Source organism: Mycobacterium sp. E735 (assembly GCF_001666955.1).
Taxonomy (GTDB): domain Bacteria; phylum Actinomycetota; class Actinomycetes; order Mycobacteriales; family Mycobacteriaceae; genus Mycobacterium.
Window position 1 is genome coordinate 1 of sequence record NZ_LZIX01000092.1, and the last position, 41,592, is coordinate 41,592.

General features: G+C 70.1%; 43 protein-coding genes and 1 pseudogene. 21 read left to right on the plus strand and 23 right to left on the minus strand.

Going from position 1 to position 41,592, the window contains the following annotated elements:
• A pseudogene (locus A5704_RS28255) lies at positions 1-240 on the plus strand (hypothetical protein); the annotation flags it as partial.
• A gap of 28 nt (positions 241-268) precedes the next feature.
• Here the strand turns inward: A5704_RS28255 and A5704_RS07375 are convergent.
• The 4 genes from A5704_RS07375 to A5704_RS07390 all read right to left on the minus strand — a co-directional run bounded on the left by A5704_RS07375 (position 269) and on the right by A5704_RS07390 (position 3,618).
• On the minus strand, positions 269-769 hold the full coding sequence (locus A5704_RS07375; protein ID WP_067888221.1) for a nitroreductase/quinone reductase family protein: 501 nt from the start codon (positions 767-769) through the stop codon (positions 269-271).
• Positions 770-875: 106 nt separating this feature from the next.
• Complete coding sequence (locus tag A5704_RS07380; protein WP_067888224.1) at positions 876-1,364, minus strand: DUF302 domain-containing protein; 489 nt, start codon at positions 1,362-1,364, stop codon at positions 876-878.
• The gene (locus tag A5704_RS07385; protein ID WP_067782979.1) at positions 1,361-2,437 is read right to left on the minus strand and encodes an NmrA family NAD(P)-binding protein; all 1,077 of its coding nucleotides are present in this window, start codon (positions 2,435-2,437) and stop codon (positions 1,361-1,363) included. Before A5704_RS07385 ends, A5704_RS07380 begins: the two co-directional genes overlap by 4 nt.
• Before the next feature lie 5 nt (positions 2,438-2,442).
• A complete protein-coding gene (locus A5704_RS07390; RefSeq protein ID WP_067782976.1) occupies positions 2,443-3,618 on the minus strand; it encodes a thiolase family protein in 1,176 nt (391 codons plus the stop codon).
• A gap of 94 nt (positions 3,619-3,712) precedes the next feature.
• Between A5704_RS07390 and A5704_RS07395 the strand changes: the two genes are divergently transcribed.
• The gene (locus A5704_RS07395) at positions 3,713-4,186 is read left to right on the plus strand and encodes a helix-turn-helix domain-containing protein (protein WP_067757229.1); all 474 of its coding nucleotides are present in this window, start codon (positions 3,713-3,715) and stop codon (positions 4,184-4,186) included.
• On the opposite strand, the gene rsgA is transcribed toward A5704_RS07395, so the two are convergent.
• The gene (rsgA, locus tag A5704_RS07400) at positions 4,173-5,165 is read right to left on the minus strand and encodes a ribosome small subunit-dependent GTPase A (RefSeq protein WP_067782974.1); all 993 of its coding nucleotides are present in this window, start codon (positions 5,163-5,165) and stop codon (positions 4,173-4,175) included. The two genes, A5704_RS07395 and rsgA, sit on opposite strands and share 14 nt — an antisense overlap.
• Entirely contained in the window at positions 5,162-6,445 is a 1,284-nt protein-coding gene (gene aroA, locus A5704_RS07405; protein ID WP_156737632.1) for a 3-phosphoshikimate 1-carboxyvinyltransferase, read from the minus strand. Before aroA ends, rsgA begins: the two co-directional genes overlap by 4 nt.
• Before the next feature lie 44 nt (positions 6,446-6,489).
• On the opposite strand from aroA, the gene A5704_RS07410 reads away from it, so the two are divergent.
• Complete coding sequence (locus A5704_RS07410) at positions 6,490-7,254, plus strand: SOS response-associated peptidase (RefSeq protein ID WP_067757244.1); 765 nt, start codon at positions 6,490-6,492, stop codon at positions 7,252-7,254.
• A gap of 110 nt (positions 7,255-7,364) precedes the next feature.
• Positions 7,365-8,231, plus strand: a complete 867-nt coding sequence (locus tag A5704_RS07415; RefSeq protein WP_067782969.1) for a 3-hydroxyacyl-CoA dehydrogenase family protein — start codon at positions 7,365-7,367, stop codon at positions 8,229-8,231.
• 24 nt (positions 8,232-8,255) lie between these two features.
• Here A5704_RS07415 and A5704_RS07420 read toward each other — a convergent pair whose 3' ends face one another.
• Entirely contained in the window at positions 8,256-8,510 is a 255-nt protein-coding gene (locus tag A5704_RS07420) for a hypothetical protein (RefSeq protein WP_067782966.1), read from the minus strand.
• 135 nt (positions 8,511-8,645) lie between these two features.
• Between A5704_RS07420 and A5704_RS07425 the strand changes: the two genes are divergently transcribed.
• Positions 8,646-9,248, plus strand: coding sequence for an HdeD family acid-resistance protein (locus tag A5704_RS07425; protein ID WP_067757344.1), 603 nt, complete (start codon positions 8,646-8,648; stop codon positions 9,246-9,248).
• A gap of 120 nt (positions 9,249-9,368) precedes the next feature.
• On the opposite strand, the gene A5704_RS07430 is transcribed toward A5704_RS07425, so the two are convergent.
• Positions 9,369-10,562, minus strand: a complete 1,194-nt coding sequence (locus tag A5704_RS07430) for a CdaR family transcriptional regulator (RefSeq protein WP_067757252.1) — start codon at positions 10,560-10,562, stop codon at positions 9,369-9,371.
• 143 nt (positions 10,563-10,705) lie between these two features.
• Here A5704_RS07430 and A5704_RS07435 point away from each other — a divergent pair, with 143 nt between their 5' ends.
• From A5704_RS07435 to A5704_RS07445, 3 genes are read left to right on the plus strand one after another with little or no spacing between them, the layout of a single operon-like run.
• Positions 10,706-12,217, plus strand: coding sequence for a long-chain fatty acid--CoA ligase (locus tag A5704_RS07435; protein ID WP_067782988.1), 1,512 nt, complete (start codon positions 10,706-10,708; stop codon positions 12,215-12,217).
• A 2-nt stretch (positions 12,218-12,219) separates the two neighbouring features.
• Positions 12,220-13,911 (plus strand): alpha/beta hydrolase, encoded by a 1,692-nt coding sequence (locus A5704_RS07440; protein WP_067757255.1) that lies wholly within the window; start codon positions 12,220-12,222, stop codon positions 13,909-13,911.
• Positions 13,912-13,941: 30 nt separating this feature from the next.
• Entirely contained in the window at positions 13,942-14,769 is an 828-nt protein-coding gene (locus A5704_RS07445) for an alpha/beta fold hydrolase (protein WP_067782985.1), read from the plus strand.
• Here A5704_RS07445 and A5704_RS07450 read toward each other — a convergent pair.
• Together A5704_RS07450 and A5704_RS07455 are read right to left on the minus strand one after the other, a co-directional pair.
• Positions 14,766-15,251 (minus strand): aminoacyl-tRNA deacylase, encoded by a 486-nt coding sequence (locus tag A5704_RS07450; protein WP_067782963.1) that lies wholly within the window; start codon positions 15,249-15,251, stop codon positions 14,766-14,768. The two genes, A5704_RS07445 and A5704_RS07450, sit on opposite strands and share 4 nt — an antisense overlap.
• Positions 15,252-15,266: 15 nt before the next feature.
• A complete protein-coding gene (locus tag A5704_RS07455) occupies positions 15,267-16,115 on the minus strand; it encodes an NAD(P)-dependent oxidoreductase (protein WP_067782960.1) in 849 nt (282 codons plus the stop codon).
• Between the two features lie 304 nt (positions 16,116-16,419).
• Between A5704_RS07455 and A5704_RS07460 the strand changes: the two genes are divergently transcribed.
• Together A5704_RS07460 and rsrA are read left to right on the plus strand one after the other, a co-directional pair.
• Positions 16,420-17,067, plus strand: a complete 648-nt coding sequence (locus A5704_RS07460) for a sigma-70 family RNA polymerase sigma factor (protein WP_067757263.1) — start codon at positions 16,420-16,422, stop codon at positions 17,065-17,067.
• The gene (gene rsrA / locus A5704_RS07465) at positions 17,064-17,366 is read left to right on the plus strand and encodes a mycothiol system anti-sigma-R factor (RefSeq protein WP_067757266.1); all 303 of its coding nucleotides are present in this window, start codon (positions 17,064-17,066) and stop codon (positions 17,364-17,366) included. Before A5704_RS07460 ends, rsrA begins: the two co-directional genes overlap by 4 nt.
• 6 nt (positions 17,367-17,372) lie before the next feature.
• Here rsrA and A5704_RS29725 read toward each other — a convergent pair whose 3' ends face one another.
• A complete protein-coding gene (locus A5704_RS29725) occupies positions 17,373-17,447 on the minus strand; it encodes a 50S ribosomal protein bL37 (protein ID WP_011728008.1) in 75 nt (24 codons plus the stop codon).
• A gap of 195 nt (positions 17,448-17,642) precedes the next feature.
• On the opposite strand from A5704_RS29725, the gene A5704_RS07470 reads away from it, so the two are divergent.
• Entirely contained in the window at positions 17,643-17,858 is a 216-nt protein-coding gene (locus A5704_RS07470) for a biotin/lipoyl-binding carrier protein (RefSeq protein ID WP_044512934.1), read from the plus strand.
• 51 nt (positions 17,859-17,909) lie between these two features.
• A complete protein-coding gene (locus A5704_RS07475; RefSeq protein ID WP_067757269.1) occupies positions 17,910-19,409 on the plus strand; it encodes a sensor histidine kinase in 1,500 nt (499 codons plus the stop codon).
• Between the two features lie 66 nt (positions 19,410-19,475).
• Here the strand turns inward: A5704_RS07475 and whiB1 are convergent, their stop codons facing one another.
• Entirely contained in the window at positions 19,476-19,730 is a 255-nt protein-coding gene (gene whiB1, locus A5704_RS27485; RefSeq protein ID WP_007168139.1) for a transcriptional regulator WhiB1, read from the minus strand.
• Between the two features lie 271 nt (positions 19,731-20,001).
• Positions 20,002-20,982, minus strand: a complete 981-nt coding sequence (locus A5704_RS07480) for a diacylglycerol kinase family protein (RefSeq protein ID WP_067757272.1) — start codon at positions 20,980-20,982, stop codon at positions 20,002-20,004.
• Positions 20,983-21,061: 79 nt separating this feature from the next.
• Between A5704_RS07480 and A5704_RS07485 the strand changes: the two genes are divergently transcribed.
• A complete protein-coding gene (locus tag A5704_RS07485) occupies positions 21,062-21,511 on the plus strand; it encodes a hypothetical protein (RefSeq protein WP_156675542.1) in 450 nt (149 codons plus the stop codon).
• On the opposite strand, the gene A5704_RS07490 is transcribed toward A5704_RS07485, so the two are convergent.
• The 3 genes from A5704_RS07490 to A5704_RS07500 are packed head-to-tail and all read right to left on the minus strand — an operon-like array spanning position 21,463 to position 23,641.
• Positions 21,463-21,939: a GNAT family N-acetyltransferase gene (locus A5704_RS07490; protein WP_067888230.1), complete on the minus strand. Its 477-nt coding sequence runs from the start codon at positions 21,937-21,939 to the stop codon at positions 21,463-21,465. The two genes, A5704_RS07485 and A5704_RS07490, sit on opposite strands and share 49 nt — an antisense overlap.
• A complete protein-coding gene (locus A5704_RS07495; RefSeq protein WP_067757278.1) occupies positions 21,936-23,033 on the minus strand; it encodes an isochorismate synthase MenF in 1,098 nt (365 codons plus the stop codon). The genes A5704_RS07490 and A5704_RS07495 overlap by 4 nt, the downstream gene beginning before the upstream one ends.
• Positions 23,030-23,641 carry an acid phosphatase gene (locus tag A5704_RS07500; RefSeq protein WP_067757281.1) on the minus strand — a complete coding sequence of 204 codons (612 nt, stop codon included), beginning with the start codon at positions 23,639-23,641 and terminating at the stop codon, positions 23,030-23,032. Before A5704_RS07500 ends, A5704_RS07495 begins: the two co-directional genes overlap by 4 nt.
• A gap of 110 nt (positions 23,642-23,751) precedes the next feature.
• Between A5704_RS07500 and A5704_RS07505 the strand changes: the two genes are divergently transcribed.
• Positions 23,752-24,552 carry a ParA family protein gene (locus A5704_RS07505; RefSeq protein ID WP_067757284.1) on the plus strand — a complete coding sequence of 267 codons (801 nt, stop codon included), beginning with the start codon at positions 23,752-23,754 and terminating at the stop codon, positions 24,550-24,552.
• A 127-nt stretch (positions 24,553-24,679) separates the two neighbouring features.
• Here A5704_RS07505 and A5704_RS07510 read toward each other — a convergent pair whose 3' ends face one another.
• Complete coding sequence (locus tag A5704_RS07510; protein ID WP_067888233.1) at positions 24,680-25,900, minus strand: hypothetical protein; 1,221 nt, start codon at positions 25,898-25,900, stop codon at positions 24,680-24,682.
• A gap of 16 nt (positions 25,901-25,916) precedes the next feature.
• Positions 25,917-27,413, minus strand: a complete 1,497-nt coding sequence (locus A5704_RS07515) for a DEAD/DEAH box helicase (protein WP_067782332.1) — start codon at positions 27,411-27,413, stop codon at positions 25,917-25,919.
• A 251-nt stretch (positions 27,414-27,664) separates the two neighbouring features.
• Between A5704_RS07515 and A5704_RS07520 the strand changes: the two genes are divergently transcribed.
• On the plus strand, positions 27,665-28,384 hold the full coding sequence (locus tag A5704_RS07520; RefSeq protein WP_067757306.1) for a ferritin-like fold-containing protein: 720 nt from the start codon (positions 27,665-27,667) through the stop codon (positions 28,382-28,384).
• Between the two features lie 49 nt (positions 28,385-28,433).
• On the opposite strand, the gene A5704_RS07525 is transcribed toward A5704_RS07520, so the two are convergent.
• Positions 28,434-29,147 carry an MmpS family transport accessory protein gene (locus tag A5704_RS07525; protein WP_067888237.1) on the minus strand — a complete coding sequence of 238 codons (714 nt, stop codon included), beginning with the start codon at positions 29,145-29,147 and terminating at the stop codon, positions 28,434-28,436.
• 206 nt (positions 29,148-29,353) lie between these two features.
• On the opposite strand from A5704_RS07525, the gene A5704_RS07530 reads away from it, so the two are divergent.
• Entirely contained in the window at positions 29,354-29,620 is a 267-nt protein-coding gene (locus A5704_RS07530) for a DUF3107 domain-containing protein (RefSeq protein ID WP_067782352.1), read from the plus strand.
• Here the strand turns inward: A5704_RS07530 and A5704_RS07535 are convergent.
• Positions 29,607-30,293, minus strand: coding sequence for a TetR/AcrR family transcriptional regulator (locus A5704_RS07535; protein WP_067782337.1), 687 nt, complete (start codon positions 30,291-30,293; stop codon positions 29,607-29,609). The two genes, A5704_RS07530 and A5704_RS07535, sit on opposite strands and share 14 nt — an antisense overlap.
• A 199-nt stretch (positions 30,294-30,492) precedes the next feature.
• Here A5704_RS07535 and A5704_RS07540 point away from each other — a divergent pair, with 199 nt between their 5' ends.
• The 3 genes from A5704_RS07540 (at position 30,493) to A5704_RS07550 (ending at position 33,768) form a co-directional block, all read left to right on the plus strand.
• Positions 30,493-31,518: a DUF3152 domain-containing protein gene (locus tag A5704_RS07540; RefSeq protein ID WP_156670169.1), complete on the plus strand. Its 1,026-nt coding sequence runs from the start codon at positions 30,493-30,495 to the stop codon at positions 31,516-31,518.
• A gap of 180 nt (positions 31,519-31,698) precedes the next feature.
• A complete protein-coding gene (moeZ, locus tag A5704_RS07545) occupies positions 31,699-32,877 on the plus strand; it encodes an adenylyltransferase/sulfurtransferase MoeZ (RefSeq protein ID WP_067782340.1) in 1,179 nt (392 codons plus the stop codon).
• 36 nt (positions 32,878-32,913) lie between these two features.
• Positions 32,914-33,768, plus strand: coding sequence for a TIGR02569 family protein (locus tag A5704_RS07550; RefSeq protein WP_067782343.1), 855 nt, complete (start codon positions 32,914-32,916; stop codon positions 33,766-33,768).
• Here the strand turns inward: A5704_RS07550 and A5704_RS07555 are convergent.
• Genes A5704_RS07555 through A5704_RS07565 form a run of 3 tightly spaced genes read right to left on the minus strand, consistent with a single transcriptional unit; the run spans position 33,765 to position 35,097 of the window.
• Entirely contained in the window at positions 33,765-34,067 is a 303-nt protein-coding gene (locus tag A5704_RS07555) for an MGMT family protein (RefSeq protein ID WP_067757330.1), read from the minus strand. The genes A5704_RS07550 and A5704_RS07555 overlap by 4 nt on opposite strands.
• A 2-nt stretch (positions 34,068-34,069) precedes the next feature.
• The gene (locus A5704_RS07560) at positions 34,070-34,855 is read right to left on the minus strand and encodes an alpha/beta fold hydrolase (RefSeq protein ID WP_067888240.1); all 786 of its coding nucleotides are present in this window, start codon (positions 34,853-34,855) and stop codon (positions 34,070-34,072) included.
• Between the two features lie 47 nt (positions 34,856-34,902).
• A complete protein-coding gene (locus A5704_RS07565; protein ID WP_067757337.1) occupies positions 34,903-35,097 on the minus strand; it encodes a hypothetical protein in 195 nt (64 codons plus the stop codon).
• Positions 35,098-35,206: 109 nt separating this feature from the next.
• Here A5704_RS07565 and A5704_RS07570 point away from each other — a divergent pair, with 109 nt between their 5' ends.
• Positions 35,207-38,341 carry an ATP-dependent DNA helicase gene (locus tag A5704_RS07570; protein WP_067888242.1) on the plus strand — a complete coding sequence of 1,045 codons (3,135 nt, stop codon included), beginning with the start codon at positions 35,207-35,209 and terminating at the stop codon, positions 38,339-38,341.
• The coding region (locus A5704_RS07575) for an ATP-dependent DNA helicase (protein WP_067888246.1) at positions 38,338-41,592 on the plus strand (3,255 nt) is incomplete at its 3' end. The genes A5704_RS07570 and A5704_RS07575, both read left to right, overlap by 4 nt.

Here is a 41,592-nt window from a genome sequence, read left to right on the forward strand (position 1 = left end):
GGACGAAGTGCCGTCGCCCGGGCTCCCACCCGTCGAACTTCGGGTGGTGATGGGCCCGGTCCAGGGTCCCGGGCGGGGGTCGATCCCGACCAGGTCCCCGAAGCCGACAAGGCCGGCCTGGCCGCGTCCGCACCGGAGATCGTCGCGGCGGTCAAACGGATGCTCGACGGCGTGCGCGACGGGGAGTTGGCCCCGTCGCCGCCCGAGCCTGTCGCCGCGGCCCGCACCGGCTGGCTCTGAGCTCTCGAGTTCGGTTGCCCGGCAACGGCTACCGGGAGTCTTCCGCGGAAAAGACGTCGATCGCCCGCACGGGCGTCAACATCACCAGCGGGATCTGACGGCTGGTTGACTGCTGATAGGTGAGGTACGGCGGATACAGGTGCGCCATGTACGCCCACACCTGGTGGCGTTCCTCGGCCTCGGGCTCCCGCCAAGTGGCCTCGAACGCTTGAGTCGCGATCTGGACGCCGATCGTGTTGCTCTGCAAGACGTTCAAGTACCACTGCGGGTGCGTGTCGGCACCGCCCTTAGACGCGACGACCACGATCTCGCCACCGACGTTGCCGTAGATCAGCGGCCTGACGTAGCTCTTCCCCGACTTGCGGCCCATACACCTGATCAGGCAGTGGGTGGTCATCGCCCTGCCCCCGACCGCGCTCACGTCCATGATGTGGCCGCGCGCGCCGCCGGAGGTCAGATACCTCTCGAGGTGCTCGGCGATCCAGTCGCTGCGTGCGGCTCGGATAGATGCGGCGTCGGCGTCGCTCATCGGTGACTCCTAACGTAAGCGAGGCGAGGGCCTTTGGATGACGGCTTCCGTCGCCCGACTATGCCAGGCGGACCGGTCAGCCGTGCGCCGACCCAACCCGGTGCCGTTAGCCGCTCGTCACCTTTTCGGCCAGCGCAGCCAACTTGGCGTCCAGTTGCTCCGCGGCGCTCAGTAATTCGGGATTGGGTTCGACGACCATCAGCGATGACGGCTTGACGTAGGTCAGGCTGCTGCCGGCCGGCTCGTCGGTGATCAAGACTTCGACCGGGGCGAACAGGCCCGCGGTCGGGTCGTGCCGCAGCATCGTGATCGCGATCAACGGGTTGCCGAGGATTACGCGAATCACCTTGCGGTCGATGCCGGCCTTGGGGATCCACGCGCCGTGGTCGAACAACCCGAACAACATGAATCCGCTGGGGCCGACGTGTGGTTCGACGGCCTGCCGGTAAGAATCCCAGTTGTCGCTAGTTGCCGCGATGTCGTTGATCGCGACGGCTCGCTCGCCGATGTCCGCGAGCAACGCGGCGAGCAGTTCGTCGTAGCTCTTGGTGCTGTCGTGGCGCACCCGCACGCCGTTGAAAACCGTCTCGGTCATAATCTTCCTGTCCTTCGGTCCTCGCCGATCTTGAGGATCGGGGTCCGGTTCTCCGGTTGCACCCTGTCCCACAAGCCGCCCTTGCCCAGTTCTCGTCCCAACTGCTCTTCGCGGCGGAACCACTCCTCGGCAGTCTTGATCCGATTCGGGTGGATCTCGTCGAGCAGGCCGTAATCGCGCTTGATCACCTCGTATTTCCACAAGTTCCAGAATCCGGTGAAGTTGTCGCGGATGTTCATCGTGCTCTTGTCCTTGGGGTCCGCGTTGTAACCGGCGGGCGCATCCGCGGCCCCGCTCAGTGGGCCCTCGCGCCAGTAGGTGTCCAGGTCGGTGTCGATGTACCGCGCCGGATGCCCGGTGACCGCCTCGAACGCCGCGGCGAGGTCGGCGTAGCGAATCTGGTCGACGGCGACTTCGAGATCCATGCCATTCGCGCGCTCGGGGTGGTCGAAAAGCCAGCGGACGTAATAGCCGCAGTCTTCGAGGGCCACATGGGGCACGGCCCCGTCGCCGAGCGGAACCCGCCAGGTCACCACGCCATCCTCGATGGTGGGGGCCATCGGTGTGCCGGGCGAAATCACCATCTCGATGTAGGGGCCCGACGTGAAGACCGCCGCGCCCATCCGATCGGCGTTCACCTGATTCTGGAACAGGATCCACTCACCCACGCGGCCCTTGCCGTCGTAATGGCCGGTGCGGAATCGCGAGTCATAGCCCGCTTTCTTGAGCCCGTAGTCGAGGTTGCCATACACGAAGAACTTGATTCCCTCTTCGATCGCTATCTCGTAGCTGCGGATGGCCCAATACATTTCGGTCTTCTCGCCCGTGTTGAATCCGTCGATGTTGACGAATGCCGCTTCACAACCGCGGAACCCTTCCCGCAGCTTCGCCTCGTCGGCGAATGAGCCTTCCAACACGGACACGTTGTCGAGGGCGAGCAGCTCCTTGGCTCGCCGGGAGCCGGGGTCTCGGCTGAGGAAGCGGATGGAATACTTGTCGTCGGCGACCAGGGCACGAATGATCGGCATGCCCTGGGCGCCGGTGCCGCCGACGACGAAGATCTTCTGGGACATCGTCGTCAGCCCAGCCGCTCGATGATGGTGGCGTTGGCCATGCCGCCGCCCTCGCACATCGTCTGCAGCCCGTACCGGCCGCCGCGCTGCTCCAAAGCGTTGACGAGCGTGGTCATGATGCGGGCGCCGCTGGCCCCCAGCGGATGGCCGATCGCGATGGCGCCGCCGTTGACATTCGTCTTGGCCAGATCGGCGCCGGTGTCGTGCGCCCAGGCGAGCACGACGGGCGCGAAGGCCTCGTTGACCTCGAACAGGTCGATGTCAGCCAGCGTCAATCCCGCACGGTGGAGCACCTTTTCGGTGGCCGGGATGACCCCGGTCAGCATGTACAGCGGATCCGAGCCCACGACGGTGGTGGTGTGGATGCGCGCCAGCGGGCGCAGGCCGAGCTTCTTGGCGACGTCGCTGGTGGTGATCAGCACGGCGGCGCTGCCGTCCGAGAGTGGCGAGGAGTTGCCGGCGGTGATCTCCCAATTGATCTGTGGGAAACGGGCTTTCATCGCCTCGCTGTAGAACGCGGGCCGCAAACCGGCCAGCGTCTCGACCGTCGTGCCGGGCCGGATGAATTCGTCGGCGGACAGCCCGGCGATCGGGATCAGCTCGTTGTCGAAGAGCCCATCCTTGGTGGCGCGCGCGGCCTTGTCGTGGCTGCCCGCGGAGAACTCGTCGAGCTGGGTGCGCGAGAAGCCCCACCGCGCCGCGATCAGTTCGGCGCTGATGCCCTGCGGCACCAGCCCGTCGGGATAGCGCCGCGTCATGTCGTCGCCGAAGGGATTGCTGCCCGGCAGCACCGAGGTGCCCATCGGGACGCGGCCCATCGACTCCACGCCGGCGGCGACGACGAGGTCGTAGGCGCCGGAGAGCACGCCCTGGGCGGCGAAGCTGATGGCCTGCTGGCTGCTGCCGCACTGCCGGTCGATCGTGACCCCGGGAACCGACTCGGGGAATCCGGCGCCGAGCAGCGCATTGCGGGCGATGTTGACCGCCTGGTCGCCGACCTGGGCGACGGCGCCGGCGATGACGTCGTCGATCTGCGCCGGGTCTACGCCGGTGCGCGCCACCAGCTCCCGCAGGCTGTGTGCCAGCAGGTCGGCGGGCAAGACGTCGTGCAGCGCACCGCTGGGCTTGCCCTTGCCGATGGGGGTGCGGACGGCTCCGACGATGACGGCGTCGCGATTCATGGCTCCTCCTTGAGTCCGACGATCTAGGTATAGACAGCTGTACCCAGGTAAACATCTAGGTACACTAAAAGCAACCCAGCCGGAAGGGTGATTTATGACACTGCTACAGGGGCCGCTCGCCGACCGCGATACCTGGTCGGCCGTCGGCGAGTGCGCGATCGAGAAGACCATGGCGGTGGTGGGCACCAAATCCGCGATGCTCATCATGCGCGAGGCCTACTACGGCACCACGCGCTTCGACGACTTCGCCCGCCGGGTGGGCATCACCAAGGCCGCCACCTCGGCCAGGCTGTCCGAACTGGTCGAGCTGGGGCTGCTGAAGCGGCAGCCCTACCACGAGCCGGGGCAGCGCCGGCGTGAGGAATACGTGCTCACGGAGGCCGGCATCGACTTCATGCCGGTGGTGTGGGCGATGTTCGAGTGGGGCCGGCGCCACCTGCCGGGCCGCCACCGGCTTCGCCTGACCCACCTCGGCTGTGGCGCCGATGCGGAGGTCCAAATGCGTTGCACCGAGGGGCATCTGGTGCCACCGGACGAGCTCGGCGTGCGGCTGGCTAAGTCTGGTTGAGCGCGGCCAGCAGCCGGCGGGCCGCGGCCACGCGGCGGGCGGCGGGGCCCGACAACGCGTCCAGGGCGCATTCGGGGTCGGCCGGCGGCCCCATGTGCCCGCAGCCGCGCGGGCAGTCCTCGATCGCCCCGGCGAGATCCGAGAAGGCCATCAGCACGTCGTCGGGTTGGATGTGTGCCAGCCCGAAGGACCGGATGCCCGGGGTGTCGATCACCCAGCCGGAGGTCGCCAGGGGCTTGCTCAAAGGGAAGGCGACGGACTGGGTGGAGGTGTGCCGGCCGCGGCCGATGTCGGTGACCTCGCCGACGGCCCGTTCCGCCTCGGGGACAAGGCGATTCACCAAGGTCGACTTGCCGACGCCGGAGTGCCCGAGCAGCACGGTGATCTTGCCGCCGAGCAGGTCGGCCACCGCGAGTAGCGGGTCGTCGCGGCCCGCGGCCACCACCGTGAGGTCCAGGTCGACGAACTGCTCGGCGAACGGCTCCGGCGGCGCCAGGTCGGTCTTGGTCAGGCACAGGATGGGCGTCAGGCCGCCGGCGTAGGCGGCGATCAGCGCCCGGTCCACCAGGCCGGTGCGCGGCGGCGGGTCGGCCAGCGCCACCACGATCAGCAACTGGTCGGCGTTGGCCACCACCACCCGTTCGGTCGGATCGGTGTCATCGGCGGTGCGGCGCAGGACCGTTCGCCGCTCAGCGCGCCGGACGATGCGGGCCAGGGTGTCCAGCCGCCCGGACAGATCGCCCACCACGTAGACGTCGTCGCCGACCACGATCGGGGTGCGGCCGAGTTCCCGCGCCCGCATGGCGGTGATCCGGCGTTCGGGGTCGCCGCCCAGCACGCACCCCCAGCGGCCACGGTCGACGCTGACCACCATCGCGGCCTCGGCGTCGGCGTGCTCGGGACGAGTCTTGGTGCGCGGTCGCGAACCCCTGCCGGAGCGGACCTTGACGTCGGACTCGTCGTAATCGCCGGGCCTCAAATATCGGACCCCAGCATGTGTGCCCACAGCTCCGGAAACTCCGGCAGTGTCTTGGAGGTGGAGCCGATGTCGTCGACCACGAGCCCGGCCACCCGCAGCCCGATGATCGCGCCCGCCATCGCCATCCGGTGGTCGGCGTAGGCCCGCCAGACGCCGGGGTGCAGCGGTGTCGCGGTGATAACCAGGCCGTCGGGCGTCTCGGTGCAGTCGCCGCCGAGGTTGGTGATCTCGGTGCGCAGCGCGGCGAGGCGGTCGGTCTCGTGGCCCCGCAGGTGACCGATGCCGGAGAGGCGCGACACGGACCCCGGGGCCGCCAGCGCGGCCAGCGCCGCCACCGACGGGGTCAGCTCGCCGACGTCGCGCAGGTCGACGTCGAAGCCGTCATAGCCGGCCGATCCGCGCACCTCCAGGTACGAACCATCTTGGTCGACAACGGCATTCAGCTTGCCCAGCACCGCCAGGATGTGCTCGGCCGGTTGCACGCTCGCCTCCGGCCAGCCGGTGATGCGCACCGTTCCGCCGCTGACCACGGCGGCTGCCAGGAAGGGGACGGCGTTGGTCAGGTCCGGTTCGACCTGCCAATGCCGGGCCGCGACCGGGCCGGGTTGCACCCGCCAGGTGTTGCGAACCGAGTCGTCGACCGCAACCCCGGCCTGGCGCAGCATCACCACCGTCATGGCGATGTGCGGCGCCGACGGCAGCGTCGCCCCGGTGTGCCGCACGGTCAGGCCCTCGGTGAACGACGGCGCGCACAACAGCAGCCCCGACACGAACTGCGAGGACGCCGACGCGTCGATGTCCACGGTCCCGCCGGCCACCGACCCGCCGCCGTGCACGCGGAAGGGCAGGCCCGAGCCCTCGATCGGCACGCCCAGGCCGCGCAGCGCGTCGAGCAGCGGCGCGATCGGCCGCGCCCGGGCCTGCTCGTCGCCGTCGAACTCGACCACCGCCTCGGCCAGCGCCGCCAGCGGCGGGACGAACCGCAGCACCGTCCCGGCCAGGCCGCAATCCACCGTTGCCTCGGGCCCCGGGGCGATCCGGCCACCGACCCTGAGCTCGGACCCGGTGCCGTCGACGCGCAAGCCGAGGGTGCGCAGCGCGCCGATCATCAGATCGGTGTCCCGGCTGCGCAGCGCCCCGCTGATGGTCGGGGCGCCGTGCCCCTGGGCGGCGGCCAACGCGGCCAGCACCAGCGCCCGATTGGTCTGCGACTTCGAGCCCGGAACGGTCACGGTCGCGTGCACCGGTTCCGGCGCGCTGGGGGCCGTCCACATACTCACCGGTCCATCATGGCGTGTCACCGAGCAATGCCACTATGGGACTTATGTGTGGACGGTTCGCGGTCACCACCGATCCGGCGCTGCTGGCCCAGAAGATCAAGGCGATCGATGAGGCCACCGGCGCCTCCGAGAGCGCCGGCACGCCCAACTACAACGTGGCGCCGACGTCGACGATCGCCGCCGTCGTGAGCCGCCACACCGATCCCGATGACGAGCCCACCCGCCGGGTGCGGCTGATGCGCTGGGGCCTGGTCCCGCCCTGGGTCAAGGCCGATGCCGACGGGGCGCCCGAGACCAAGGGCCCGATGCTGATCAACGCCCGCGCCGACAAGGTCACCACGTCGCCCGCGTTCCGGTCGAGCGCGAAGTCGAAGCGTTGTCTGATCCCGATGGACGGCTACTACGAATGGCGCGTCAACCCCGACGCGGCCGGCGGCAAGAAGTCCCGCAAGACGCCCTTCTTCATGTTCCGCCAGGACGGCGAGCCGCTGTTCATGGCGGGGCTGTGGTCGGTCTGGAAGCCGGCCAAGGCGGGCTCGCCGCTGCTGAGCTGCACCATCATCACCACCGACGCGCCCGGCGAGCTGGCCGAGATCCATGACCGGATGCCTCTGGTGGTGCCGGAAGGGGAGTGGGACCGCTGGCTGGACCCCGACGCCCCGATCGACGAAAAGCTGCTCACCCGGCCGCCCGACGTGAGCGGCATTCGAATGCGCGAGGTCTCGACCCTGGTCAACAACGTCCGCAACAACGGGCCCCAGTTACTCGAGCCGGCCGACCCGGAGCCCGAGCAGGCGACCCTGCTTTAGGGTGCTCACCGAGGCGGCGCTTCGCGGTTGTACGCGCGAGACAACATCCGGGCCACCTTTGTGGTTCGGCGACGGATCCGCGGGGTCCACGTGCGCTTTACCATGCATGGGTGACCGGCTCGTACACCCACACCTTCGAGGAGATCCGTGACGGCCCGGTGGCGGTGATCGGGGCGGGTACGCTCGGGCGCCGCATCGCGCTGATGTTCGCCAGCCGCGGCGGGACGGTGCGGATCTTCGCGCCCCGCGCCGAACAGCGCGCCTCGGCGGTCGACTTCGTCGCGCAGAACCTGCCAAAGTTGTTGCAGGAGCGTGGTTTTGGTGAGATCGGTCAGGCGGTCGCGACGGGCTCGCTGGAAGAGGCGCTCGACGGCGCATGGCTGGTGGTCGAGTCGGTTCCAGAAAAGCTCGAGGTCAAGATCGCCGCCTGGGACCAGATCGACCAGGCGGCGCCGGCGGATACGATCTTCGCCACCAATTCGTCGTCGTACCCGTCGCGCCTGATGGCAACGTACGTGAAGGACAAGTCGCGGCTGTGCAACATGCACTTCTATATGCCTCCGGCCTCCATCGGCGTGGATCTGATGTCCGACGGTCAGACCGATCGGGGACTACTCGACACCCTGCTGACCGTCCTGCCGGAGTTCGGCGTCCATCCCTTCGAGGCGCGCAAGGAATGCACCGGCTTCATCTTCAATCGCATCTGGGCCGCCATCAAACGCGAGTCGCTGGCGGTGGTAGCGGAGGGGGTGGCCCGTCCCGAGGACGTCGACGGCATGTTCAAGGTCAACCTCGGCGTGCCGGCCGGTCCGTTTCAGATGATGGACGCCGTGGGCCTCGACGTCGTGCTCGACATCGAAAACCACTATGCCCAGGAGTTCCCGCACCTTCCCGAACACGTGCGTGAGTTGCTGCAGTCCTACGTCGACGCCGGCAAGCTCGGCATCAAGTCCGGCGAGGGCTTCTACACGTACTAGGACGCGCCCTTGGCCCGGTCGCCGTCAGTTGCTCAAGACCAGGCGCCAACTTCCGGCGATCAAACGGTCCGGCACGCACCAGAAGTTGTTCCAGTTTCCCGGCGTCGTGGCCTTGACCCCCGGCCCGGCGTCCTGACATGCCTCCCGGGTCGGATAGTTGCCCTCGGTTTGGATCGTCTCGGCCTTGCCGACGCCGACGCCGACGGTCAGCAGCCCGGTGAAAGCCAGCAGGCCCGCGGCGACGATGGCCCTCGGGTCGATTGACCGCTTTGCGTCCATGCGCTCCTCCTATGTGATGCACCGCTGATGAGCGAAGGGTGTCAGATGGGCGCGCCGCGCACAACACGTGGGTGATGCCGAATTGTGGCCAAAGGGCCCTTATCTTCGACATCGGAACTGGCAAATCATATGGTCATGACAACTACCGACCGGACCGTTTTTGAAGGTCCATTGCAACAGCTGGCGCGCAGCGCGTGGCAGCTGCTTCTGCTCATCGGCGTGCTGGCGGTGGCACTCGGTGTCATCGTGCTGGCCTGGCCGGGCAAGACACTCTTCGTCGCGGGTGTCCTGTTCGGGATCTACCTGGTGGCTTCCGGCATCGGCTACGTGTTCACGGCCTTTGGCACAGACGTGGGCGCCGCTATGCGGGTGCTCACGTTCCTCACCGGCGTCGTGTCAATCGTGCTGGGGTTCTTCTGTTTTCGCGACAAATTCGAGGCCGTCACGCTGCTGGCGATCTGGATCGGCGTCAGCTGGCTGTTCCGCGGGATGACCATCCTGGCCGCGGCGCTGTCGTTCGACCACATGCCCGGCCGCGGCTGGCAGGTGCTCTCCGGCTTGATCATCGTGGTCGGCGGGGCCGTGCTGATCGTCTCGCCGTTGGATTCGATCGCGATCCTGACCCTCGTCGCGGGTTGCTGGTTGATCGCCATCGGCATCGTCGACATCATCAACGCCATCCAGGTTCGCAACCGCGCCAAGCACGTTGTGGACACACTGGCCCGGCCCGCCGCCTAGGCGGGGCACCCGGGCCATCTAGTCAGGGCGGACCGACTTTCGGCGCCGAGATTGCGGCGGCGGTTGTGCTCCACGGGCAAACCACGACCCCCACGGCAATCTCGGCGACGGCGGTGCCCGTCAGGGCAGCCGCCGCTCGGCCTCGAACGCCAGGCACAGCTCGGCGAGATCCCGCGGTCGCGACACAGAGCGGCCCGTCAGCTCTTCGATGCGGCGCAGCCGGTGCCGCACCGTATTGGGATGACAGAAGATCTTCGCCGCGGCGTCGTTCGCGGAACCGTCCGCGTCGAGCCAGGCCTGAAATGTGTTGAGCAGGATCGAGCGCTCATCCGCGGCCAACTCGTTAAGCCGCTGCAACAGCAGGGACTTGATCTTGCCCATCACCTCGGGTGCGCTGACGGCCGCCAACGCGAGTGGAGTGTCATCGAACACCGACACGAGCGAGTCCCCTGATTGCTTACTGCCGGCCGCCGCCCGGGCTAACCGCAAGGCGTCGCCGGTGTCGGTCAGGCTCCGAAACGGCGGACTGATGCCGACCCGCGCAGTCGCGGCCTGACCGAGCACCTCGACCAAGATTCTCAAAGGGGCGGAAACCCGCGGGCCTTTGAGCGCAACGATCCCGACCTGGAGGTCCGGGGAGAGCCGCCACGCCGAACGGATGTCGCGGGCGGACAGCTTGTTCTCGATCGCCGGGAGGCCCAAACGCCCAACGGCCGGCAGCTTCGCGGCCACCACGACGTAGGGCCCAGACGCCGGTAACCGCAGTAAATCCGCTGCCTCCCAAAGGCTCTGCTTGTCAGTCATCCGCTGCGACAGCAGCGCCTCGACCAAAGCCGACCGCTCTTCTTCACGCTCGAGGAGCTGTGTGGTGAGCTGCTGGCGGTAGGCCGTGGCCATCGCCTGGGTGAAAGTCTCCTGCGCGAAGAAGATGCGTGCGGTGGCATCCAGGATGGCGTCGGTCGGTATCGCCGCGGCGCGGGCGACGGCCAGGGTCTCCTCCCACATGAACCGGAAACCGATGCGGTAGGCGGTCATGACCGCCGGCAGCGGCACCCCGGCGGTCGCCCGCTCGGTGCCGGTGCGCTCGGCGGGCGAGACGTCGACATCGTCCTCGCCGGTGAGCGAATGAAAGATGAAAGCCACGTTCGCCACGCAACTCTCGGCCACCTGACCCTTCGTGACGACGGTGTCGTCGCGGTAGGCGTCGATGTCCCGGCAAAGCACGTCGGCCATGGCCCTGCCCAGCGCGGGCGCGCGCGCCAGCATGAGCTTGCTGAGCTCCACCACATGCGGGTCAACCGCCACGCCGCCCATAACGCGAACCTTATTCCTGACCGCCGGCGAATGTGACCGGTCACAGTCAACCGGGCGCGGTGTTGTTTCGGCGAACATTGTGATCGGAGGTTGCCGGGATGACGCTGGAAGCACGCCCGAAGAACTCGTCCCGGAGGCACACCATGGCGGCACTGAGCGCCCACCTGATCGCGTCGAAGGACCGTCACCCCGAACGCATCGCGCTGCGTTGCGACGACCTGACATTCACCTTCGCCGAACTCGACGCCGCCGCGGCGCGGGTGGCGACGCTGCTGGAACGGGCGGGGATCCGGCCCGGCGACCGGGTCGGTGTGATGCTGCCCAACACACCGGCCTTCGCGGTCGCGTTCTACGGCATCATGTATCGGGGCGCCGTCGCGGTCCCGATGAACCCGCTGCTGAAAGAGCGGGAGATCGCCTACTACCTCTCGAACAGCGGCGCCACGGCGCTCTTTGCGACGCCGGCTTTCGCCGACGAGGTCATCCCGGCGGCGGCCCGTGGCGGGGCGCGATGCTGGCTCGTCGATGACGCGGACCTGATGAAGCTCGTCGCGGACCTGCCGGAGCAGACCACCGCGATACAGCGCAGCGACGACGATGTCGCGGTCATCTTGCACACCTCCGGGACCACCGGAAAACCGAAGGGCGCCATGCTTACTCATGGGAGCCTCCGGCGCATCGCCGAGGTCGGCGTTCGCACCCTGCTCGGGGCGGGGCCGGCCGATGTGGTGATGGGCTGCTTGCCCCTCTTCCATGTTTTCGGACTCACCTGCGGGCTCAACGTTTCCGTTCTTGCGGGCGCGATGCTGACGCTCATCCCTCGGTTCGACCCGCTCAAGGCGCTCCAGGTGATCGAGCGTGACACCGTCACGATCTTCGAGGGGGTGCCGACCATGTACTCGGCGTTGCTCGGCGTGGCCGATCAGGCCTCGACGGGCGCGACGCGGAGCTTGCGGACCTGCGCCTCCGGCGGCGCCGCACTGCCCGTCCAGGTCCTCGCCGACTTTGAAAAGACGTTCCAGTGCACCGTTTTGGAGGGGTACGGGCTTTCCGAGAGCACGGCGGTCGCGGCGTTCAATCATCCCGATCGCCCCCGCAAGGCGGGCTCGATCGGCACCCCGATCGAGGGTGTCGAGATGCGGGTCGTCGACTTCGGTGGCGCCGAGGTCCCGCGGGGCCAGACCGGAGAGATTCAGATCCGCGGCCATAACGTGATGAAGGGCTACTGGAACCTGCCGGAGGCGACGCGGGCCACCATCACACCCGACGGGTGGCTGAACACCGGCGACGTCGGCCGCGTCGACGAGGACGGCTACTTCTACATCGTCGACCGCACAAAGGACTTGATCATCCGCGGCGGGTACAACGTCTATCCCCGCGAGGTCGAGGAAGTGCTCTATGAGCATCCGGCGGTGGCCGAAGCCGCCGTCGTCGGTATTCCGCACGACTCCCTCGGTGAGGAGGTCGGCGCCGCCGTCGCGCTCAAGGAGGGCGCTTCCGCGGCGCCGGAGGAACTGCGCGAATACGTGAAGCGGCGCGTGGCCGCCTACAAGTACCCGCGTTTGGTGTGGCTCGTCGACGCGCTGCCCAAGGGGCCCACCGGCAAGGTCCAGAAGCGCGACATCAACATCCCCGCAGTAGAAAGCATGCGATAACCATGGTCACCCAAACCGCCAGAGCCGAAGAGCTCGCCGCACCCCTCGACCTGCTCTTGACGAGCGCCACCAAGCCGTTCGCCGGCCGGATGATGCCCGACGACACCTGGACCCGATTCGCCGTCGGCCTCGCCAAGCAGCCCGGCGCGGTGGCCGGCCGGATCGGGGCTCTCACCCGCGAGCTCGGCGCCGTCGCGGCCGGCAACTCACACCGGGTGCCGGCGCGCGCCGACAAGCGATTCGCCGACCCGGCCTGGGAGCAGAACCCGGTGCTGCACCGGATCATGCAGGCCTATCTCGCCGGCGCGGAGACCGCCGAGGGGCTGCTCGCCGACGCCGGGCTGGACTGGCGCGACCAGGAGAGGATGCGGTTCGTCGTCGACAATCTGGTCGAGGGTCTGGCCCCCAGTAACAACCCGCTGATCAGCCCGCTCGGCTGGAAGGCGATGATCGACACCGGCGGCCTGAGCGCGGTGCGGGGCCTGAAAGCGTTTGCGCGGGACATGCTTTCGAAGCCCCGGGTGCCCGCGATGGTCGAGCCCGACGCCTACGCGGTGGGCGAGACCTTGGCCCTCACCAAGGGAGCGGTCGTGCTGCGCACGTCCATGTTCGAACTGATCCAATACGCGCCGCAGACCGCGAAGGTCCGTGAGGTCCCGCTGCTGTTGGTGCCGCCGGTGATCAACAAGTACTACATCATGGACATCGCGCCCGGCCGCAGCATGATCGAGTACTTCGTCGCCCAGGGGCAGCAGGTGTTCGTCGTCTCCTGGCGCAATCCGCAGAAGCGCCATCGGGATTGGGGCTTCGACGCGTACGGCGCGGCGATCATCGAGGCGATGGACGCGGTGGAGAAGATCAGCGGGACCGACCGCACCCACCTGCTAGCCACCTGCTCGGGCGGAATCCTGGCCGCGATGACGGCGGCCCACCTGGCCGAGATCGGCCGCGGTGACCGGGTGGCCGGCCTCAACCTGTCCGTCACCGTGCTGGACGAGAACCGGGCGGGCCTGGCTGCCGCGGTGATGAGCGATCGCGCGGCCCAGGCGGCGATCCGGGTCTCGGCCCGAAAGGGCTACCTGGACGGTCGGGACATGGCCGAGATGTTCGCCTGGCTGCGGCCCACCGACCTGGTGTGGCGGTACTGGGTGAACAACTACGTCCAGGGACGCAAGCCGGCGCCGTTCGACGTGCTGTTCTGGAACGCCGACACCACCCGGATGACGGCCGCGCTGCACCGCGACATGGTGCTGATGGCCGTGCGCAACGCCCTCGTCACCCCCGGCGGGGTCGAGATGCTCGGCACCCCGGTGGACCTGTCGAAGGTCACCGCCGACGCCTACGTCGTCGGCGGCGTCGCCGACCACATCTCGCCGTGGCAGGCCACGTACCGCAGCGCACGGCTGCTCGGCAGCAAGGACAACCGGTACGTGCTGTCCACCAGCGGCCACATCGCGGCTCTGGTCAACCCGCCGGGCAACCCGAAGGCTTCGTACCGGACCGGACCGGTCGAGGCGGAGGATCCGCAAGAGTGGCTGCAGTCGTCGCAGCAGTCCAAGGACTCCTGGTGGCCGGACTACGTGGAGTGGCTCGCCGAGCGCAGCGGGCCGGAGGTCGATGCCCCGAAAGCCCTTGGCGGCGAGGGACTCCCGCCGCTCGGACCCGCTCCCGGCGGCTATGTGATGGAGAAGTGAGTGAGGCGCAGCCCACAACAACAGCGGCGCCTGCGGGTGGTCCAGCCGAGCACGGTGGGCCACGAGCGTTACGTCAGCGCCGGCGGGCAGCGGATCCGGGTCAACATCCGTCGGGGAACCGGAGTGCCGCTCGTGCTCTGCAACGGCATCGGCGCCAGCCTGGAGGTGCTCGACCCGCTGGTCGAGCAGCTGCCGATGACGGTCGTGAGGTTCGATGTGCCGGGTACCGGGGGGTCGCCGACCTCGCCCCTGCCCTACGGGTTTCCCTATCTGGCCTGGGTGTTGGGCCGGGTGTTGTCCAAACTCGGCATCGGGGTCGTCGACATCTTCGGGCTGTCCTGGGGCGGGGCGCTGGCGCAGCAGTTCGCGTTCCAGAATCCACGCCGATGCAGGCGCATGGTATTGGTGGCGACGGGCACCGGCATCCTCATGGTGCCGGCCAGCCCCTTCGTGCTGGCGAAAATGGCCACCCCGCGCCGGTTCTCGGATCCCAACTACGCCGCTTCGATCGCCGGTGACCTCTACGGCGGCACCGTCCGCGCCCACGGCGAAGACGTGGCGAAGCTGTTCGTGCGGCAGTTACACGCCGGCTCGAAGATGGGCTACCTGCATCAACTGCTCGCCGGGTCGGTCTGGACGAGCCTGTTCGCGCTGCCCGCGGTGCGGCAGGAGACGCTGATCGTCTCGGGCACCGACGACCCGATCATCCCGGTGGCCAACGCCCACCTCCTGCACCGGTTGCTGCCCCATGCGGTTCTCCACCTGCATTCGGGCGGTCACATCGACATCGTGCACAACGCGACCGAGCTCGCCCCCGTGATCGAGGGTTTTCTGAGCGAGGCGGGCGAACGGGCCTAGCCGCGGATGTCCGCGGTGACCGCATTCGTCAACCGGATCAGGTCCTGTGGCGAAACGCCGACGTCCCAGCCTCGCCTGCCCGCGCTGCAGTACACCCGCTCGAAGTCCAGCGCGCCCGCGTCCACGACCGTCGGCAGGGTCTTGCGCTGCCCGAACGGCGACACGGCGCCCACCAGGTAGCCGGTGGCCCGCTCGGCGGCGGCGGACTCGGCCATGACCGCTTTGGCCACCCCCAGCGCCGCGGCGCTCGCCTTCAGCGAAAGCCGCTCCGGCACAGGCAGTATCGCGACGGCCAGCGCGCCGGGCACCGCGATGACGAGGGTCTTGAAGACCTGTTCGGGTGCGATGCCGCGCTCGGTCAGCGCGTGGACCGCCTCGGCGCCGAACGAGCGCTCGCGCGGATCGTGGTCGAACGTGACAACCTCATGCGGCACACCGGCTTTCACCAGCGCGGCGAGCGCGGGCGTGGCGGCGCGAGGCATCAGGGCCCGGCCCGGCTAGGGGCCCGAGTACCCCGGCGGGTTCACGCCGTCGACCCAGAAGTCGACACCGAGCTGCCCGCCCGGCACGCAGTTGTAGACCGACAGGTCGGTGACGCCGGACTCCAGCAGCACGTCCTCACACAGCAGGGTGTTGCCGGTGTACTCGCGGGCGGGCTTGTTGAGGATCACGTACGCGGCGTCGGAGTACACCTCCGGCTTGCGGGCGCGGCCCATCGCCTCGTCACCCCCGAGCAGGTTCTGCACCGCGGCGGTGGCCACCAGCGTGCGCGGCCACAGCGTGTTCGACGCGATGCCCGCCTCGCGCATCTCCTCGGCGATGCCCAGCGCGCACAGCGTCATGCCGAACTTGGCCATCATGTACGCGGTCGGCTTCAGCCACTCCTTGCCGAGCAGCACGGGCGGAGACAGCGTCAGGATGTGCGGGTTGTCCCCCTTCTTCAGGTGCGGGATGCAGGCCTGCGACACCGCGTACGTGCCGCGCACCTGGATGCCGTTCATCAGGTCGAACCGCTTCATCGGCACCTCGGTGATGGACCCCAGGTTGATCGCCGACGCGTTGTTGACGCAGATGTCGATGCCGCCGAACTGCTCGACGGCCTTGGCCACCGCGGCCTCCACGGACTCCGGGTCCCGGACGTCCCCCACGATCGGCAGGGCCTGCCCACCCGCCTCCTCCAGCTCCTTGGCGGCGGTGTACACCGTGCCCGGCAGCTTGGGGTGGGGCTCGGCGGTCTTGGCGATCAGGGCGATGTTGGCGCCGTCTTGGGCGGCGCGCTTGGCGATCGCCAGGCCGATACCGCGGCTGGCGCCGGAGATGAACATGGTCTTGCCGTTCAGGGACATGGCGTCACATTAACGTCCTGCCGCTCCCGCCCGGACCGGGGGACGGGCGGCGACGGACTCCGCCGGGAAATAGCACGTCGGCCCCCGCTGTTGACTCAATCGGTCTCTGAAGTTACGTAGGCGCACCCAGGCAGACACTGTCGGTGGCAGCCTCTAGATTGGGAGGAGCGGTTTGGTGTCAGCGGCGACGAGCCTGTTGGACCGTCCAACGGGTGCCGACCAGTTGGCTTGCTTTCTGGCAAGCCCGGTGGCGCTTGCAGCGCCGTCCGGCGACACCGCAGCGGAAGGGACCGGGGTAATCGACATGGCCGACACAGACGGCGCGACAGCACAGGAGATTCCCGATCCCGGCCCGCCCGAGACGGACGCGGAGCTGATGGCGCGCTTCGAGCGCGACGCGATCCCCCTGCTGGACCAGCTGTACGGCGGTGCCCTGCGCATGACCCGCAATCCCGCCGACGCGGAAGACCTGCTGCAAGAGACGATGGTCAAGGCTTATGCGGGCTTCCGCTCGTTCAGGGCCGGCACCAACCTCAAGGCGTGGCTGTACCGGATCCTGACCAACACCTACATCAACAGCTACCGCAAGAGGCAGCGCCAGCCGGCCGAGTACCCCACCGAGGAGATCACCGACTGGCAGCTGGCGTCCAACGCCGAGCACTCGTCCACCGGGCTGCGCTCGGCCGAGGTCGAGGCGCTGGAGGCGCTGCCGGATAACGAGATCAAGGAAGCGCTGCAGGCGTTGCCGGAGGAATTCCGGATGGCCGTCTACTACGCCGATGTCGAGGGTTTTCCGTACAAGGAAATCGCGGAAATCATGGATACGCCCATCGGGACGGTAATGTCACGGCTGCACCGCGGCCGCCGTCAACTGCGGTCGCTGCTGGCTGACGTGGCCAAGGAGCGGGGTTTCAACCGCGGCCACCAGGCGCACGAGGAGGTGTCGTCATGAGCGAGTTGTCGGGCCCCGGCGACACGTGCCCCAACGACGACGCTCACGGCGCCGTCGGCTGTGCCGAGGTGATTCGCCAGGTCTGGCTGCTGCTCGACGGCGAATGCACGCCGGAGTCCCGCGACCAGCTGCGCCGCCACCTCGAGGCGTGCCCCGGCTGCTTCAAGCACTACGGCCTCGAGGAGCGCATCAAGGCGTTGATCGCCACCAAGTGCAAAGGCGAGAAGGCCCCCGAGGGCCTGCGCGAGCGGCTACGGCTGGAGATCCGCCGGACCACCATCATCCGAGAGACGCGGTAGCGGGCCTCAGGCGTTGGGCCGCTTGCCGTGGTTGGCCTTGCTGTGCTTGCGGTCGCGCTTCTTGCGGCCCCGTTTGGCCATTTCGGAAAACCTCCGTTGATTGATCGAAACCGGGCGCCCGGCGCCCGTTAGCTTGCCTCACATTCTCGCACGGCCTGTCGGGGCCCCGTGCGCCGCGGTGGGCCGGGGGCCTGTGGTTCGATATACACCGAGCCTGACGGAAGCTAGATGGACCAGCAGCCAGCCTGCGCAATGGCCGAAACGAGTGGGGTGAAGATGGCCGAGGATGTGCGCGCCGAGATCGTGGCCAGCGTGCTCGAAGTCGTAGTCAACGAGGGTGACCAGATCGGCAAAGGCGATGTCGTGGTGCTGCTGGAGTCGATGAAGATGGAGATCCCGGTCCTGGCTGAGGTCGACGGCACGGTGAGCAAGGTGAGCGTCTCGGTGGGCGATGTCATCCAGGCGGGCGACCTGATTGCCGTGATCAGCTAAACCTTGAAGCCTTTCTTGTCCGCTGCCGGGGAATTGCCCGGGGAGTGAGCGATGTCGACTCTCGGTGACCTGCTTGCCGAACACACCGTGCTGCCCGGCAACGCCGTGGATCACCTGCACGCGGTGGTGGGGGAGTGGCAGCTGCTGGCGGACCTGTCCTTCGCCGACTACCTGATGTGGGTTCGCCGCGACGACGGCATGTTGGTGTGCGTGGCGCAGTGCCGGCCGAACACCGCGCCCACGGTGCTGCTGACCGACTCGGTCGGCAGCGTCGTCGCCGCCGACCGGCTGGCGCTCGTCGCCGAGACCTTCGATTCCGGCCTGGCGCAGCGGGATGGCGAAGCGGCGCAAGAGGATTCGTGGCTGCCCGGCCCGCACGTCGAGGCGTCCCCGGTGCGGTACGGGGGGCAGGTGGTGGCCGTGCTGACCCGGCATCAGACCGCCGTCGCGGCCGACCGCGCGTCCGGCCACCTGGAGACGGCCTACCGGGACTGCGCCCGGGATCTGGTCGCCATGCTCGCCGAGGGCACCTTCCCCGACGTGGGCGACGTGGTCATGTCGCGCTCCACGCCGCGGGCCGGCGACGGCTTCATCCGGTTGGACGTCAACGGCGTCGTCGCCTACGCCAGTCCCAACGCGGTTTCGGCCTACCACCGGATGGGCCTGACCACCGAGCTGGAGGGCCGCAACCTGGTCAAGGTCACGCGGCCGCTGGTCTCCGACCCGTTCGAGGCGCAGGAGCTGGCGGAGCACGTGCTCGACCTGCTGGCCGGCGGGCGCAGCATGCGCATGGAGGTGGACGCCGGCGGCGCCACGGTGCTGTTGCGCACGCTGCCGCTGGTGGTCGACGGCGCCAGCGCCGGCGCCGCGGTGCTGATCCGCGACGTCACGGAGGTGAAGCGCCGCGACCGGGCCCTGATCTCCAAGGACGCGACGATCCGGGAAATCCACCACCGGGTGAAGAACAACCTGCAGACGGTGGCGGCGCTGCTGCGGCTGCAGGCCCGCCGGACGGCCAACGCCGAAGGCCGGGAGGCCCTGATCGAGTCGGTGCGCCGGGTCTCGTCCATCGCCTTGGTGCACGACGCGCTGTCGATGTCGGTGGACGAGCAGGTCAACCTCGACGAGGTGATCGACCGGATCCTGCCGATCATGAACGACGTCGCGTCGGTCGACCGGCCGATCCGGATCAACCGGGTCGGCGACCTGGGCGTGCTGGACTCCGACCGCGCGACCGCCCTGATCATGGTGATCACCGAACTGGTTCAGAACGCGATCGAGCACGCTTTCGACCCCGCCGCCGAGGAGGGCTCGGTGACCATCCGCGCCGAGCGTTCGGCGCGCTGGCTCGACGTCGTCGTGCACGACGACGGCCGTGGTTTGCCGGAAGGCTTCAGCCTGGAGACGTCCGACAGCCTCGGCCTGCAGATCGTGCGGACGCTGGTGTCGGCCGAGCTGGACGGCACGCTGGGCATGCGTCAGGCCCCGTCCCGCGGCACCGACGTGGTGCTGCGGGTGCCCATCGGCCGGCGAACCCGATTGGTGTTGTAGGTGTGCGGCCGACACAACAGCGCGGCCCCGACTTTCGTCGAGGCCGCGCTGTGTGGTCTAAACCAGTCAGACTCCGCTACGGGCCTTCGTCCGGGCGTTGCGACGCTTGAGTGCGCGCCGCTCGTCTTCACTCATGCCGCCCCAGACGCCCGAATCCTGGCCGGTATTCAGGGCCCAGGAAAGGCAGTCTGTGGTTACCGGGCACCGATTGCAGACCAGTTTCGCGTCAGCGATCTGCGCGAGCGCCGGGCCGCTGTTCCCTACCGGGAAGAACAGCTCCGGGTCTTCGTCGCGACAGACCGCCTTGTGGCGCCAATCCATAAGTTGTTACTCCTCACTGAGTGCGCAGCAAGGCGCACGGCCAATTTTCTTCGGCTGTTAACGCGTGCACAAGAAAAGGGTCCGTACCCCTATCTAACTTTCTGCATGCAACCTTTCGATCGTTTCACAGGCCCAACAGAAGTCAATAGCGTGCGTTACCTCGTGGGCAATCTCACTTTGACCGTTCCGTAGCCGGGCCATTACTCCGTTGTACTACACTGACTGGCCGATCTCGGAGAAAATATTCACCGCCCGGCCCCTTGGCGCTTCGTTATCGCAGCTCAGAGTGATTTTTTAGCGGAGGCGCGACGACGGCCAGCGCGTCCGGGACCGCCCGGAACGTCATGCTTTCGCGCACGCCGAGGTAATCGCCGTCGAACTGGCAGGCGACCGGGCCCCCGGCCGAGGTCACCCGCAAACAGGGCACGTCGTCCTCGGTGACGAGGTGGTCGAACGCGAACTTGGGCCGTTTGGCGAACATCTGCCGCACGATGCGCAGCGTCGGGATCGTCTTCATGCTCTTCGGCGCGAACACTCCCAGGCCCGACTCGAAGGTGCAGCCGGGATTGGTCCATACCGGCCGATCGTTGGCGAACGTCCAGGGGCTGGAGTTGGAGACGAAGACGAAGCTCACCCCCGGGATGGGTTCGCGGCCGGGCAATTCGAGCTGCAGCATCGGCTCGCGGCGCGTGTAGCCCCACACGGCGGGCACCGCCGCGCGGATGTAGCGCCACGCCGTGACCTTGCCGCCCTTGTCGCGTTCGGCCTCGACCGCGGCGACCACCTCCGCGTCGACCCCCATCCCGGTGTTGAAGACCGCCCACCGCTCACCGCAGTCGATCAGCCCTATCCGGCGCCAGGTGTGGTGGCGGCGATAGTCGTCGATCAGCTGGATGAGCTGGTTGGTCGCGGCCACCGGGTCCCGCGAGATCCCCAGCGAGCGCGCCAGCACGTTCGCCGAACCGCCGGGAACCACCGCGACCGCAGGCACCGGGCCGGTGGGCCCGGAATTCGAGCCCGGACGGCCGAGCAGGCCGTTGACCACACCGCTGACCGTGCCGTCGCCGCCGTGCACCACGACCAGGTCGACGCCGTCCGCGACCGCCTTCTCCGCGAGTTCGGTGCCGTGACCTCGGTGGTGGGTGTGTTCGACGGTGAGCTCCAGGCGGCTCTTGAGCGCGTGCGCCAGCAGGTCGCGACCGGCCGGGGTCGTGGAGGTGGCGGTCGGGTTCACGATCAGCACGGCGCGCATGATGCACGAGCTTATGCGGGCCGGTTAAGGCCGTGCTGTGGGGAACTCCCCCCGCGGCGGGGTGACTACGCTGACGCGGGTGACAGTCTTCCGCCGCAACCCCGGGGCCGCCCCGGCCGCCGTGCGCGGCGCCGGGCTGCTCGTGGCGTTGCAGGGGGCGGCCGGGCTGGTCATGGCGGTGGTGCTGGTGGTGCGGGGTGCCGCCGGGGCAGATCAGCGCGTGGTCAACGGCCTGGGCACGGCGGTCTTCTTCGTCGTGGTCGGGGCCGTGGTGTTGGCTGCCGGACGTGCGCTCATCCTCGGCAAGCGCTGGGGGCGCGGGCTGGCCGTGATCACCCAGCTGCTGTTGCTCCCCGTGGCGTGGTACCTGGCGGTCGACTCGCACCGGCCCGGCTTCGGGATTCCCGCGGGGTGCGCGGCGCTGGCCGTGCTCGGCCTGCTCTTCAGCCCCGCCGGCGTGCGGTGGGCCGGTGGCGGCGATCAGCGCGACTCGGCCAGGTCGGCCAACCGCGGGCCCGACAGCCGGTAGGTGGTCCACTCGCTCTGCGGTTCACCGCCGACGCCGTCGTACAGGGCGATCGCGTCGGTGTTCCAATTCAGCACCGCCCAGGACAACCGCGTGTAGCCCTTGGCAAGGCATTCGGCCGCCAGCGTCGCCAGCAGCGCGCGCGCCAGGCCGCGACGGCGAAAGCGCGGATGCACGAACAGGTCTTCGAGGTAGATGCCGGCCGCGCCGTCCCAGGTGGAGAAGTTGAGAAACCACAGCGCCATCGCGGCGACCTCGCCGTCGGCTTCCGCGACGTGTCCGTGCAATATCGGGCTAGGGTCGAAAAGGGCTGCGGTGATTTGTTTTTCGGTGACGGTACATTGGTCGGCGGCATTTTCGAATTCGGCCAGCGCGCGAATCATTTCGATGATGGCGGCGGCGTCTTCGGGTTTGGCGCGGCGAATGGTCATCGCTTTACGTCCAATGCGTTGAGGATCGTGGCGAATTTCGTTGTGGTTTCCGCGACTTCCTCGTCGGGATCGGATTCGGCGACGATGCCGCCCCCGGAGCGGGCCAACGCGCTGCGCCGGTCCGCCGACAGCTGCGCGCAGCGGATGGCCACCACCCAGCGGCCGTCGCCCCGGGCGTCGCACCAGCCCGCCGCCCCCGCGTAGAACCCGCGGTCGCCTTCCAGCTCGGCGATGAGCTCGACCGCGGCCTTGGTGGGCACGCCGCCCACCGCGGGGGTGGGATGCAGCGCCAGTGCCAAATCGATTGCGGTGGTTGAGGTGTCGCGCAGGCGGCCGCTGATCGGCGTGCACAGGTGCCACACCGCCGCGGTGCGGCTCAACTCGGGCTCGGCGGCGATCGTCAGCTCGTCGCACAGCGGCTCCAGGGCGGCCCGGATCGTCTCGATCACCAGCTGGTGCTCGTGCCGGTCCTTGGCCGAGCCGGCCAGCGCGGCGCCGTTCGCCGCGTCGGCGTCCGGATCGGCCGCGCGGGGGGCCGACCCGGCGAACGGCCGGCAGGTGACCCGGTCGCCGGAGCGCGCCACCAGCAGTTCGGGGCTGGCGCCCACCAGCGCCGCCCCGGCGTAATCGTCGCCTGCGGCGGTCAGGTCGACCAGGTAGCCGTAGGCGGCCGGATCGGCGGCGATGAGGCGGCGCAGGATGACGCGCGCGTCCAGGGGGGCGTCGGCGACCAGCCGCAGCGCGCGGGACAGCACCACCTTGCTCAGCAGGCTGTCGGGCGCGGTGAGCTGATCGCGAGCCCGGACGATGCGGCGGCGGTAGGCGTCCGGCGGCGGGTCGGCGGCGGCGATGCGCACCGGCGGCAGCGGGCCCGTCGGCCAGTCCGGGGGGACGTCGGTGCGGCGCACGGCCTCGGGCGTCAGCAGCGCCGCGGGCCGGTCGACGTCAAAAGGCAACGCACCCAGCACTATTGGGGCCAACCCTGACCTCAGGGCGTCCTGCGCCGCCGCCACGTCGCGGTAGCGCTCGCGCACCCCCTCGGCGAGCAGGGTTTGCTTCGGTCCGCACAGCGCGAACGGCGGTTGGGTGCTCACCCGGGTTTGATCGCCTGTGGCTGGGCGGTCAGGCCGAGCGCGGCGAGCTGACGCACCCCGTGCTCGAATCCGCACACCGCGAGGGAGCCGGCGAGCATCCAGAAGCGGCTGCCCTCGACGAGCGGCAGCTCCACCCAGCGGGTGATGACCGAACGCGAGAAGTGGCTGTGCCCAACGAACACCACGTCGCGCGAGTCCATGTGCTCCAACGCGAATGTGACGGCCTCATCGGCGCGGGCGCTGACCTGCGCCACGCTCTCGCCGCCGGGGCAGCCGTGCGTCCAGACCAGCCAGTCGGGCACGGATTCCTGGATCTGCGGGGTCGTCAGCCCCTCGTAGGCCCCGTAATCCCATTCGGCGAGCAGGGGAGAGACCTCGTCGACGGCCAGCCCGGCGAGCTTGGCCGTGGTCAGGGCCCGGATGCGCGGGCTGCTGACCACCAACGGGTCGGTGAGGTTGAGTTCGCGCAGGACGCGGCCGGCGAGCTCGGCCTGGACGCGGCCGGTGTCGGTGAGCTCGAGGTCGGTTCGGCTGGTGTGCTGGCCGGATTTCGACCACTCGGTCTGGCCGTGGCGGAGCAGTACAAGTCGGTGGTTGTGCAGGCCCATATCGATCGATTCTGCCGGACGACACCCCGGGGCCCTCGGCCGCAGCGCGGGGCGATCGAACATGCCAGGATGGGCACTGTGACCGTGGCAACAAGGAGGGGCGGGCGCTAGTGAGAAAGACCCGGGTATTGGCGGTGGCCAACCAGAAGGGCGGCGTGGCCAAGACTACGACGGTTGCCTCGCTGGGGGCGGCGATGGTGGACGAGGGCCAGCGGGTGCTCCTGGTCGACCTGGATCCGCAGGGCTGCCTGACGTTCTCGCTGGGCCAGGATCCCGATAAGCTCCCGGTGTCGGTGCACGAGGTGCTGCTCGGTGAGGTCGAGCCGAACGCGGCGCTGGTCACGACGATGGAGGGCATGACGCTGCTGCCGGCCAACATCGACCTGGCCGGCGCCGAGGCGATGCTGTTGATGCGCGCCGGTCGCGAGTACGCGCTCAAGCGCGCGCTGGCCAAGGTCTCCGACGACTTCGACGTGGTCATCATCGACTGCCCGCCGTCGCTGGGGGTGCTCACCCTCAACGGGCTGACCGCCGCCGACGAGGTGATGGTGCCGCTGCAATGCGAAACGCTGGCGCACCGCGGCGTCGGCCAATTCCTGCGCACGGTCGCCGACGTCCAGCAGATCACGAACCCGGAACTGCGGCTGCTGGGCGCGTTGCCGACGCTGTACGACTCGCGGACCACCCACACCCGCGACGTTCTGATGGACGTCGCCGACCGCTACAACATGCCGGTGCTGGCCCCGCCGATCCCGCGGACGGTGCGCTTCGCCGAGGCCAGCGCCTCGGGCTCGTCGGTGATGTCCGGCCGCAAGAACAAGGGCTCGTCGGCCTACGGGGAGCTGGCGAAGGCGTTGCTCAAGCACTGGAAGACCGGCAAACCGCTGCCGACGTTCGCCGTCGAGGTCTAGTGGCTTTGATTGTGCGCGTCCGGCTTTGAGCGATGCGCCGCGCGCTTCGAGTGTGCGCCGATGGCGCGGCGCGACGGCGTGTCGCCGCCCAGAGCGCACTCGCGATGCCGTGAGCGCACACGCGTCGTCAGCCCAGGGCCACCACGGTGTCGCCGCGCTGCTCGAACACCCGGGGGCCCGCGACGGCCGGAACCACGGCCCGCCCGGGCACACTGGGCGCCCGGTTCACCGGGATGTAGCGCTCGCTGGCGCCGCTGACGGGGTCGTAGACACCGATCGCGCCGGTGACCGGGACCAGCAGGCGGCCGGCCATCATCGCGCCCGGCCCCAATGGCGCGGTCGTGTCGCCCGCGGCGATGGTGTAGCGCAGCGTCAGGTTGCCCGTCTCGAAGACCATGACGGAATCGCCTGTCCACCAAGTGATCAGGCTGCCCGCGTGCGAGACCGCCCCCGGGCCCGACGGGGCTTTGGGCAGCAGGTTGCTCGACACGGTGGTGCCGGTTTCGTCGATCACGTCGACCCGCGGCCGCGGGGAGGGCAGGTACACCGCGGTGTTGTTCTCCCACACGGTGAGCACCCGGGCGCCGGAGTCCGCCCTCACCCCGGGTTCGGCGACGATGCGTTGTTGGGGTTCGTCGTCGTCCTTGCCCGGCCGTAACAGCACCAACCGCAGGTCGGCCTCGTTCACGCAGCTTTCCAGCACCGACACCGCCGACGAGCTCGCCGCCGCCGACACCAGCTTGCAGCCGGAATGCAGGCCGCGTGCCGAGGGCTTCACCCGGGCGTCGGTCTCGCCGTAGGCCACCATGCGGACCATGTCCGAGCGCCAGAGCTCCAGCCGGGTGTCACCGGTCGACAACACCGTGGTGCCGTCTGAGGACAGCTGCACGCGCGGGTCGGCGTAACCGCTGCGGGCCGGCCCGCGGCGACCGGTGGACCCGTCGAGCGTGCTCACCTGCCCGCACCCGCGGTCGTCCCGATAAACGGCGACGGCGAAGTGATAGACCCAGGAGACCCCGCACAGGTCGGTGTCGCGCTGATAGCTCCACAGGGACTGGCCGGCACCGGGATCGCGCCCGTCGACCCGGCGGCCGTCGCCGGTGATGACCGTCCCGCCAACCGTTACCGGTGCGGTGGTGGCCGGGCTCGCCGCGGTCCACAGCTCCTTGAGCGCGGTCGGCACCTGGCGGGCGGGGTTCTGGTTAGGCGCAGGAACCCCGGCCGGCCGGCTGACGGTGGCCCGGGCGTCGCTGGTCCACCAGATCAGGCCAGCGACGACGGCGACGACGGCCGCGATGGCGACGGCGGCCACGACATCGCCCTTGGTCCGGCGTTCGGGTCTGACCATCTCCTCGGCGCGGGGCTCAGTTGGCGTGCGCGCCGGCTTCGGCGGGCTTGCGGCGCCGACGGCGACGCCGGCTGCTCCCGGACTTGCCGGACGCCTCCGCGGCGGCTTCGCCGCTGGCGCCGCCGGCCGCGGCGTTGCCGTCGGGGTGCCCGGTGACGGGCTGGCCGCCGCGGGTCCGTCGCCGTGGCGCGCCCGACCGGGCACGCCCCGTCCGCTCCGCCTTCTGGCCGTCACGCTCGCTGCTGCGGCGTTGGCCCTGCGGCTTCTTCGGGGTGCCGACGGTGCCGGCCGCCCCGCCGGGGATGCCCAGCTCCTCGTAGAGGTGCGGTGAGTTCGAGTAGGTCTCGGCGGGCTCGGGGTTCTCCAGACCCAGCGCCTTGTCGATCATCGACCAGCGGGGCAGCTCGTCCCAGTCCACCAGGGTGACCGCGATACCGGTCTTGCCGGCGCGGCCGGTGCGGCCGATCCGGTGCACGTAGGCCTGTTCGTCCTCGGGGATCTGGTAGTTGATGACGTGGGTGATGTCGTCGATGTCGATGCCGCGGGCGGCGACGTCGGTGGCCACCAGCACGTCGATGTCGCCGGTGCGGAAGGCCTTGAGCGCCTTCTCGCGGGCGATCTGCCCCAGGTCGCCGTGCACGGCGCCGACCTTGAAGCCGCGCTCGGCCAATTCGTCGGCGACCTTCTGCGCGGTGCGCTTGGTGCGGGTGAAGATCATCGTCGCGCCGCGGCCCTCGGCCTGCAGCACGCGGCTGACCAGCTCCACCTTGTCCAGCGCGTGGGCCCGGTAGACGAACTGCTCGGTGGTGTCGTGCGTGGCCGCCGAGTGCGGCGCCTCAGCCCGGATGTGGGTGGGCTGGTTCATGAAGGTGCGGGCCAGGGTGATGATCGGGCCCGGCATGGTGGCAGAGAACAGCATGGATTGCCGGTCCTCGGGGATCTGGCGCAGGATGCGCTCGATGTCGGGCAAAAAGCCCAGGTCGAGCATCTCGTCGGCCTCGTCGAGCACCAGCACCGACAGCCCGCCCAGCTGCAGGTGGCCCTGCTGGGCCAGGTCGAGCAGCCGACCCGGGGTGCCCACCACGACGTCGGCGCCGGCCCGCAGCGCCTCAATCTGCGGCTCGTAGGCGCGACCTCCGTAGATGGAGATCACGGAGAGCCGGCGGCCGCCCTCGGCCGTCAGGTACTTGGCCGCGGTGGCCAGGTCCTCGGTGACCTGCAGGCAGAGCTCGCGGGTCGGCACCACGATCAGGGCGCGCGGTGTGCCGTTGAGCTCCCGCACGCCGACTCCGGACGTGATGCGGTTCAGCAGCGGGACGCCGAACGCGAAGGTCTTGCCCATGCCGGTGCGGGCCTGGCCGATCAGGTCGTCGCCGGCGAGCGCCAGCGGCAGGGTCAGCTCTTGGATCGCGAACGGGCGCTCGATGCCCTTCTCCGCGAGGGCGCGGACGATTTCGTCGCGGACGCCGAGGCTGGCAAAGGTCATTTCAGTTGTGCTGTCGAGTGTGCTCATGCGTGGGTAGTAAGCCTTTCGGTGACATATCCGGTTGTGTCGGTGTTTCTCTGTCGCGGTCACGCGCGCACGAGTTCCGACTCCGAATACGTCGCCGAGTCGCGGGCCCCTGCTCAAATCGGTGGGCCAGCTGTGCACGCACATTTCGCCGATAGCGGCTTGGGAAGAAATACAGCCGCTATCTACGTACATGATAGCCGGTCGACGGCTGGCTCCCTTTTTGCGCCGGGTCAGCCGACTACAGTGTTGCCATGACCCGGCCCCCTTGCGAGCCCTCGGAAGCAGACCTGGACGCCGATCAGGCGGACGATTCGCCCGCCCCCCGGTTGTCGGCCGACCACCCGGGCGTCAACGAGTTGTTCGCGGTCCTGGCATACGGCGAGATCGCCGCGTTCTACCGGCTCACCGACGAGGCGCGGATGGCGCCTGACCTGCGCGGGCGGATCTCGATGGCGAGCATGGCCGCGGCCGAGATGCAGCACTACGAGCTGCTGCGCGACGCCCTGGAGCGCCGCGGCGTCGATGTGGTTCCGGCGATGTCGAAGTACGTCTCGGCGCTGGAGAACTACCACCGGCTGACGATGCCCAGCACCTGGCTGGAGGCCTTGGTGAAGACCTATGTCGGCGACGCCCTGGCCGCCGACTTGTATCTGGAGATCGCCGACGGGCTGCCCGACGAGATCGCCGGCGTGGTGCGGGCGGCGCTGTCGGAGACCGGGCACTCGCAGTTCGTGGTCGCCGAGGTGCGCGCCGCGGTGACGGCCAGCGGCAAGCAACGCAGCCGGCTGGCGTTGTGGTCGCGTCGGCTGTTCGGCGAGGCGCTCACGCAGGCCCAGTACCTGCTGGCCGACCACGACGAGCTGGTCGACCTGGTGATGTCAGGCGCCGGCGGCCTGGGCCAGCTCAACGCGTTCTTCGACCGGCTGCAGCAGACGCACGACCGGCGGATGCACGAGCTGGGCCTGAGCTGACGCCCGCCCGTGATCGCGAGCGCGGCGTAGCCGGGTCAAGGCGTCGGGCTCAGCGGGTGCAGGTCGCCAGGCTCGAGTTGGTGGTCGACGCGGCCACCAGTTGGCCGGCGGCGTTGACGATCGAGCAATTCAGCCGGCCGTAGAAGCTGGTGGCGACCACCGACGGGGTCTGAACGCCGGGGTTCAGGATCACCGCTTTGGTCCACGGCAGCGACACGTTGAACTCGGTCTGGGATGCGCCGCTGCCATCCGTGTAGACGATGTTCACCAGGTCCAGCAGCTGCTTGGTGCCGGTCACGCTGTAGACGACCGTGCGCGGGTTCAGCGCGGCGGGCGGCGGCGTCAGGGTCAGGGGCGGCGCCGCGGTGGGCGTTCCCGTCGGCGCCAGGCTCGGCGCGGCGCTGGGCGTCGTCACGGTGGTGACCGTCTCGGGCGGCAGTGGGGTGTTCGAGGGGCTGGGCTGCGCGCTGGGCGGGGCGGAGCTCCTCGTCGTGGCGGGCGCGGACGTCACCGGTTGGGGGGCCGGCGCCACGGTGGCTTTGGTCGAGGCGCTGTCGCCGCTGTTGATGATCACGGCGGTGGCGATCGCGCCGACGGCCACCACCGCGCCGATGATCGCCGTGAGGGGCCGCCAGCGCAGCTCGGTAGGCCAGCCGGTCCAGGTGTAGTCGCCCTCGGGGTAGGCCTCCGCGCCGTAGAGCTCGTCGGTCTCGTCGTCGGGGTAATCCCGCACCCTGTCGAGGTCGGCCAGTGTGGTACCCATGTTGCCGAAGTTAGCGATGTGAAAACACGGATCGCCCCTCCAACCCGGTTCTGGACCCAGCTGCAAGCGAATCGTTACCGCCCCGCGACCATCGTTTCGCTCAGCGCGAACCCCGCGGTGGGGGCTGTCTCGGATGCGGGCCCGCCGCGTCCACTAGCCTGCAGCTGACAGGTCTGTCGACTTCAATGCCTACGGAAGGGGTGACCGTGGAGGTCAAGATCGGTATTACGGACAGTCCGCGCGAGCTCGTCATCGCCAGCGCGCAGACGCCGGCCGAAGTCGAAGAGCTGGTCAGCGCCGCGCTGAGCGAGGCGGGCCTGCTGAGACTGAACGACGAGCGGGGACGTCGCTTCCTGGTTCACACCAGCAAGATCGCCTACGTCGAGATCGGTCCCGCGGACGGGCGCCGGGTCGGCTTCGGCATCGGCGCCGAGGTCACCAAACTCCCCGGCAAGGGCGCTAAAGGCGAGTAAGGGGCACGTGGGATAGCCCGCCCCAGGCGAACTGCACGGTGCCTTCGACGGCGTCCGCCTTGGAGATCGGGCGGTCGGAGTCGAGCCAGTAGCGGGCGCAGTCGACGCTGATGCCGACGAGGCCCACCGCGATCATCCGGGCGCGGTGCGGGTCCAGGCCCGAGTCCTCGCTGATCAACGCGAATACCGCGTCGATGCAGGATTCGGTGGCGACCCGCACCTGCGCGGCCACCTCGGGTTCGGTGACGTAGTCGTTCTCGAAGATCAGCCGGTAACCCTGGCTGTCGTGCTCGATGAAGTCGAAGAACGCCTGGACCGCCGCGTGCAGCCGGCGTCGGTTGTCGGTGGTGGTGTTCAAAGCCTGCTGCACGCCCGAGACCAGGTTCTCCACGTGCCGGGCCAGCACGGCCAGATACAACTCGAGCTTGCTCGAGAAGTGTTGATACAGAACCGGTTTGCTGACGCCCGCGCGGTCGGCGATCTCGTCCATGCCGGCGGCGTGGTAGCCGCGATCGACGAAGACGTCGCTGGCGACGATGAGCAATTGACCGCGGCGCTCATCGCGGGGCAATCGGTTGCCGCGCCGGCTCGAAGCCGCAATGCCGTCCCCGGGCCGACTGCGGTCGGCCGACCTCACGGCGCGCCGCGCCGCGGGTTTGGCGAGTTCGCTCATCGAGTCCTCATCTGATGCGTTGGCAACCGGCCGCCGGCACTGGAGGGCCGGCCGCGCGCGGCTCGTGGCACAGACATTACTACCCGCGCCGTTCCGGCGATCGTCGTCGCCGCCGTCGTCGCTGGCAGAAAGCGGTGTCGGGCGGTGCATTCGGGCGCGCCAAGGACGGCGCCGGTGCCGACTGTGTAATCCTGGGGAAATGACTTCCCAGCGGCCCTCGCGCGGCACCGGTCGCGTCCCGGTGCTGCGCGACGAGTGGCGGGAACCCCTGCGCGCCCTGCGCGACCCGATCGCCCGCGACGGCGGACGCACCCGCGCCGACCGGGAGCGGCCGCGCCAGTGGCGCAAGCAGACATGGCTGGGACGGTTCGTCTCCACCTACGGCTGGCGCGCGTACGCGTTGCCCGCGCTGTCGGTGCTCACCGCGGTCGTCGTCTACCAGACGATGACCGGCACCGCCGCGACGAAGCCCACGGCCAACCAGCCCATCCAGAGTCCGCAGGCGATGGAGGCCGTGGGCACCTCGATCATCGACGCGCCGCCGCGCGGGCTCGCCGCGTTCGATGCCAACCTGCCGGCCGGGACGCTGCCGGACGGCGGCCCGTTCACCGAAGCGGGCGAGAAGACGTGGCACATCGTCCCCGGCACGACGCCGCAGATCGGCCAGGGCACCGTCAGGGTGTTTCGGTACACCGTGGAGGTGGAGGACGGCATCGACCCCACAATGTTCGGCGGCGACAACGCTTTTGCCCAGATGGTCGACCAGACCCTCGCCAATCCCAAGGGCTGGACGCACAACCCGCAATTCGCGTTCATCCGGATCGACAACGGCAAGCCCGACTTTCGGATCTCCCTGGTGTCCCCGGTGACGGTCCGCGAGGGCTGCGGATACGAATTCCGTCTGGAAACCTCGTGCTACAACCCGTCCTTCGGCCAGGACCGGCAGTCGCGAGTCTTCATCAACGAGGCGCGCTGGGTGCGCGGAGCCGTCCCCTTCGAGGGGGACATCGGCTCCTACCGCCAATACGTGATCAATCACGAGGTCGGCCACGCCATCGGATACGTCCGCCACGAACCGTGCGAGCAGCAGGGCGCTTTGGCGCCGGTGATGATGCAGCAGACGTTCTCCACGTCCAATGACGATGCGGCCAAGTTCGACCCGGACTTCGTCAAGGCCGACGGGAAGACCTGCCGATTCAACCCCTGGCCGTTCCCGATCGCCTAGCCCGGTGACGATGCGCGCCGGGCAGCGGCGTGAGGAGGAGGCGGGCGGTCAAACCCAGCCCGGTGACGATGCGCGCCGGGCTGCGGCGGGTTGAATTCATTGCCGTCCACCACGGCGGCTGCTGTGATGGTGGTGGACGACAAACCGCGTTCGCGAGACCGAATAGGAGGATGTCCGGCCGTGTCGACGCCGCAGACAGCGCTGCCGCCCCTAGTGGAGCCGGCTGGCGAGCTCACCCGCGATGAGGTGGCCCGCTACAGCCGCCATCTGATCATTCCGGGCCTCGGCGTCGACGGGCAGAAGCGGCTGAAGAACGCTCGCGTGCTGGTGATCGGCGCCGGTGGGCTCGGCGCGCCGACGCTGCTGTACCTGGCCGCGGCCGGGGTCGGCACGATCGGCGTCGTCGACTTCGACGTCGTCGACGAGTCCAACCTGCAGCGCCAGATCATCCACGGCGTCGCCGACGTCGGACGCCCCAAGGCCCGGTCAGCGCGCGAGTCGATCGAAGCGATCAACCCGTTGGTTCGGGTGCGGCTGCACGAGTTGCGGCTGGATTCGAGCAACGCCGTCGACCTGTTCGGGCAATACGACCTGATCATGGACGGCACCGACAACTTCGCCACCCGCTACCTGGTCAACGACGCCGCCGTGCTTGCGGGCAAGCCGTACGTCTGGGGGTCCATCTACCGCTTCGAGGGCCAGGTGTCGGTGTTCTGGGAGGACGCGCCCGGCGGGCGGGGCCTCAACTACCGCGACCTCTACCCGGAACCGCCGCCGCCCGGCACGGTGCCGTCGTGCGCGGAGGGCGGCGTGCTCGGCATCGTGTGCGCCTCCGTCGCGTCGGTGATGAGCACCGAGGCGATCAAACTCATCACCGGGATGGGCGAATCGCTGCTGGGCCGGCTCATGATCTACGACGCGCTCGAAATGTCCTACCGCACCATCACGATCCGCAAGGACCCGGCCGCGCCCGCGATCACCGGACTGGTCGACTACGAGGAGTTCTGCGGCGGGGCGCCCGGTGACCTCGCCGCGGAGTCGACGATCACCCCGCGTGAGTTGCGCGCGTTGCTGGACTCCGGCACGAAGCTGGCGCTGATCGACGTCCGCGAGCAGGTCGAGTGGGAGATCAATCACATCGATGGCGCCCAGCTGATCCCGCAGTCGTCGATCGACTCGGGTGAGGGTCTGGCAAAGCTGCCGCACGACCGCATCCCGGTGCTGTATTGCAAGACGGGGGTGCGTTCGGCCGAGGCGCTGGCGGCGGTGAAGAAGGCCGGATTCGCCGACGCCGTGCATCTGCAGGGCGGCATCGTGGCGTGGGCGCAGCAAATGCAACCCGACATGGTGATGTACTGACCCGATACGGCAGGTGGCCTCGTCTAGGCTACCCGTGTGAATGTCGAGCCACCGCCGGAGCATGTGCTGGCGGCGTTTGGTTTGGCCGGTGTCAAGCCCGTCTATCTGGGGGCTAGCTGGGAAGGCGGCTGGCGCTGCGGCGAGGTCGTCCTGTCGCTGGTGGCCGACCACGCCCGGGCGGCTTGGTCGGCCCGGGTGCGCGAGACGTTGTTCGTCGACGGCGTCCGGCTGGCCCGCCCGGTCCGCTCGACGGACGGACGGTACGTCGTTTCGGGGTGGCGGGCGGACACTTTCGTCGCCGGCACGCCCGAACCGCGGCACGACGAGGTGGTCTCGGCGGCGGTGCGCCTGCACGAGGCGACCGGCAAACTGGAGCGTCCCCGATTCCTGACGCAGGGCCCCACCGCGCCGTGGGGCGACGTGGACATCTTCATCGCCGCCGACCGCGCCGCCTGGGAGGAACGGCCGTTGGCCTCGGTGCCCCCTGGCGCGCGGACCGCCCCGCCGACGGCCGACGCCGAGCGGTCGGTGGAGCTGATCAATCAGCTGGCCACCCTGCGCCGGCCGACCAAGAGCCCGAACCAGCTGGTGCACGGAGACCTTTACGGCACAGTGCTTTTCGTTGGCACCGCCGCCCCGGGGATCACCGACATCACGCCGTACTGGCGTCCCGCGTCGTGGGCGGCCGGTGTCGTTGTCGTCGACGCCCTGTCCTGGGGCGAGGCCGACGACGGACTTATCGAACGCTGGAACGCGTTGCCGGAGTGGCCGCAGATGTTGTTGCGGGCCTTGATGTTTCGCCTCGCCGTCCATGCGCTGCACCCACGGTCGACCGCCGAGGCCTTTCCCGGCCTGGCCCGCACCGCGGCGCTGGTCCGGCTGATCCTTTAGCGCCCGAAGTCGTGGCGCACCTCGCGCAGCGCGATCTTGCCGTCGGTGGCCAGCACCCCTTCGGCGCGCAGCAGCTCGAGCTGCCGGGTGGTCAGATGACGCGCGGGGCGCCCGGAGGCGGTGATCACCCGGTGCCACGGCAGGTCCGAGGAGTCGGTCCGCATGATCCAGCCGACGATGCGCGGGCTGGAAAGACCTGCGACGTCGGCGATGTCGCCATAGGTGGCGACCCTGCCCGACGGGATCGCCGCGACCAGCGCGCGCACCCGCTCGACCTGCTCCTCGGTCACCGGCGCCACGGTCAGCGCGCCTCGAGCAACTCGCGCGTCAGCGCGGCGACTTCCCCGGGCGCGGCGTAGGGGACCATGTGGTTGCAGTCGAAATCAAGCAGCCGGAAATCCGGTCCCAACCGATCGTGCAGCCCGGCGATCAGTCGGTCGCTGACGTATGGCGGCGAGGTGCGCTTCGCGCGCACCAGGATCGTCGGCGTTCCGGCCGGCGGGAACACGATGTCCCGGGCCAGCTCGCTCCAGTACGACATCATCGCCGGCAGGCTGACGCGCCAGCCGTACCGGCCGCGCGGCAGCGCGATCAGATGCTCGCCGATCTCGGCGTCCAGCAGCGCCGGGTCGACGTCCGACCAGGAGCCGTGCACCTTCTCCAGGCGCGCCTCCTCGGCGTCGGGGTAGTCGGGCGAGGCCAACATCGCGTCCGCGATCTGGCGCATCCACTCGCCGTCCAGCCCGACCGCCGGGTCGAGCAGCAGCAGCGCCGCCACCAGGTCCGGTCGTGCCGCGGCCAGCTGCGTGGCGAGGCCGCCCCCGAAGGAGTGGCCCACCACCAGCGCCGGCGCCTCGGCCTGGTCGTCGAGCAGCGCGGCCATCGCCGCGACGTTGGCGTCGATGGTCCACGGCGCCGCCCAGGTCGACCTGCCGTGGCCGATCAGATCCGGTGCGGCGAAAGTGATTTCGGGGAGCAGGCCGGCCAGCTGCTGCCAGCGCCGTCCGTGGCCGGTCAACCCGTGCAGCGCCAGCACTCGCACCGGTCCCGCCGGGCCGTAGCGGTGCACATGGAGATCAGCGGTCACGCGTCGATCGTGCCAGCCGCCGTCACGAGAGCTCGCGGGCGGTCGGCTCAGCGTCCGTCTTCCCACTCGTCCTCGGTGGGGACGATGTAGGCCTGCTCGATCACATCGGCCTCGTTCGCCTCGCGATCGGCCACGGTCAGGTATTCGGTGTCCAGGCCGGATTCGTCGTCGACGTCGACCGGTTGCAGTTGTTCCGCGGCGTCACCTTCGGGCGCTTCGTCGCTGGGAAAGACGTCCGTCACGATGTCTACCTCCTCAACCGTTCGTCGGGCTGTTCGCGGCCTCCAGCGTAGGGGCCCGCGGCCGCGCGGGTCGGGCCGACTTGTCAGACCCTGGTGATTCCATGCAGCCATGTCGTTCACCTGGGACCCCGAGGCGCTTGCCCTGCTGGCGCCCGGCGTGCGCGGGCCGGTCCGGGTGCTGGGCGGGCCCGGCACCGGCAAGAGCAGTCTGCTCATCGAGGCCGCGGTCGCCCAGATAGACGCCGGCCTGGCCCCCGAATCGGTTCTGCTGCTTACCGGTTCGGGCCGGCTGGGGATGCGGGCGCGCAGCACGCTGACGACGGCCCTGCTGCGTCCGCGCTCCGCGGGGCCCGGCCGGGCCGCCGTGCGCGAACCGCTCGTCCGCACCGTGCACGGCTACGCGTACGCGGTGCTGCGCCGAGCCGCCGAGCGGGCCGGCGATGCGCCGCCGCGGCTGGTCACCAGCGCCGAACAGGACGCCATCATCCGGGAGCTGCTGGCCGGCGACCTCGAGGACGGGCCGCGCGCGGCGGTGGCGTGGCCCGCCCATCTGCGGCCCGCGCTGGCCACCGCGGGCTTCGCCACCGAACTGCGAAACATGTTGGCGCGCTGCGCCGAACGGGGTGTGGACCCGCAGGAGCTGGAGCGGCTGGGCCGTCGGTGCCGGCGTCCGGAATGGACCGCCGCCGGCCGGTTCGCGCGCCAGTACGAGCAGGTGATGCTGCTGCGGGCGGCGGTCGGCACCGCGGCGCCGCAGGCGACGACGCCGGCGCTGGGGGCCGCCGAACTGGTGGGTGCCGCCCTGGAAGCCTTCGCGGTCGATCCCGAGCTGCTGGCGGCCGAGCGGGGCCGGGTGCGGGTATTGCTGGTCGACGACGCCCAGCAGCTCGACCCGCAGGCGGCCCGGCTGGTCCGGGTGCTCGCGGCGGGCGCGGAGCTGGCGTTGATCGCCGGGGATGCCAATCAGGCGGTGTTCGGTTTTCGGGGCGGTGAATCCGCCGGGCTGTTGGACGGGGATTCGCCGTCGGTCACGTTGACGGCCTCGCATCGCTGCGCCCCGGCGGTGGCCCGCGCGGTCACCGGCATCGCGCGCCGGCTGCCCGGCGGCAGCGCAGGCAGGCGGATCGAGGGCACCGGGCCTGAGCAGGGGTCGGTCAACGTGCGCCTGGCCGCCTCCGCGCACGCGGAGGCGGCGATGATCGCGGACGCGCTGCGCCGGGCGCACCTGCTCGACGGCGTGCCGTGGTCGCGGATGGCGGTCATCGTCCGTTCGGTGCCGCGGGCCGGCGCCCGCTTGCCGCGCGCGCTGGCCGCCGCCGGGGTGCCGGTGGCCGCACCGGCGGCAAGCGGGTCGCTGTCCGACGAGCCTGCGGCCCGCGCTCTGCTTACCGTCCTGGCGGCCACCGCCGACGGGCTCGACGGCGACTGGGCCCTCGCGCTGCTGACCGGTCCGATCGGCCGAGTCGACCCGGTCTCGCTGCGGCAGCTGCGCCGAACGCTGCAGCGCGCCAACGCCGATCGCGCGCCGCGCGATTTCGCGGACCTGCTGGCCGACGCGCTGTCCGGCGCCGCGCCACTTTCGGGGCCGCAGCTTCGCCCGGTGCAGCGGGTGCGCGCGGTGCTGGACGCGGCCGCGCGCTGCCATCGTGCGGGCCAAGACCCGCGCTACACCCTCTGGGCGGCGTGGCAGCGTTGCGGCCTGCAGCGTCGCTGGCTGTCGGCGGCCGAGCGCGGCGGGCCCGCCGGCGCGCAGGCCGCCCGGGACCTGGAGGCGGTGACGGCGTTGTTCGACATCACCGACCAGTACGTGTCCCGGACCTCGGGCGCGTCGCTGCGCGGGCTCGTCGACCACGTCGGCGCGCTGCACCTGCCGAGCGTGAACCAGGAGCCGGTGTCGACGGTGGAGCAGGTGCGGGTGCTCAGCGCGCACGCCGCCCTGGGCCACGAATGGGACATGGTCGTCATCGCCGGGTTGCAGGAGGGGTTGTGGCCCAACACCGTCCCGCGTGGCGGGGTCCTGGCCACCCAGCGACTGCTGGACGTGCTGGACGGCGTCGCCGAGGAGGCGTCGGTGCGGGCGCCGCTGCTGGCCGAGGAGAGGCGGCTGCTGGTCGCCGCGATGGGCCGGGCCCGCCGGCGATTGTTGGTGACCGCCGTGGACAGCGATTCCGGGGGCGCGGATCAAGAGGCCGCGCTGCCGTCGGTGTTTTTCCACGAGCTCGCGCAGTGGGCCGACGGCAACGCCGATTCGGTTGGCGTGCAACCCATCGCGGCGCCACGGGTGTTGTCCGCTGCGGCGTTGGTGGGCCGGCTGCGCGGTGTCGTGTGCGCGCCCGACGGGGCGGTCGACGACGCCGCCCGCGCCTGTGCGGCAACGCAATTGGCGCGGCTCGCCCGGGCCGGCGTGCCGGGCGCCGACCCGGCCGGCTGGCACGGCCTGACCCCGGTCAGCATCAGCGAACCGCTGCACGGCGAAGGTGATGCCGTCACCCTGACCCCGTCGACCCTGCAGACGCTCAACGACTGCCCGCTGCGGTGGCTGGCCGAACGGCACGGTGGCACCAACCCGCGCGATCTGCGCTCGACCATTGGTTCGGTGGTGCACGCCCTGGTCGCCGAATCACGCAAAAGCGCAACGGAATTGCTGGCCGAACTGGACCGCGCCTGGCGCCACCTGCCCTTCGAGGCGGAGTGGCATTCGGCCAACGAGCTGGCGCGGCACCGCGCGATGATCGAGGCCTTCGTCGAGTGGCGGGCGCAGACCCGCGGAGCGCTGACCGAGGTCGGCGTCGAGGTCGAGATCGACGGAACCCTGGCCGCGTCCCGCGATGGCGGTGGCGAAGTCCGGCTGCGCGGCCGGGTCGACCGGTTGGAGCGCGACGCCGCCGGCCGCCTGGTGATCGTCGACGTCAAGACCGGTAAGACGCCGGTCAGCAAGGACGACGCCCAGCAGCACGCCCAGCTCGCGATGTATCAGTTGGCGGTCGCCGAGGGCATGGTGGCGGCCGGCGAGGAGCCGGGCGGCGCGCGGCTCGTCTACGTCGGCAAGGCCGGGGCCTGCGGCGCGACGGAGCGCGAACAGGATCCGTTGACCCCGGCCGCCCGCGACGAATGGCGCCGGCTGGTGGTCCGCGCGGCCGAGGCGACCGCCGGGCCCCGGTTCATCGCCCGGCGCAACGACGGTTGCTCGCATTGCCCGGTACGGCCCTCGTGCCCGGCCCACGCGGACGGGGCGGAACGGTGAACGCACGGTACAGCCCGGCCGAATTGGCCCGAGCGCTGGGGCTTTTCCCGCCCACCGACGAGCAGGCCGCCGTCATCGCGGCCCCGCCCGGCCCGCTGGTCGTGATCGCCGGCGCCGGCGCGGGCAAAACCGAGACCATGGCCGCGCGGGTGGTCTGGCTCGTCGCCAACGGCTACGCCGAACCCGGCCAGGTCCTCGGGTTGACGTTCACCCGTAAGGCCGCCGGCCAGTTGCTGCGCCGCGTGCGCTCCCGCCTCGCCCGGCTGGCCGGCGTCGGCGCCCCCGACGGTGCGGCTGCCGCGGAACCGGCGGGCAACCCGACGGTCAGCACCTACCACGCCTTCGCCGGTTCCCTGATCCGCGATTACGGGCTGCTGCTGCCCATCGAGCCCGACACCCGGCTGCTCGGCGAGACCGAGCTGTGGCAGCTGGCCTTCGACGTCGTCAGCCGCTACCGCGGGGAGCTGCACACCGACAAGACCCCCGCCGCGGTGACGTCGATGGTGCTGCGGCTGTGGGGTCAGCTGGCCGAACACCTGGTCGACACCCGGCTGCTCGGCGATACCCACGTGGAGCTGGAGCGGCTGATCCACACCCTGCCCGCGGGCCCCTATCAGCGCGACCGCGGCCCCAGCCAGTGGTTGCGACGGTTGTCGGACACCCAGACCCAGCGAGCCGAGCTGGGGCCGCTGCTCGACGCTTTGGGCGAGCGGATGCGGGCCGCCAAGGCGATGGACTTCGGCGTGCAGATGGCCTGCGCCGCACGGCTGGCGGCGGACTACCCGCGGGTCGGCGAGGAACTGCGCGGCCGCTACCGCGTGGTGCTACTCGACGAGTACCAGGACACCGGGCACGCGCAGCGGGTCGCCCTGTCGGCGTTGTTCGGCGGCGGTGTCGACGACGGGCTGGCGCTGACCGCCGTCGGCGACCCGATTCAGTCGATCTACGGTTGGCGCGGCGCCTCGGCGACCAACCTGCCACGCTTCACCACCGACTTCCCGCTGTCCGACGGCACACCGGCGCCGGTCCTGGAGCTGCGGACCAGCTGGCGCAACCCGCCGAGCACCCTGCGGCTGGCCAACGCGATCTCGGCGGAGGCGCGCCGCAGGTCCGTCGCGGTGCACGCGCTGCGGCCGCGCCCGGACGCGCCGGCCGGGACCGTCCGCTGCGCATTGCTGCCCGATGTGCAGGCCGAGCGGGAGTGGATCGCCGACGAGCTCGCCGCCCGGTACCGGGGGGCCGACGGCGGGAACCCGCCGACCGCCGCGGTCCTGGTGCGCCGCAACGCCGACGCCGCGCCCATCGCCGATGCGCTGCGCGCCCGGGGTGTCCCGGTCGAGGTCGTCGGGTTGGCCGGGCTGCTGTCGGTGCCGGAGGTCGCCGACGTCGTGGCCATGCTGCGGCTCGTGGCCGACCCGACCGCGGGCGCGGCGGCGATGCGGGTGCTCACGGGTCCGCGCTGGCGCCTCGGCGGCCGCGACGTGGCCGCGCTGTGGCGGCGCGCCCGGACGCTGTGCGACGGCGGGGGCGGGGCCGTCGCGCCGGAAGCGATCGCGATGGCGGCCGGCCCGGACGCCGACACCGCCTGCCTCGCGGACGCCATCGCGGATCCCGGCCCGGCGGAGTGCTATTCGGCCGCGGGGTATCAGCGCATCACCGCGCTGGGCGCCGAACTGCGCGCGCTGCGGGGCCACCTGCGCCATGCGCTGCCGGACCTTCTCGCCGAGGTGCGCCGGGTGCTCGGCGTCGACTGTGACGTCCGCGCCGCGGCGGGGGCGCAGTCCGGCTGGACCGGCACCGAACACCTGGACGCGTTCGCCGACGTCGTCGCCGGCTACGCCGAACGAGCGGACGCGGCCGACCGTTCGGCGACGGCGTCGGTGTCGGGGCTGTTGGCCTTCCTGGATGTGGCCGAGTCGGTCGAAAACGGCTTGCCGCCCGCCCCGTTGGTGGCCGCGCGCGATCGCGTGCAGGTGCTCACGGTGCACTCCGCGAAGGGGCTGGAGTGGCAGGTGGTCGCGGTGGCGCACCTGTCGGGCGGGATCTTTCCGTCGACCGCGTCCCGGAGCACCTGGCTCACCGACGCGGCGGAGCTGCCGCCGCTGCTGCGGGGCGACCGCGCCTCGACGGGCGCACTGGGCATCCCGGTGCTCGACACCTCGGATGTCACCAACCGAAAGCAGCTGTCCGACAAGATCTCCGAACATCGCCGACAACTGGAGCAGCGCCGCGTCGACGAGGAGCGGAGGCTGCTCTATGTCGCCATCACCCGCGCCGAGGACACCCTGCTGGTGTCCGGCCACCACTGGGGCGCCACGGGGATCAAACCGCGCGGGCCCTCGGATTTCCTGTCCGAAATCAAGGACGTCATCGACCGTTCGGCCTCGGCCGGTGACCCCTGCGGGGTGGTGGATCAATGGGCGCCCAGCCCGGCCGACGGTGACCGGAACCCGTTGCGCGACAACACCGTCGAGGCCGTCTGGCCCGCCGATCCGCTGGCCGGCCGACGCGGTGATGTCGAGCGCGGTGCGGCGTTGGTGACCCGGGTGATGTCGAGCGACACCGGTGACGAAGGCGCCGACGTCGAGGGTTGGACCGCCGACGTCGACGCGCTGCTCGCCGAACGGGCGCGGGTGGCCCAACCGCCGTCCGGCGAGCTGCCCAGCCAGCTGTCGGTCAGCGGCCTGGTCGACCTGGCCCGCGACCCCGCGGCCGCGGCGCAGCGGCTGCGGTATCGGCTGCCGACGCGGCCCGACCCGCACGCGTTGCTGGGCAACGCGTTTCACGCGTGGGTCCAGCAGTTCTACGGCGCCGAGTGCCTGTTCGACCTCGCGGACCTGCCCGGTGCGGCGGATTCCGACGTCGGCGACACCCGGGAGTTGGCCGCGTTGCAGGCCGCGTTCACCGAATCGCCGTGGGCTGCGCGCACTCCGGTCGCCGTCGAGGTGCCCTTCGAGATGCCGATCGGCGACACCCTGGTGCGCGGGCGCATCGACGCGGTGTTCGCCGACCCCGACGGCGGCGCAACGGTCGTCGACTGGAAGACCGGAGAACCGCCGCACGGACCCGAAGCCATGCGGCAGGCCGCCGTCCAACTCGCCGTCTACCGCTTGGCGTGGGCCGCCCTGTCCGGTGTCCCGGCATCGTCGGTGCGCACGGCCTTCTATTACGTGCGCGCCCGCGCCACGGTCGCCCCCGACGATCTGCCCGCCCCCGCCGAACTGGCCGGGCTGCTGGCCGAGCCGGCCGTC

What these genes read in the sequence shown, in the direction of transcription:
- A5704_RS07385 (WP_067782979.1), bottom strand. Translation starts at nt 2,437, where the DNA reads ATGTCCCAGAAGATCTTCGTCGTCGGCGGCACCGGCGCCCAGGGCATG.
- A5704_RS07440 (WP_067757255.1), top strand. Translation starts at nt 12,220, where the DNA reads ATGGTCACCCAAACCGCCAGAGCCGAAGAGCTCGCCGCACCCCTCGAC.
- A5704_RS07435 (WP_067782988.1), top strand. Translation starts at nt 10,706, where the DNA reads ATGGCGGCACTGAGCGCCCACCTGATCGCGTCGAAGGACCGTCACCCC.
- A5704_RS07455 (WP_067782960.1), bottom strand. Translation starts at nt 16,115, where the DNA reads ATGTCCCTGAACGGCAAGACCATGTTCATCTCCGGCGCCAGCCGCGGT.
- A5704_RS07540 (WP_156670169.1), top strand. Translation starts at nt 30,493, where the DNA reads ATGACTTCCCAGCGGCCCTCGCGCGGCACCGGTCGCGTCCCGGTGCTG.
- A5704_RS07390 (WP_067782976.1), bottom strand. Translation starts at nt 3,618, where the DNA reads ATGAATCGCGACGCCGTCATCGTCGGAGCCGTCCGCACCCCCATCGGC.
- A5704_RS07420 (WP_067782966.1), bottom strand. Translation starts at nt 8,510, where the DNA reads ATGGACGCAAAGCGGTCAATCGACCCGAGGGCCATCGTCGCCGCGGGC.
- A5704_RS07470 (WP_044512934.1), top strand. Translation starts at nt 17,643, where the DNA reads ATGGCCGAGGATGTGCGCGCCGAGATCGTGGCCAGCGTGCTCGAAGTC.
- A5704_RS07395 (WP_067757229.1), top strand. Translation starts at nt 3,713, where the DNA reads ATGACACTGCTACAGGGGCCGCTCGCCGACCGCGATACCTGGTCGGCC.
- A5704_RS07430 (WP_067757252.1), bottom strand. Translation starts at nt 10,562, where the DNA reads ATGGGCGGCGTGGCGGTTGACCCGCATGTGGTGGAGCTCAGCAAGCTC.
- A5704_RS07410 (WP_067757244.1), top strand. Translation starts at nt 6,490, where the DNA reads ATGTGTGGACGGTTCGCGGTCACCACCGATCCGGCGCTGCTGGCCCAG.
- A5704_RS07490 (WP_067888230.1), bottom strand. Translation starts at nt 21,939, where the DNA reads ATGACCATTCGCCGCGCCAAACCCGAAGACGCCGCCGCCATCATCGAA.
- A5704_RS07460 (WP_067757263.1), top strand. Translation starts at nt 16,420, where the DNA reads ATGGCCGACACAGACGGCGCGACAGCACAGGAGATTCCCGATCCCGGC.
- A5704_RS07480 (WP_067757272.1), bottom strand. Translation starts at nt 20,982, where the DNA reads ATGCGCGCCGTGCTGATCGTGAACCCGACCGCCACCTCCACGACCCCG.
- rsrA (WP_067757266.1), top strand. Translation starts at nt 17,064, where the DNA reads ATGAGCGAGTTGTCGGGCCCCGGCGACACGTGCCCCAACGACGACGCT.
- A5704_RS07510 (WP_067888233.1), bottom strand. Translation starts at nt 25,900, where the DNA reads ATGGTCAGACCCGAACGCCGGACCAAGGGCGATGTCGTGGCCGCCGTC.
- A5704_RS07375 (WP_067888221.1), bottom strand. Translation starts at nt 769, where the DNA reads ATGAGCGACGCCGACGCCGCATCTATCCGAGCCGCACGCAGCGACTGG.
- A5704_RS07520 (WP_067757306.1), top strand. Translation starts at nt 27,665, where the DNA reads ATGACCCGGCCCCCTTGCGAGCCCTCGGAAGCAGACCTGGACGCCGAT.
- A5704_RS07525 (WP_067888237.1), bottom strand. Translation starts at nt 29,147, where the DNA reads ATGGGTACCACACTGGCCGACCTCGACAGGGTGCGGGATTACCCCGAC.
- A5704_RS07450 (WP_067782963.1), bottom strand. Translation starts at nt 15,251, where the DNA reads ATGCCTCGCGCCGCCACGCCCGCGCTCGCCGCGCTGGTGAAAGCCGGT.
- A5704_RS07535 (WP_067782337.1), bottom strand. Translation starts at nt 30,293, where the DNA reads ATGAGCGAACTCGCCAAACCCGCGGCGCGGCGCGCCGTGAGGTCGGCC.
- A5704_RS07515 (WP_067782332.1), bottom strand. Translation starts at nt 27,413, where the DNA reads ATGAGCACACTCGACAGCACAACTGAAATGACCTTTGCCAGCCTCGGC.
- A5704_RS07500 (WP_067757281.1), bottom strand. Translation starts at nt 23,641, where the DNA reads ATGGGCCTGCACAACCACCGACTTGTACTGCTCCGCCACGGCCAGACC.
- whiB1 (WP_007168139.1), bottom strand. Translation starts at nt 19,730, where the DNA reads ATGGATTGGCGCCACAAGGCGGTCTGTCGCGACGAAGACCCGGAGCTG.
- A5704_RS07380 (WP_067888224.1), bottom strand. Translation starts at nt 1,364, where the DNA reads ATGACCGAGACGGTTTTCAACGGCGTGCGGGTGCGCCACGACAGCACC.
- A5704_RS07570 (WP_067888242.1), top strand. Translation starts at nt 35,207, where the DNA reads ATGTCGTTCACCTGGGACCCCGAGGCGCTTGCCCTGCTGGCGCCCGGC.
- A5704_RS07475 (WP_067757269.1), top strand. Translation starts at nt 17,910, where the DNA reads ATGTCGACTCTCGGTGACCTGCTTGCCGAACACACCGTGCTGCCCGGC.
- A5704_RS07425 (WP_067757344.1), top strand. Translation starts at nt 8,646, where the DNA reads ATGACAACTACCGACCGGACCGTTTTTGAAGGTCCATTGCAACAGCTG.